Source organism: Streptomyces sp. NPDC051173 (assembly GCF_040689515.1).
GTDB lineage: Bacteria > Actinomycetota > Actinomycetes > Streptomycetales > Streptomycetaceae > Streptomyces.
In genome coordinates this window covers 1-55,915 of record NZ_JBFBBD010000002.1, presented here as the reverse complement: position 1 = coordinate 55,915, position 55,915 = coordinate 1, and the positions used below count along the sequence as shown (strand labels likewise).

General features: G+C 72.2%; 53 protein-coding genes, 1 tRNA gene and 1 pseudogene (1 of these 55 cut by a window edge). 27 read left to right on the top strand and 28 right to left on the bottom strand.

Annotation, left to right across the window (positions count from 1 at the left end):
- The 4 genes from AB0435_RS01750 to AB0435_RS01735 all read left to right on the top strand — a co-directional run.
- Positions 1-644: the 3' portion of a glycosyltransferase family 2 protein gene (locus AB0435_RS01750; RefSeq protein WP_366425932.1), read on the top strand. The gene continues 304 nt to the left of window position 1, outside the view; 644 of the gene's 948 nt are visible here — the last part of the coding sequence; the start codon falls outside the window, past its left edge; its stop codon occupies positions 642-644.
- The gene (locus AB0435_RS01745; protein WP_366005966.1) at positions 641-1,879 is read left to right on the top strand and encodes a polysaccharide pyruvyl transferase family protein; all 1,239 of its coding nucleotides are present in this window, start codon (positions 641-643) and stop codon (positions 1,877-1,879) included. Before AB0435_RS01750 ends, AB0435_RS01745 begins: the two co-directional genes overlap by 4 nt.
- On the top strand, positions 1,876-2,427 hold the full coding sequence (gene rfbC / locus AB0435_RS01740; protein ID WP_366005967.1) for a dTDP-4-dehydrorhamnose 3,5-epimerase: 552 nt from the start codon (positions 1,876-1,878) through the stop codon (positions 2,425-2,427). The genes AB0435_RS01745 and rfbC overlap by 4 nt, the downstream gene beginning before the upstream one ends.
- A 73-nt stretch (positions 2,428-2,500) precedes the next feature.
- Positions 2,501-3,805 carry a glutamate-1-semialdehyde 2,1-aminomutase gene (locus AB0435_RS01735; RefSeq protein WP_366006008.1) on the top strand — a complete coding sequence of 435 codons (1,305 nt, stop codon included), beginning with the start codon at positions 2,501-2,503 and terminating at the stop codon, positions 3,803-3,805.
- Positions 3,806-3,821: 16 nt separating this feature from the next.
- On the opposite strand, the gene AB0435_RS01730 is transcribed toward AB0435_RS01735, so the two are convergent.
- From AB0435_RS01730 to AB0435_RS01705, 6 genes are all read right to left on the bottom strand, one after another.
- Positions 3,822-4,475, bottom strand: coding sequence for a phosphatase PAP2 family protein (locus AB0435_RS01730; RefSeq protein WP_366005968.1), 654 nt, complete (start codon positions 4,473-4,475; stop codon positions 3,822-3,824).
- Between the two features lie 58 nt (positions 4,476-4,533).
- Entirely contained in the window at positions 4,534-5,499 is a 966-nt protein-coding gene (locus AB0435_RS01725) for a pirin family protein (RefSeq protein WP_366425931.1), read from the bottom strand.
- 26 nt (positions 5,500-5,525) lie between these two features.
- Positions 5,526-5,930: a tetratricopeptide repeat protein gene (locus AB0435_RS01720; protein ID WP_366005970.1), complete on the bottom strand. Its 405-nt coding sequence runs from the start codon at positions 5,928-5,930 to the stop codon at positions 5,526-5,528.
- 56 nt (positions 5,931-5,986) lie between these two features.
- Complete coding sequence (locus AB0435_RS01715; protein WP_366005971.1) at positions 5,987-6,700, bottom strand: phosphatase PAP2 family protein; 714 nt, start codon at positions 6,698-6,700, stop codon at positions 5,987-5,989.
- 66 nt (positions 6,701-6,766) lie between these two features.
- Positions 6,767-7,705, bottom strand: a complete 939-nt coding sequence (locus tag AB0435_RS01710) for a M56 family metallopeptidase (protein WP_366005972.1) — start codon at positions 7,703-7,705, stop codon at positions 6,767-6,769.
- 91 nt (positions 7,706-7,796) lie between these two features.
- Positions 7,797-8,384, bottom strand: a complete 588-nt coding sequence (locus AB0435_RS01705) for a DUF5134 domain-containing protein (RefSeq protein ID WP_366005973.1) — start codon at positions 8,382-8,384, stop codon at positions 7,797-7,799.
- Between the two features lie 246 nt (positions 8,385-8,630).
- Between AB0435_RS01705 and AB0435_RS01700 the strand changes: the two genes are divergently transcribed.
- Positions 8,631-8,704, top strand: a tRNA-Trp gene (locus tag AB0435_RS01700).
- 29 nt (positions 8,705-8,733) lie between these two features.
- Here the strand turns inward: AB0435_RS01700 and AB0435_RS01695 are convergent.
- Positions 8,734-9,126 (bottom strand): VOC family protein, encoded by a 393-nt coding sequence (locus tag AB0435_RS01695; RefSeq protein ID WP_366005974.1) that lies wholly within the window; start codon positions 9,124-9,126, stop codon positions 8,734-8,736.
- Between the two features lie 91 nt (positions 9,127-9,217).
- Between AB0435_RS01695 and AB0435_RS01690 the strand changes: the two genes are divergently transcribed.
- Complete coding sequence (locus tag AB0435_RS01690; protein ID WP_366005975.1) at positions 9,218-9,766, top strand: GNAT family N-acetyltransferase; 549 nt, start codon at positions 9,218-9,220, stop codon at positions 9,764-9,766.
- Between the two features lie 89 nt (positions 9,767-9,855).
- Here the strand turns inward: AB0435_RS01690 and AB0435_RS01685 are convergent, their stop codons facing one another.
- Genes AB0435_RS01685 through AB0435_RS01675 form a run of 3 tightly spaced genes read right to left on the bottom strand, consistent with a single transcriptional unit; the run spans position 9,856 to position 12,529 of the window.
- Entirely contained in the window at positions 9,856-10,620 is a 765-nt protein-coding gene (locus AB0435_RS01685) for an amino acid ABC transporter ATP-binding protein (RefSeq protein WP_366425930.1), read from the bottom strand.
- On the bottom strand, positions 10,617-11,519 hold the full coding sequence (locus tag AB0435_RS01680; protein WP_366006010.1) for an amino acid ABC transporter permease: 903 nt from the start codon (positions 11,517-11,519) through the stop codon (positions 10,617-10,619). Before AB0435_RS01680 ends, AB0435_RS01685 begins: the two co-directional genes overlap by 4 nt.
- A 38-nt stretch (positions 11,520-11,557) precedes the next feature.
- Positions 11,558-12,529: an ABC transporter substrate-binding protein gene (locus tag AB0435_RS01675; RefSeq protein ID WP_366425929.1), complete on the bottom strand. Its 972-nt coding sequence runs from the start codon at positions 12,527-12,529 to the stop codon at positions 11,558-11,560.
- Between the two features lie 339 nt (positions 12,530-12,868).
- Between AB0435_RS01675 and AB0435_RS01670 the strand changes: the two genes are divergently transcribed.
- The 3 genes from AB0435_RS01670 to AB0435_RS01660 are packed head-to-tail and all read left to right on the top strand — an operon-like array spanning position 12,869 to position 16,124.
- Positions 12,869-14,266: a DUF6421 family protein gene (locus AB0435_RS01670; RefSeq protein ID WP_366425928.1), complete on the top strand. Its 1,398-nt coding sequence runs from the start codon at positions 12,869-12,871 to the stop codon at positions 14,264-14,266.
- Positions 14,267-14,292: 26 nt separating this feature from the next.
- Entirely contained in the window at positions 14,293-15,054 is a 762-nt protein-coding gene (locus AB0435_RS01665) for an SDR family oxidoreductase (protein ID WP_366005979.1), read from the top strand.
- The gene (locus AB0435_RS01660; RefSeq protein WP_366005980.1) at positions 15,033-16,124 is read left to right on the top strand and encodes a low specificity L-threonine aldolase; all 1,092 of its coding nucleotides are present in this window, start codon (positions 15,033-15,035) and stop codon (positions 16,122-16,124) included. The genes AB0435_RS01665 and AB0435_RS01660 overlap by 22 nt, the downstream gene beginning before the upstream one ends.
- Before the next feature lie 127 nt (positions 16,125-16,251).
- Here AB0435_RS01660 and AB0435_RS01655 read toward each other — a convergent pair whose 3' ends face one another.
- Entirely contained in the window at positions 16,252-16,980 is a 729-nt protein-coding gene (locus AB0435_RS01655) for a lysophospholipid acyltransferase family protein (RefSeq protein ID WP_366005981.1), read from the bottom strand.
- 373 nt (positions 16,981-17,353) lie between these two features.
- Here AB0435_RS01655 and AB0435_RS01650 point away from each other — a divergent pair, with 373 nt between their 5' ends.
- From AB0435_RS01650 to AB0435_RS01630, 5 genes are all read left to right on the top strand, one after another.
- Positions 17,354-17,659 (top strand): thioredoxin family protein, encoded by a 306-nt coding sequence (locus tag AB0435_RS01650; RefSeq protein ID WP_366006011.1) that lies wholly within the window; start codon positions 17,354-17,356, stop codon positions 17,657-17,659.
- Between the two features lie 205 nt (positions 17,660-17,864).
- On the top strand, positions 17,865-18,371 hold the full coding sequence (locus AB0435_RS01645) for a flavin reductase family protein (protein ID WP_366005982.1): 507 nt from the start codon (positions 17,865-17,867) through the stop codon (positions 18,369-18,371).
- 189 nt (positions 18,372-18,560) lie between these two features.
- A complete protein-coding gene (locus AB0435_RS01640; protein ID WP_087924966.1) occupies positions 18,561-19,346 on the top strand; it encodes an electron transfer flavoprotein subunit beta/FixA family protein in 786 nt (261 codons plus the stop codon).
- A gap of 117 nt (positions 19,347-19,463) precedes the next feature.
- Positions 19,464-20,426 (top strand): electron transfer flavoprotein subunit alpha/FixB family protein, encoded by a 963-nt coding sequence (locus AB0435_RS01635; protein WP_366005983.1) that lies wholly within the window; start codon positions 19,464-19,466, stop codon positions 20,424-20,426.
- A gap of 162 nt (positions 20,427-20,588) precedes the next feature.
- Entirely contained in the window at positions 20,589-21,863 is a 1,275-nt protein-coding gene (locus AB0435_RS01630; protein ID WP_366425927.1) for an aldolase/citrate lyase family protein, read from the top strand.
- A 3-nt stretch (positions 21,864-21,866) separates the two neighbouring features.
- On the opposite strand, the gene AB0435_RS01625 is transcribed toward AB0435_RS01630, so the two are convergent.
- Positions 21,867-22,856, bottom strand: a complete 990-nt coding sequence (locus AB0435_RS01625) for a LacI family DNA-binding transcriptional regulator (RefSeq protein ID WP_366426033.1) — start codon at positions 22,854-22,856, stop codon at positions 21,867-21,869.
- Positions 22,857-23,046: 190 nt separating this feature from the next.
- On the opposite strand from AB0435_RS01625, the gene AB0435_RS01620 reads away from it, so the two are divergent.
- Together AB0435_RS01620 and AB0435_RS01615 are read left to right on the top strand one after the other, a co-directional pair.
- The gene (locus AB0435_RS01620; protein ID WP_366425926.1) at positions 23,047-24,012 is read left to right on the top strand and encodes an ROK family protein; all 966 of its coding nucleotides are present in this window, start codon (positions 23,047-23,049) and stop codon (positions 24,010-24,012) included.
- 256 nt (positions 24,013-24,268) lie between these two features.
- Positions 24,269-25,306 carry an NUDIX domain-containing protein gene (locus tag AB0435_RS01615; protein ID WP_366005986.1) on the top strand — a complete coding sequence of 346 codons (1,038 nt, stop codon included), beginning with the start codon at positions 24,269-24,271 and terminating at the stop codon, positions 25,304-25,306.
- Positions 25,307-25,328: 22 nt separating this feature from the next.
- Here the strand turns inward: AB0435_RS01615 and AB0435_RS01610 are convergent, their stop codons facing one another.
- Positions 25,329-26,720, bottom strand: coding sequence for a dipeptidase (locus AB0435_RS01610; protein WP_366005987.1), 1,392 nt, complete (start codon positions 26,718-26,720; stop codon positions 25,329-25,331).
- A gap of 175 nt (positions 26,721-26,895) precedes the next feature.
- Between AB0435_RS01610 and AB0435_RS01605 the strand changes: the two genes are divergently transcribed.
- The gene (locus AB0435_RS01605) at positions 26,896-28,143 is read left to right on the top strand and encodes a geranylgeranyl reductase family protein (protein WP_366005988.1); all 1,248 of its coding nucleotides are present in this window, start codon (positions 26,896-26,898) and stop codon (positions 28,141-28,143) included.
- 198 nt (positions 28,144-28,341) lie between these two features.
- Here AB0435_RS01605 and AB0435_RS01600 read toward each other — a convergent pair whose 3' ends face one another.
- On the bottom strand, positions 28,342-28,806 hold the full coding sequence (locus tag AB0435_RS01600) for a nitroreductase family deazaflavin-dependent oxidoreductase (RefSeq protein ID WP_366005989.1): 465 nt from the start codon (positions 28,804-28,806) through the stop codon (positions 28,342-28,344).
- A 141-nt stretch (positions 28,807-28,947) separates the two neighbouring features.
- Between AB0435_RS01600 and AB0435_RS01595 the strand changes: the two genes are divergently transcribed.
- The 3 genes from AB0435_RS01595 to AB0435_RS01585 are packed head-to-tail and all read left to right on the top strand — an operon-like array spanning position 28,948 to position 31,620.
- Positions 28,948-29,679, top strand: coding sequence for a TetR/AcrR family transcriptional regulator (locus AB0435_RS01595; RefSeq protein WP_366005990.1), 732 nt, complete (start codon positions 28,948-28,950; stop codon positions 29,677-29,679).
- Between the two features lie 34 nt (positions 29,680-29,713).
- Complete coding sequence (locus AB0435_RS01590) at positions 29,714-30,937, top strand: sensor histidine kinase (protein ID WP_366005991.1); 1,224 nt, start codon at positions 29,714-29,716, stop codon at positions 30,935-30,937.
- Positions 30,934-31,620: a response regulator transcription factor gene (locus tag AB0435_RS01585; protein ID WP_366005992.1), complete on the top strand. Its 687-nt coding sequence runs from the start codon at positions 30,934-30,936 to the stop codon at positions 31,618-31,620. The genes AB0435_RS01590 and AB0435_RS01585 overlap by 4 nt, the downstream gene beginning before the upstream one ends.
- 10 nt (positions 31,621-31,630) lie before the next feature.
- Here the strand turns inward: AB0435_RS01585 and AB0435_RS01580 are convergent, their stop codons facing one another.
- A complete protein-coding gene (locus AB0435_RS01580) occupies positions 31,631-32,524 on the bottom strand; it encodes a DUF2797 domain-containing protein (protein WP_366425925.1) in 894 nt (297 codons plus the stop codon).
- A 115-nt stretch (positions 32,525-32,639) separates the two neighbouring features.
- Positions 32,640-33,872 (bottom strand): MFS transporter, encoded by a 1,233-nt coding sequence (locus AB0435_RS01575; RefSeq protein WP_366425924.1) that lies wholly within the window; start codon positions 33,870-33,872, stop codon positions 32,640-32,642.
- A 17-nt stretch (positions 33,873-33,889) separates the two neighbouring features.
- Here AB0435_RS01575 and AB0435_RS01570 point away from each other — a divergent pair, with 17 nt between their 5' ends.
- Together AB0435_RS01570 and AB0435_RS01565 are read left to right on the top strand one after the other, a co-directional pair.
- Entirely contained in the window at positions 33,890-35,113 is a 1,224-nt protein-coding gene (locus tag AB0435_RS01570; RefSeq protein ID WP_366005995.1) for an ROK family protein, read from the top strand.
- 238 nt (positions 35,114-35,351) lie between these two features.
- Positions 35,352-35,642 (top strand): SHOCT domain-containing protein, encoded by a 291-nt coding sequence (locus tag AB0435_RS01565; protein ID WP_366005996.1) that lies wholly within the window; start codon positions 35,352-35,354, stop codon positions 35,640-35,642.
- Positions 35,643-35,835: 193 nt separating this feature from the next.
- On the opposite strand, the gene AB0435_RS01560 is transcribed toward AB0435_RS01565, so the two are convergent.
- Positions 35,836-36,396, bottom strand: coding sequence for an ATP-binding protein (locus tag AB0435_RS01560; RefSeq protein WP_366425923.1), 561 nt, complete (start codon positions 36,394-36,396; stop codon positions 35,836-35,838).
- A gap of 196 nt (positions 36,397-36,592) precedes the next feature.
- Positions 36,593-36,919: a hypothetical protein gene (locus AB0435_RS01555; RefSeq protein ID WP_366005998.1), complete on the bottom strand. Its 327-nt coding sequence runs from the start codon at positions 36,917-36,919 to the stop codon at positions 36,593-36,595.
- Between the two features lie 135 nt (positions 36,920-37,054).
- Here AB0435_RS01555 and AB0435_RS01550 point away from each other — a divergent pair, with 135 nt between their 5' ends.
- On the top strand, positions 37,055-38,203 hold the full coding sequence (locus AB0435_RS01550; protein WP_366425922.1) for a PLP-dependent cysteine synthase family protein: 1,149 nt from the start codon (positions 37,055-37,057) through the stop codon (positions 38,201-38,203).
- A 16-nt stretch (positions 38,204-38,219) separates the two neighbouring features.
- On the opposite strand, the gene AB0435_RS01545 is transcribed toward AB0435_RS01550, so the two are convergent.
- The 7 genes from AB0435_RS01545 to gndA form a co-directional block, all read right to left on the bottom strand.
- On the bottom strand, positions 38,220-38,714 hold the full coding sequence (locus AB0435_RS01545) for an SRPBCC family protein (RefSeq protein WP_366006000.1): 495 nt from the start codon (positions 38,712-38,714) through the stop codon (positions 38,220-38,222).
- 75 nt (positions 38,715-38,789) lie between these two features.
- Complete coding sequence (locus AB0435_RS01540) at positions 38,790-39,635, bottom strand: DeoR/GlpR family DNA-binding transcription regulator (protein ID WP_366425921.1); 846 nt, start codon at positions 39,633-39,635, stop codon at positions 38,790-38,792.
- Between the two features lie 109 nt (positions 39,636-39,744).
- On the bottom strand, positions 39,745-42,174 hold the full coding sequence (locus AB0435_RS01535; RefSeq protein ID WP_366425920.1) for a right-handed parallel beta-helix repeat-containing protein: 2,430 nt from the start codon (positions 42,172-42,174) through the stop codon (positions 39,745-39,747).
- Between the two features lie 96 nt (positions 42,175-42,270).
- On the bottom strand, positions 42,271-42,885 hold the full coding sequence (locus AB0435_RS01530; protein WP_366425919.1) for a hypothetical protein: 615 nt from the start codon (positions 42,883-42,885) through the stop codon (positions 42,271-42,273).
- Between the two features lie 153 nt (positions 42,886-43,038).
- Positions 43,039-43,869 (bottom strand): MOSC N-terminal beta barrel domain-containing protein, encoded by an 831-nt coding sequence (locus AB0435_RS01525; protein WP_366006004.1) that lies wholly within the window; start codon positions 43,867-43,869, stop codon positions 43,039-43,041.
- A gap of 74 nt (positions 43,870-43,943) precedes the next feature.
- Positions 43,944-44,426, bottom strand: a complete 483-nt coding sequence (locus AB0435_RS01520) for a DUF6643 family protein (RefSeq protein WP_366425918.1) — start codon at positions 44,424-44,426, stop codon at positions 43,944-43,946.
- 189 nt (positions 44,427-44,615) lie between these two features.
- Positions 44,616-46,076: an NADP-dependent phosphogluconate dehydrogenase gene (gndA, locus tag AB0435_RS01515; RefSeq protein ID WP_366006006.1), complete on the bottom strand. Its 1,461-nt coding sequence runs from the start codon at positions 46,074-46,076 to the stop codon at positions 44,616-44,618.
- Between the two features lie 806 nt (positions 46,077-46,882).
- On the opposite strand from gndA, the gene AB0435_RS01510 reads away from it, so the two are divergent.
- Positions 46,883-48,595, top strand: coding sequence for a GAF domain-containing protein (locus AB0435_RS01510; protein WP_366425917.1), 1,713 nt, complete (start codon positions 46,883-46,885; stop codon positions 48,593-48,595).
- A gap of 101 nt (positions 48,596-48,696) precedes the next feature.
- Here AB0435_RS01510 and AB0435_RS01505 read toward each other — a convergent pair whose 3' ends face one another.
- The gene (locus tag AB0435_RS01505) at positions 48,697-49,425 is read right to left on the bottom strand and encodes a response regulator transcription factor (protein ID WP_366425916.1); all 729 of its coding nucleotides are present in this window, start codon (positions 49,423-49,425) and stop codon (positions 48,697-48,699) included.
- Positions 49,426-49,870: 445 nt separating this feature from the next.
- Here AB0435_RS01505 and AB0435_RS01500 point away from each other — a divergent pair, with 445 nt between their 5' ends.
- From AB0435_RS01500 to AB0435_RS01490, 3 genes and pseudogenes are all read left to right on the top strand, one after another.
- Positions 49,871-50,545 carry a CBS domain-containing protein gene (locus tag AB0435_RS01500; RefSeq protein WP_366425915.1) on the top strand — a complete coding sequence of 225 codons (675 nt, stop codon included), beginning with the start codon at positions 49,871-49,873 and terminating at the stop codon, positions 50,543-50,545.
- A complete protein-coding gene (locus AB0435_RS01495; protein WP_366425914.1) occupies positions 50,542-51,438 on the top strand; it encodes a universal stress protein in 897 nt (298 codons plus the stop codon). Before AB0435_RS01500 ends, AB0435_RS01495 begins: the two co-directional genes overlap by 4 nt.
- Before the next feature lie 76 nt (positions 51,439-51,514).
- Positions 51,515-52,206, top strand: a pseudogene (locus AB0435_RS01490) (CBS domain-containing protein).
- A 40-nt stretch (positions 52,207-52,246) separates the two neighbouring features.
- Here the strand turns inward: AB0435_RS01490 and AB0435_RS01485 are convergent.
- Both AB0435_RS01485 and AB0435_RS01480 read right to left on the bottom strand, forming a co-directional pair.
- A complete protein-coding gene (locus AB0435_RS01485; RefSeq protein WP_366425913.1) occupies positions 52,247-52,591 on the bottom strand; it encodes a universal stress protein in 345 nt (114 codons plus the stop codon).
- An 88-nt stretch (positions 52,592-52,679) separates the two neighbouring features.
- On the bottom strand, positions 52,680-55,169 hold the full coding sequence (locus tag AB0435_RS01480) for a hypothetical protein (RefSeq protein ID WP_366425912.1): 2,490 nt from the start codon (positions 55,167-55,169) through the stop codon (positions 52,680-52,682).
- Between the last annotated feature and the right edge of the window lie 746 nt (positions 55,170-55,915).

Sequence of the window (55,915 nt, the reverse complement as noted above, 5' to 3'; positions counted from 1 at the left end):
TGCTGCGGCGCTGCGTGGAGGCGCTGGACGAGCGGCCGGACGTGATCCTCGCGCACTCCGGCCAGGCGGTCATCGACGGCGCCGGCCAAGTGAAGGTCCCGTACGAGTACGGGCTCGCCACCGACTCGCCGCACGCGCCGGAGCGCTTCCGCAGCTTCCTCGTCGAGCCCGGTGGCGACGACTTCTACGGGGTGATGCGGGCCGACGTGCTGCGCCGGGTGAAGCCGCACGACAGCTACCACCACGCGGATCGCACGTTCGTCGCCGAGATCGTCCTGCACGGGCCCTTCCACCAGGTGCCGGAGCTGCTGTACTTCCGCCGCGACCACCCCACCCGCGCCGAGCGGGCGAACCCTTCCAAGCGCGCCCGGTGCGTCAACCTGGACCCGCGCCGGGCAGGCCCGCTGCACCCGACGCCCCGGCTGCTCGCCGAGTACGTCTGGGGCTTCGTCGCGGCGATCAGGCGGGCGCCGCTGTCCCCGGCCGAACGGCGCGCGTGCTACCGCCACCTGGCCGCATGGCTGAAGAGCCGGGCCCGGCCGGCCGCCGGCGAGCGGGTCGAGGACCGCGCCCCCGTCGACCCGGGCCTGCTCACCGTCTCCGTCGACGCCCTCGTCGCGGGCCGTGAGGGGAGGCGGGCATGACGTCAGCCGACGGAACTCCGGTGCGCGTCGGGGTGTTCGGCCTGCTCGGATCCGGCAACCTCGGCAACGACGGGTCGCTCGAAGCCGTGCTCGGGTACCTCCGCGCCGAGCACCCGGAGGCGGTCGTGGACGCGCTGTGCGGCGGGCCCGAGGCCGTCGCGGCCCGGTACCGGATACCCGCGACGCGGCTGCACTGGTACGGCGGGGAGTACCGGACCGCGTCACGCGCGGGCGCGATCGCGGCCAAGGGCCTCGGCAAACTCGTCGACGCCGTCCGCACCGCCGCCTGGGTGCGCCGGCACGACGTGGTGATCGTGCCGGGCATGGGCGTCCTGGAGGCCACGCTGCCGCTGCGGCCGTGGGGCTTCCCGTACGCGCTGTTCCTGCTCTGCGCGACCGGCCGGCTGTTCGGCACCCCGGTCGCGCTGGTCGGCGTGGGCGCCGCCGCGATCGGCCGCCGGCCGACCCGCGCCCTGGTGCGCTGGTCGGCGCGGCTGGCCACGTACAGGTCGTACAGGGACGCCCTGTCCCGCGACGCGATGCGGGCGATGGGCGTGGACACCGCGCGCGACGAGGTCTACCCGGACCTCGCGTTCGCCCTGCCGACGCCGCGGGCCGGCGCGTCCTCCGGTCCGCCGGGCCTGGTCTGCGTCGGCGTCATGGACTTCCACGGCAGCGACGACGACCGCTCCCGGGCCGAGGAGATCCACCGGCGCTACCTCGACGGGACGACTCGCTTCGTCCGCGCGCTGGTCGACGACGGCAGACCGGTCCGGCTGCTCACCGGCGACGAGGTCGACCGGCCCGTGGTCGCCGCGATCCTCGACGCCGTGGACTCGCCGCTGGTCACCGCTGCCGGGCCGGCCTCGCTGGCCGACCTGATGGAGGAGACGGCGGCCGCCGGCACCGTGGTGGCGACCCGATACCACAACCTGATCTGCGCGCTGAAGGCCGGCACGCCGACGCTCGCGCTCAGCTACGCGGCGAAGAGCGATGCGCTCATGGACCGGATGGGTCTCGCCGCATACTGCCACCCGGCGCGCGAGGTCGACGCGGACCGGCTGCTGGAGCAGTTCCGGGCGCTGGAGAAGCGGTCGGCGGAGCTGCGGCAGACCCTCGCCGAGCGGAACCTGGTCGCCTCCCGGCAACTGGAGGCCCAATTCGCCGAGTTGACCGCGGCCCTGTTCCCGGCGGCCGGCCACGCCCATGTCCACGCACGGCAGGAGGCTCCATGAAGGCGACCGAAGTCCCGGAGATCGACGGCGCGTACCTCTTCGAGCCGACGCCGTACGCCGACGAGCGCGGCTTCTTCTGCCGCACCTTCGACGCCGACGTGGTCCGCTCGGTGGGCCTCGACCCGGACGCCTTCATCCAGGACAGTGTGTCCCGCTCGGCCCGCGGTGTGCTGCGCGGCCTGCACCTGCGCTCCGGCGCCGGCGAGGCCAAGCTGGTGCGGTGCTCGTACGGGAGGATTTTCGACGTCGTCGTGGACCTGCGGACGGACTCGCCGACCTACCGCAACCGGGCCTTCTTCGAGCTGTCCGGCGAGACGCAGGTGACCCTGTACATCCCGGCGGGCTGCGCGCACGGCTTCCAGGCGCTGACCGAAACCGCCGACACCTCGTACCGGATCGACCGCCCGCACGATCCGGCCGAGGATGTGACGATCGCCTTCGACGACCCGGAGCTCGCCATTCCGTGGCCGCTGCCGGCCATGTCGATGTCCCGGCGGGACCGGGAGGCACCGAGCCTCGCCGAGGTCCTCAAGCGAAAGGAGAGGTGAGGTCGGCGTGCACTCCCAAGACCCCCAAGACTTCCAGGATGTCGAAGGCACCACAGGCACCGAAGAGTTCCTCCTGCCCCGGTCGCGGCTGGCGAACGAGCGGCTGCACGCCATGATCCCCGGGGGCGCGCACACCTACGCCAAGGGCGACGACCAGTACCCCGACGACCTGGCCCCGGTCATCAGCCACGGCCGCGGTGCCCACGTGTGGGACGTCGACGGCAACCGCTACGTCGAGTACGGCTCCGGCCTGCGGTCGGTCAGCCTCGGCCACGCCCACCCCCGCGTGACCGAGGCGGTGCGGCGGGAACTCGACCGTGGCAGCAACTTCGTCCGGCCGTCCATCGTGGAGGTCGAGGCCGCGGAACGCTTCCTGGCCACGGTGCCGACCGCCGAGATGGTGAAGTTCGCGAAGAACGGCTCCGACGCCACCACCGCCGCGGTGCGCCTCGCCCGCGCCGCCACCGGGCGCCCGCGGGTGGCCATCTGCGCCGACCATCCGTTCTTCTCCGTCGACGACTGGTTCATCGGCACCACGCCGATGTCCGCCGGTGTCCCGGCGGCGACCACCGAGCTCACCGTGGCGTTCCCTTACGGGGACCTGGCCGCCACGGAGGAACTGCTCGCCCGGTACGAGGACGAGGTCGCCTGCCTGATCCTCGAACCCGCCACCCACACCGAGCCGCCGCCCGGGTACCTCGCCGGCCTGCGCGAGCTGGCCGACCGGCACGGCTGCGTGCTGATCTTCGACGAGATGATCACCGGCTTCCGCTGGTCCGAGGCGGGCGCCCAGGGCCTGTACGGCGTCGTCCCCGACCTCTCCACGTTCGGCAAGGCGCTGGGCAACGGATTCGCCGTCTCCGCGCTGGCCGGGCGCCGCGACCTGATGGAGCGGGGCGGGCTGCGGCACTCCGGCGAGCGGGTGTTCCTGCTGTCCACGACGCACGGTGCGGAGACGCACTCGCTGGCCGCCGCGATGGCCGTGCAGACCACCTATGCCGAGGAGGGCGTCACCGCGCGACTGCACACCCTCGGCGAGCGGTTGGCCGCCGGTGTCCGCGACGCCGCGGCAAGCATGGGCGTCGGCGACCACATCGTCGTCCGGGGCCGGGCCAGCAACCTGGTCTTCGCCACCCTCGACGAGAACGGGCAGCCGTCGCAGCGGTACCGCACCCTGTTCCTGCGCCGGCTCCTCGCGGGCGGGGTGCTGGCCCCCTCGTTCGTGGTGAGCAGCGCGCTCGACGACGCCGACATCGACCACACCGTCGACGTGGTGGCCGAGGCCTGTGCGGTGTACCGGAAGGCACTGGACGCCGCTGACCCCAACCCCTGGCTGGCGGGGCGGCCGGTGAAGCCGGTATTCCGCCGCTTGGCATGATGTGACGTCAATGGCGCTACGGCCGAACGGCGTTGGCGGCCCGGTCGACCAGCCACGCGGTCGCCGGTATCACCGCCAGCGCGGTGCACCAGCCGCCGAGGACGTCGGTCGGATAGTGCGCGCCCAGGGCGACCTGGGCCCAGCCCATGGCGGCGCCGGCGACCAGCGCCGCGGCGAGCACGAGCGACGTACGGGCCGTCCTGCCGAGGCCGAGCCGGCCGGTCGCGAGCAGCGCCGACGTGAGAGCGAGCGCGGTGAAGAAGGCGGTGTGCCCGCTGGGGTAGGAGAGGTTGCCGTCGCCGTGGATGGTGCGTCCCACCAGGTGCTTGAGCAGCGTCGCCGTCCCCACGGCCGCGCCGGTGCCGACGACGACGAGCACCGCCGCACGAGGCCGCCGGAGCAGCAGGCAGCCGGTCACGGCGGCCACGACCAGCGTCGCCGATCCTGCGGGCTCCCCCAAGGAGTCCATGGCCAGGGCGACATGCCGCCACGGCGGCCGCACGCTGTCCGCCGTCGGCTGGACGATCCACCTGTCCACCCTGCCGGGCTGACTGTGACCGGCGTACAGGACCCCGATCACGACGACCACCAGCGCGGCGAGGACCGCGACCAGCCCGAGCCGCGCGCGCGGCGACGGGGCAGGCACCACGGGCGCCGACCGGCCGTTCACGCGCCCACCGCGTCCGGTCGGTCCGCGGTGGGCCGGCTCATGGCGGCCGGACATCGGGTCAGCGCTCCCGCCCTCGCGGCTTCAGCGGCACCGGCGGGAGCTCCGGGGCCGGGATCGGGGCCCCGTCGTATCCCTTCACCTCGCCGAAGCGGGATCCCTTCATCCAGTCCGAACGGGCCTGCGCGATATCGTCGTTGGAGCGACCGACGAAGTTCCACCACATGACGATGTGTTCCTCGAACGGCTCGCCGCCCAGCAGCATGAATGAGCTGTCCACGTCCGTGCGGAGCGGGAGTTCGGAGCGTCCGCAGCCGAGGTAGAGCATGGAGCCCGGTGCGAGGCGCACGCCGTCCACCTCGGCCTCGCCGGACATGGTCAGGGCCGCGTACTCGAAGTCGGGCCGGACCGGGAGGCGCGCGGAAGCGCCCGCGGGCAGGGTGACGTCGGCGCCCACGAGCGGGCTGAAGGTGGTGGCGGGGGAGGCCGCGCCGTCCAGCTCGCCCATGATGACGGTGGCGCGCAGACCGCCGCCGGTCACCAGCGGCAGCTCGGCGTGGTGCTCCCACGCCGGGGTGGTGTGCCGGTGCGCGTCCGGCAGCGCCACCCACAGCTGGGCGCCGTGCAGCAGGCGCGCGTGCTCGCGCGGGGACTCCTCCGAGTGCGCGATGGCACTCCCCGCCGTCATCAGCCCCAACCGCCCCGGACGCAACGTCTGAAGGCTGCCGAGGCTGTCCCGGTGCAGCACTTCGCCGTCGTGGAGCCAACTGACGGTCTGCAGGCCCATGTGCGGATGAGGGGGCACCTGCATCCCCGGCTCCTGGGCGATGTCGTCCGGGCCGTAGTGGTCGACGAAGCACCACGCGCCGACCATGCGCCGCCCGAGACTGGGCAGCAGGCGGCGCACGACGGTGCTCTCGCCGAGCGGGACCCTCTTCGCGGGCAGCAGCTCCCGCACCGGCCGCGCGGCGACGTCGGCGCGGCCACCGCATTCGGCCGGTGCGGGCCGGAGTTCGAGGTTGCTCATGGAAGCACTGTCCCATCCAGGGGCCGTCATGCGGCAGGCCTGTGGATAACCGTTGCGGCCGGCTGGGCGTAGTCGCCGTTCATGGCGGCGGCCAGCCGGAGGTGGGGCGCCGCTTCGCCGTCCCGGTTCTGCCGTTCCAGCGTGCGCCCGAGCAGCAGATGCGCGTACGCCTCGGCGGGGGCGTGGTCCAGGACGCGCCGCGCCTCGGCCTCGGCCCGGTTCAGCTGGGCGGAGTGGTAGTAGGACCGGGCGAGGAGCAGCCGGGCCGCCAGGTGGGCCGGTTCCGCCTCGACGACGGGTGCCAGGATGCGGGCGGCCTCGGCGTAGTCCTTCGCCTCGAAGAAGAGGTGCGCGCGCTCGTACTCGTCGGCCAGCGGGTGCGGGGACACCGGCACGGCGGCCGTGGGGGAGGACGGGGTGAAAGCGGTCATGGAACGGCTCCTTTCGCCCCCACCAACATAGATGAAGCTTGAACTATTCCGGTGCCTCAGGCCTCTGCCCGCCCGGCCTCCGCTCCGTCGCGCCCCGCCGCCACGGCGTCGTACGCCCACACCGCTCCCGTCACGAGCGCCGCGCCCAGCAGCCAGCCGCCCACCACGTCGGACAGCCAGTGCACACCGAGATAGAGACGGGTGAAGCCCACCCCGATCACCGAGAGCGCTCCCACCGCCAGCGCCGCACGGATTCCGGCGGGGCGTACGCGGTGCAGCCACAGCAGCCACACCACCAGCCCGCACGTCACGGTGGCGGTCAGTGCGTGGCCCGAGGGGAACGCCTGGTAGCTCGCGACGGCCACCGGATCCGGCCAGTGTGGGCGGTCCCGGTCGACAGCCGACTTGAGGGCCTGCTGCACCGCCGTCCCGGCGGCGGACGTCCCCGCGACCCAGGCGATGAGCAGCCACGCGCGCCGCCGCGCCAGCCAGAGTGCCGCCACGGCGAGAACCGCGCGCATGGTCCAGGGGTCCCACAGCCGCTCCGACAGCCAGTGGACGAACCCCGTCCAGCCGTGGTGCCCGACGGCGATCGGGTGCAGCCCGTCGGCCACCCGCCGGTCCAGCGACATGAGCGGACCCCAACCGCAGACGACCAGCGCCAGCAGGGCGAGAAACAGGGCGCAGAGGACGGCAGTTGAGTGCCACCCCACGGCGGGCGCGGGGCGGGGCGGCAGGGCAGGCGCGTCGGAGCGCGTCGGAACATGCATGGCCGGATCCTTGCGGAAGTCCTGGCCGTGATGCCACCCGTGCCACCGGGGAACACCGCTCCGGGGTCAGCCCAGTGCGCTCAGCCCGGGGATGAAGGCCACCAGCAAGGGCACCGCCGGAACCAGGGCCCCGACAGCCGTCAACCGGAGCCGCCGTGCCGTCGTCAGGCGCGGCCCAGGGGACAGCAGCCGGTCCACCCGGCCCGGCACCTGGGACAGCTGGGCCGGGCAGGGACCGAAAACACCGCGGTCCTCGTTGAGCTCGACCAGCGCCAGCGCGGTCGTCATGCGGCCGAACCGCCGCGAGGCGGCGTCGTCCGCCGCCAGCTCGACGAGACGGTGCACCTGGTCGCGGAACGCCGCGAACACCGGCACCTGCGGGAATCCGGTCGCCAGCGCCGACGAGGAGTGCAGCAGCCAGTCGTGCCGTGCCCGCGCGTGCCCCTGCTCATGGGCCAGCACCGCGTCCAGCTGTGAGTCCGAGAGCCGGCGCAGCGCGCCCGTCGTGACGACCAGCTGCGGAACCGTCCCGCCGCGCAGCCACCACGCGTCCGGGCGCTCGCCCTCCAGGACCACCAGCCGGTCCGCGTCCGGTGCCTCGCCCGGCAACTGCGGTGCGCGGACGAGCAGATCGGTGCGGCGCTGCCTGCGGCAGGCCCGGGCCAGGCCGACCTCGCGGGTCAGCATCGCCGCGGTCCACACCGCTCCGAAGCCCAGCGCCACGGCCAGCGGGGCGGCCCACGGGCGGTACGAGGTGAGGGCGTACGCCTCCACGACGCCGTGCGGGGCGGCCGCGAACACATGGCCGCGCACCGCTTCCCAGGCCGCAGCGGCGCTGAGCGCCATGGCGAGAGCGCAGCACAGCAGCACGGCCGCCACCGCGCACTGCCACACCCACAGGGCCACGACGGGTTCACGGTCGGGCCAGTCGGAGCGGGTCAGCAAGCGCGGCGTCAACGCCGCGACCAGTCCACCGAGGACCAGCAGCACGAGCGGGACCATCATGGCCGCAGCCTATGAGCGCGACGCCGCGCCCGGGTACGGTCCCGGGCGTGAAGTGACGCATGCCACGGTCTCGCAGAGGGACCGCGCGAGCTCAGAGGGTGAGCAGCATCGCCAGCATGCCGATGCCCATGGACAGCCGGCACGCGTTGGTGAGATCGGGGCGGCCCGGCCACGACGCCTCGCCGGAGGTGACGGCGGCCACGGGGACGAGGGCGGCCACCGTCCGTACGACGTACACCGCGAAATACACCAGCAGCAGACCCGTCAACAGAGGTGTCCCCGCGGGGACGTGCCCTTCGGTATGCGCGGTTCCGGTGTGCCCGGCGTGACCGCTCATGGGGGCACCCGCCATCGCCAGCGCCATATAGACCATGGCGAACGCTCCGACAGCGTGGTGGAGATGATGCAGGTGCTGCCCTTCCGTACGGTCACGCGCCACCAGCAGGGAGCGCAGGCCCGCCGCGCCGAACACGGTCGCGAACACCGGGGCGCCCCACGGATGGGTGTTCAGGCCGGCGGTCGGTACGGCCATCACCGCCATGCCCAGGCCCATCAGGGCGTCACCACCCGTGGACCGGGCTTCTGTCGCGTTCCTCGCTCCTGCCCTCACGAGGCAATACGCACCGGTCGCGGCGCACAGCGCCACCAGCAGCCAGCCGACGAGCGGCGGTCCGTGCACTGTGCACCTCCCCGGTCGGGCAGACCTACCCCCGGAGGATTCCCGCTCCAGTCGCATCACATGGGAGCGCACAGGCGCACGATGGGAGCACTACGCGGCATCCAGCACGCCCGCGCACGCGCGGTGACACGGGGGCGCACCGGGGTAGCGGACGGGTGCACGGGAGGAGCGCGCCGACCGGTCGAAGCCGGCAGCAAAAAAGATCTTGCCTTGGGCGCCACCTTCGGGAGAGAGTGAGGGCACCGAAGGGGTGTAGCTCAGCTGGCCAGAGCAGCGGACTCCAAACCCGCTGGTCGCAGGTTCGAATCCTGTCACCCCTGCTGTGCGGCCGCGCACCGCCCGGGCGTCCTCAGATGCCTGGGCGGTAGCGGATCGGGTGTTCCTCCGGCACCTCCACCACCGCGATCCGTACCCCGTCCGGGTCCGTGATCCACATCTCGATCAGCCCCCAGGGCTTGGTCTCCGGCGGCTCCAGCACCTCGACGCCCTCGCGGAGGAATTCCGCGTGGGCCGCCGCGGCGTCCGCGACCTGGAACCACAGCTCCAGGCCGGGGTCCGGCGGTGCGTCGGCACGGCCCGAGAGCTCCAGGAATCCGCCGCCCAGGAAATAGACCGTGCCGCGCTCCGGGCCGGTACCGAACTCCCGGTAGACCGCGAGCCCCAGCGCCCGCCCGTAGAAGTCCCGGGAACGCTCCGGATCGGTGGGCCGCAGAAGCACGCGGCTGCTCAGTACATGCACCATGACGCGACTGTACGCAGAGTCGATCGGGTTAGTGTTCGTATGCAGCCAAGATGTGCAGTCGAAGCCGTACGGAGAGGATCACACGGAGACCATGGAGACAGCCAGCAGCCGCACCGCAGAGCCGGTCTTCCGGGCAGCGACCGTCGCCGACGTGCCCGAGCTCGTGGCACTCGTCGAGTCGGCCTACCGCGGTGACGACAGCCGCGCCGGGTGGACGACCGAGGCGGACCTGCTGGACGGCCAGCGGACCGACCCGGCGGGCGTCGAGGCCGTGGTGACGGACGAGAACAGCCGTCTGCTGGTAGTGGAGTGCGGGGGCGAGACCGTCGCCTGCTGTCAGCTGGAACACCGCGGGACGCACGCCTACTTCGGGATGTTCGCGGTCCGCCCGGCGATGCAGGGCGCCGGGCTCGGCAAGGTGATCATCGCCGAGGCCGAGCGGTTCGTTCGCGCCGAGTGGGGTGCCGACGAGATGCACATGACCGTCATCCGGCAGCGTGACGAGCTGATCGCCTGGTACGAGCGCCGCGGCTACCGCCGTACCGGCCGGATGTCCCCCTTCCCGTACGGCGACGAGCGCTTCGGCATTCCCCAGCGCGACGACCTCGAGTTCGAGCTGCTCGTCAAGGAACTGCCGTAACGCGGCAGGATTCCGAGGGCGCAAGAGGGCGTAGGGGCGGGGTGTAAGGGGCGCTGGCCCTGGTCAGCGCCCCTTACACCCGCACGCTGCTACAGCCGGCCCGCCTCGACCAGCCGGTGCAGGAAGCGCCGTGTGCGCTCCTGGCGCGGCTCGCCGAAGACCTCCGCGGGTGTGCCGCGCTCCAGCACCACACCGCCGTCGAGGAAGCACACCTGGTCGGCGACGTCCCGGGCGAACCCCATCTCGTGGGTGGCGAGCATCATGGTCATGCCCTCGTCCTTGAGGTCGCGCACGACGCCCAGCACCTCACCGACCAGTTCCGGGTCGAGGGCGGCGGTGATCTCGTCGAGCAGCAGCAGTCGGGGCCGCCCCGCCAGGGCCCGTACGATCGCCACCCGCTGCTGCTGGCCTCCGCTGAGCCGGTCCGGGTACTCACCGGCCTTGCCGCCCAGGCCGAGCCGCTCCAGGAGCTCCCGCGCCCGCTCCTCCGCCTCGGCCCGCGGCACGCCGTGCACCCGGCGCGGGGCGAGCGTGATGTTGTCGAGCACGGTCATGTGAGGGAAGAGGTTGTACGCCTGGAAGACCACGCCGATGCGGCGGCGCACCGTGTCAGGGTCCACGCGTGGGTCGGTGATCTCCTCGCCGTCCAGGAAGATCGCGCCGTCGTCGATCTCCTCCAGGAGGTTCGTGCAGCGCAGCAGGGTCGACTTGCCCGAACCGGAGGCCCCGATGAGGGCGGTCACGGTGTGCGGGGCGACCTCCAGGTCGACGTCGCGCAGGACGACGGAGCGGCCGAAGGTCTTGCGCACGGCCTCCAGCCGCAGCACGGGGGCCGACGGTTCCGCGGTGCTCATACGATTCCTCCCTGGGCCCGGCGGCGGTCCATCCGTGCGGTGATCCAGTCGGTGAACCGTGTCATCGGGATGGTGAGGGCCACGAAGATGAGCCCGGCGACCACGTAGGGCGTGTAGTTGAAGCTCTTGGCGGCGATGATCTGCGCCGCGTAGACGGCGTCGACGGCGCCCGCGATCGAGACGAGACCGGTGTCCTTCTGGAGCGAGACCAGGTCGTTCAGAAGGGGTGGGACGACACGGCGTACGGCCTGCGGCAGCACGACGTGGCGCAGCGTCTGCCGGCCGGAGAGGCCCAGCGAGCGGGCGGCGGCGCGCTGGCTGGGATGCACGGACTCGATGCCCGCGCGGAACACCTCGGCGACGTAGGCCGAGTACGTGAGCACCAGCGCCGTGCCGCCCAGCAGCACCGGGTCCGTCGTCACGCCTTGCAGCCGCAGCGCCGGAACTCCGAAGACGACCATCAGGAGACAGATGACGAGCGGCAGGCCGCGGAAGAAGTCGGTGTAGGCGGTGGCGAGGGCCCGCAGGGGGAAGAAGACCGGGCCGCGCAGCGTGCGGGCGATCGCTATCAGCAGGCCGAGTACGAGGACGGCGGCCCCGCACACGACCAGCAGCCGGAGGTTGAGCAGCAGCCCGTCCAGCACCTTGGGCAGTGCCTCGCGGGCGTAGTGCGCGTCGAAGAAGGTCTCCCGGGTGCGTGACCAGCCGGGGGAGTTGACGACGGCGAGGAACAGCACGGTGCCGGTGACCAGTGTGCTGACGGCTGCCACGCTGATGGCCCGGCGCGCACGCGCCCGTTTGAACCGTTCGCGTTCCAGGCGTCGTGCGGAAGGAATATATGCGTCCTGGGCTGCGGCCTCCTGGGTGGCGGCCTCCTGGGGTACGGCACTCTCCGGCAGAGCGCCGTGGGGCGTGGCGGCCCCCGCGCCCTCGGCCGTCACTTGAGCACCGGTGCGTCGACGGCCTCGGAGAGCCAGGTCTTCTCCAGGCGGGCGAGTGTGCCGTCCTTGCGCAGGGAGTCGACGGCGCCACTGACGCAGCCGGTGAGCCCGCTGCCCTTGTCGAGGACGAGCCCGAACTGCTCGGCCCTGCCGCCGGAGGCTGCGAACTGGCCGACGATCTTCGCCTCCTGGACCTCGGCGGAAGTGATGTAGAAGGCCGTGGGCAGGTCGACGACGATCGCGTCCACCTGGCCGTTCTTGAGCGCGGTCTTGGCGTAGTCGTTCTTCTGGAAGACGGCGGGCTGCTGTGCGGGCCGGATGACGCTGTTGACGACGTCGAGGCTCGTGGTGCCCACCTGCGCGCCCAGTTTCACGTGCTTGAGGGCGTCCACCGTGGTGGCCTTGGCGGCAGGTGAGTCCTTGAGCGCGATGACGGCCTGCCGGACGTCGTAGTAGCCCGAGGAGAAGTCGACGGCCCGGCGGCGCTCGTCGCTCACGGAGACCTGGTTGAGGTCGAAGTCGAACTTCTTCTTCCCGGGCACCACAGCGGAGTTGAAGGGCACCGTCTGCCAGATCACGTCGGATCTGGCGTAGCCGAGCCGGTCGGCGACGGCGTACGCGACGGCCGACTCGAAGCCCTTGCCGTTGGCCGGGTCGTCGTCCTGGAACCACGGGGCGTAGGCCGGCTTGTCGGTGCCCACGGTGAGCTTGCCCGCGGTCCCGGTCGCCAGGTGCCCCTTGGCGCACGCGGCTGCGGGCGGTGCGGCGGACGACTTCGCGGAGCCGGTGTCGTCCTGCGGGGCACAGCCGACGGCCGCGCCCAGCAGCACGGCGAGGGCCGCACCGAGGCGCGGCAGGCGCCCGGACCGGCGGGGAGCGGTGCGGCGCGAGGGCCGGACGGGGAGGGCGGCGTAGAGGGAAGCGGAACGGGAAGTCGTGCGGCGTGTGGGCCGGTTGGCGACTGACATGGCGGGAGCGTGGCAGCGCCCGACGGGATGTGTCCAGGTCAGGCCATGGACCGTCCGAATAGCGGAAGACTGTTGCCGGTTCATGAATTCTCGGCGGCTCCGGAGGGTAGTCATGATGAGGCGCCTGTCAATGGCCGGAACTGAGCCAGGACAGCAGCGGGCCGCACGCGCCGGACGCGATGACGTGAGGCACCTGAGGCCACCCGAGTGCATGCCGACAGGAAAATCGGCGGTGCGACCAGGGGGTCGGCAGGATAATTTATGGCCGTCCCTCTTGAGATGAAGAACCGCACACAGATACGGTGTCTTAACGCGAAGTTCTCCCGAGGAAGGGCAGTCATGACGGAAATCCTTGCGTCGATGGCGATAGCGACCGGCGAAACAGCGGCGGACCGTGTGATCGATCACCCGTCCTGGGCCACGCTCAAGGACGCCGTGGAAACGATCCGGCCGTGGCAGTCCCCGGACGGATCCATCGACCTCGAAGCGGAGGGCGCACCCCCGGGCGACACGGTACGCACCGAGATCGGCCGGGTCGCCGCGGCCGTCGAGGAGCTCTCGCCGCTCCTGCCGCACGACACCGCGTACCACCGGGCGCTCGTCACGGACCTGCGCCGCTGGGCGGACGGCGGATTCGCCGTGCCCGACTTCCTGGACTCGCTGCTGGCCTTCCAGCCCGCCGCGCAGCGCGCCGACGGCCTCCAGCACCTCGTCGTCTTCCCGATGTACACGCAGAACGGCAACCCCGACCGCAATCTCGAAGCGGTCGTCCTGCGCGTCGTGTGGCCGGAGTGGCTCGCCGAGCTGGAGCGCACCCGCTACGACAACCCCCTCTTCGTCGGCATCACCTTCGAGGACTTCACCGCCGGCTACGACACCAACTCCGCGGTCCTCTTCCCGGAGACCATCGCCGTCCGCGAGGCCCCGGAGCGCTTCACCTGGGGCGGCATCTTCTGCGACCGTGAGGCGGCCCGCTTCCGCCGGGTCACCGAGGCGGCCGTCGGCACCCTCGGCCTGGAGCTGCCCGCCGACATCCAGGCGATGATCGGCGACCAGCACCGCTGCCAGCAGGCGTTCGTCCTGTGGGACATGGTCCACGACCGCACCCACAGCCACGGCGACCTGCCGTTCGACCCCTTCATGATCAAGCAGCGGCAGCCGTTCTGGATGTACGGTCTGGAGGAGCTGCGCTGCGATCTCACGGCCTTCAAGGAGGCCGTGAAGCTGGAGGCCGACGGCTACTCCCAGGGCCGTGACGTGCAGTACGCCGTCCTCTTCGACCGGATGTTCCGCTTCCCGGTCACCGGTGAGCGCGTGCGCAACTACGACGGCCTCGGAGGGCAGCTGCTGTTCGCCTACCTCCACAAGCACGACGTCGTACGCTGGACGGACAACACACTGCACATCGACTGGGACCGCGCCCCGCAGGTCACCAACCAGCTGTGCGGCGAGATCGAGAAGCTCTACCGCGACGGGATCGACCGCCCCAAGCTCGTGCACTGGTTCGCCGCCTACGAGCTGGTCTCGTCCTACCTCGCGCCGCACCCCGGCTCCGTGTGGGCCAAGGGCCCCGACGCCCTCGACCTGACCCAGCCCCCGCGCAAGCTCGTGGACGACGTGCTTCCGGACGAGTTCCCGCTCAGCATGTTCTACGAGGCCCTTGCCAAGAAGCTGCGCAGCGTGATCGCCTCGACCAAGGGGATCACCGCGGCGAGCGAGGGGCAGGCGGCCGCGTGAGCAAGCGTGAGACGGAGGCGACGATCATGAGCACAACGACGAACGGCGACGGTCGGCTGGACGGCGCGGTCGTGGCGGTGGCGGGCGCGGCCGGACCGGCCGGGCGCGCGACGCTGCTGCGCCTGGCCGAGGCCGGGGCGACGGTCGTCGCCTCCGACGCGGACGCCGCCCGCCTCGCCGAGGCCGTCGACGCCGCCCGCTACGCCCACGGGGGCGCCACGGTCACCGGCGACATCGTGGACCTGCTCGACCTGGAGGCGACCCGGAGCTGGGTCGACCGCACCGAGAAGGAATTCGGCCGGATCGACGGCCTGGTGCACCTGGTGGGCGGCTGGCGCGGCTCGGCGACGTTCGCCGAGACCGACCTCGCGGACTGGGAGCTGCTGGAGAAGCTGCTCATCCGTACCGTGCAGCACACCTCGCTCGCCTTCGAGGCCCCGCTCCAGCGCAGCGGCAACGGCCGCTATCTGCTCGTCAGCGCCGCCGGCGCCTCCAAGCCCACCGCGGGCAACGCCGCGTACTCCGCCTCCAAGGCCGCCGCCGAGGCGTGGACGCTCGCGCTCGCCGACGCCTTCCGCAAGGCGGGGGGCGAGAGCGACCCCCAGGCGGCCGCTGCGATCCTGGTGGTCAAGGCCCTGGTGCACGACGCCATGCGCGCCGAGCGCCCGAACGCGAAATTCGCGGGTTTCACGGACGTCAAGGACCTGGCCGAGGCCATCGTCGGCGTCTGGGGGAAGCCCGCCCAAGAAGTGAACGGAACCCGTCTGTGGCTGACTCCGCAACCGTGACCGCGACGACCGACGCCATACGGCGGCACGACCCCGCCTCGCGCGGCTTCGCCAGCGACAACTACGCGGGCGCGCACCCCGAGATCCTCGCGGCCCTCGCCCTCGCCAACGGCGGCCACCAGATCGCCTACGGCGAGGACGTCTACACCGCGCACCTCCAGGAGGTGATGCGCGGTCACTTCGGCCCGACGGCCGAGGCGTTCCCGGTCTTCAACGGCACCGGTGCCAATGTGGTCGCCCTCCAGGCGGCCACGGAGCGCTGGGGCGCGGTGATCTGTGCCGCCTCGGCGCACATCCACGTGGACGAGGGCGGGGCGCCCGAGCGCGTCGGCGGGCTCAAGCTGCTGACCGTGCCGACCGAGCACGGCAAGCTCACCCCCGAGCTCATCGACCGGGAGGCGTACGGCTGGGACGACGAGCACCGGGCGCAGCCGCAGATCGTCTCGATCGCCCAGACCACCGAACTCGGCACCTGCTATACGCCGGAGGAGATCCGGGAGATCTGCGACCACGCCCACGAGCGGGGCATGAAGGTCCACCTCGACGGTGCCCGCATCGCCAACGCCGCGGCCACCCTCGGCGTTCCGCTGCGGGCCTTCACGACCGACGCCGGTGTGGACCTGCTGTCCTTCGGCGGCACGAAGAACGGCATGCTGTTCGGCGAGTGCGTCGTCGTGCTGAACCCGGACGCGGTGCGGGCCATGAAGCACCTGCGCAAGCTGTCCATGCAGCTGGCCTCCAAGATGCGTTTCGTGTCCGCCCAGTTCGAGGCGCTGCTCGCCGGGGACCTGTGGCTGCGCAGCGCCTCGCACGCCAACGCCATGGCCGCGCGCCTGGCGGAGGGCGTACGGGCCGTCGAGGGCGTGGAGGTCCTGCACCCGGTGCAGTCCAACGCCGTCTTCGCGCGGCTGCCGCACGACGTGAGCGAGCGTCTCCAGAAGAGCTACCGCTTCTACTTCTGGGACGAGGCGGCCGGCGACGTCCGCTGGATGTGCTCCTTCGACACCACCGAAGCCGACGTGGACGCCTTCGTGGCGGCCCTCGCGGCGGAGATGGGCAAGCAGAAGTGAACACCCGCGCATGAAAATGCGTCCGGCCGCAATGTCAATGACATTGCGGCCGGGTGTGTCATCACGGTCCACGATCATGGACAGCGTCCCGGCGGGCGCCTGGTGTCAGGCGCCCGCCGGGAGCGTGTCAGCGGCGGTCCAGGGTCGCGGCCTCCGCGGGGGTCGGCGCCGTGCCGCCGAGGTGGGCGGGGACCCACCAGGTGTCGTCCGGACCCTTGGGGCGGACGGGATAGGCCCGCTGAGCCGCCTCCAGCAGCTCCTGGACGCGGCCCCGCACCCGCTCCGTGATGGTGTCGGCGTGCTCGGCCGGATCGGCGGCCATCGGCTCGCCCACCCGCATGGTGATCGGGATGTGGTTGCGGCCCAGATCCCGCTTGTGGCCCTTGGTCCACAGCCGCTGGGTGCCCCACAGCGCCATCGGCAGCAGCGGCACGCCCGCCTCCTGGGCGAGCCGGGCCGCGCCCGACTTGAAGTTCTTCAGCGTGAACGACTGGGAGATCGTCGCCTCCGGGAAGACACCGATGATCTCGCCCGAGCGCAGCGCGGACAGCGCGTGCTTGTAGGCGTCCATGCCGGCCGCGCGGTCCACGGGGATGTGCTTCATCGCGCGCATCAGCGGCCCCGACACCTTGTGCCGGAAGACGGACTCCTTGGCCATGAAGCGCACCAGCCGCTTGGCGGGCCGGGCGGCCGTACCGCAGAAGATGAAGTCGAGATAGCCGATGTGGTTGCTCACCAGCACCGCCCCGCCGCGCTGCGGCACGTGCTCGGTGCCCTGGATGTCGAAGCGCAGATCGAGCGCCTTGAACATGGAGCGCGCGAAACCGATCACCGGGGGGTAGACGAGTTCTGCCATATCGGGGAAATCCTTCTGGGCCTGGGGAGGGTTCTCCCGGCTGAAGTTACGCGGCCGTAGGTTCTCGGCCCCCGGCCGATCGTGCCTGATCGCCCGGCCCGTGGACCAGCGAGGACGCCCCGGGGGCCAGGAGATTCTCGTCACGTCGGCCTGCGGCGCGGGACATCGTCCGGTACTGCCGAAGGTACACCGCGTACCCCGGACAGAACCGGGCAGACCCCCGCGAGCGCCGAACGGGGGCGTGTTCGAGGGCGCGAGGGGAAATTTCTGCGGCTCCGGCGGCGCTGCAACCGTCGGAACACCACGGGGCCGCTGCGGTCCCGCGGACGCGGGCGACTGTGGAGGGGCGAGCGTGCCGGTGCGGGACGAAGTGATGCGGCTGAGTGCCGCCGAGCTCGGTGCGGGGCTGGGGGAGCGGGCCACCCTCGTCCAGTTCTCCAGCGCCTTCTGCCAGCCGTGCCGGGCGACCAGACGGACCCTGGCGGAGGTCGCCGCCATGGTCGACGGCGTCGCGCACGTCGAGATCGACGCCGAGGCGAGGCTGGAGCTCGTCCGGGCCCTGGGCGTCAGCGCGACTCCCACCGTGCTCGTCCTCGACGCGTCCGGCCGCATCGCGCGCCGGGCGGCCGGGCAGCCCCGCAAGATCGATGTCATCGCGGCGCTCGGCGCCCTGGTGTGATGCACCGTGATCCATCTCCCATATCCCCGGCCTCACTTGACGGTGTACACGCATGATCGTCAATGTGACGTGATGTGGCCTGGACTGCTTCTCCACGGACGCGCGTACGTCGATCTGCTGCGGACGGCCGGCGCGTGCTGTCCGGAGCGATGAGCACCCGAGACCGTACAGCTCCCGGTTGGACCTCCACCAGAAGGACAGATCGATGACGGCCACGCCCGGACTCGGCACGCCCCGCCTCGCCAACCCCGAACTGCTGCGCTCCGTGTTCCGCCGGCACGCCTCGGGCGTCGCCGTGGTCACCGCGCACGGCACCCACCCGGTCGGCTTCACCGCCACCTCGCTCACCTCCGTCGCCGCCGAACCCCCGCTCGTCTCCTTCGGCGTCGGCACCGGTTCCTCCAGCTGGCCCGTGCTGGCCGAGGCCGAGCACGTCGGTGTCCACATACTCGGCGAGCACCAGCAGGAGCTGGCCGGCACCTTCGCGCGCAGCGGCGCCGACCGCTTCGCGCCGCCCACCAGCTGGCGGACGGGCCCCGAGGGCGTGCCGCTGCTCGACGGCGTCCTGGCCTGGCTGGTGTGCCGGGTGGTCGCCCGGGTGCCCGCCGGTGACCACCGCCTGGTGCTTGCGGAAGTCGTCGCCGGCGACCCGGAGGGCGCGGGCCGCCCGCTGCTCTACCACCAGGGGCGCTTCAACGGTCTGCGGGACTGATACGTCCCTGGTCCGGCGCGTTGGCCAGATCACAGTTGACGTGCCTTGCATTCGTGGAACGCGCTGGGTGTACTGACGAGTAACATTCCGTTCGGGGCGTTGCCCGGTCCGACCGGAATACGCCCCACAAGGCGCCTATGCTGCCTGCACAAGGCAGCTACGAAGAGACGATGCAGTAGGAGAGCCGGCGTGAGCTTGAGGATCGTTGTCTGTGTGAAGTACGTGCCCGACGCCACCGGCGACCGGCACTTCGCCGAAGACCTGACCGTCGACCGTGACGACGTGGACGGCCTGCTCTCGGAGCTCGACGAGTACGCGGTCGAGCAGGCGCTGCAGATCGCCGACGAGGCGGACGACGCCGAGATCACCGTGCTGACCGTGGGCCCCGAGGACGCCAAGGACGCCCTGCGCAAGGCGCTGTCCATGGGTGCCCACAAGGCCGTCCACGTCGAGGACGACGACCTGCACGGCACCGACGCGCTCGGCACGTCGCTGGTGCTGGCCAAGGCCGTCGAGCACGTCGGTTACGACCTGGTCATCTCCGGCATGGCGTCCACCGACGGCGGCATGGGCGTGGTCCCGGCCATGCTCGCCGAGCGCCTGGGCGTGCCGCAGGTGACCCTGCTGTCCGAGGTCGCCGTGGCCGACGGCAAGGTGACCGGCCGCCGTGACGGTGACGCCGCGAGCGAGCAGCTGGAGGCGTCCCTCCCGGCCGTCGTGTCCGTCACCGACCAGTCCGGCGAGGCCCGTTACCCGTCCTTCAAGGGCATCATGGCCGCCAAGAAGAAGCCGGTGGAGTCCCTGGACCTGTCCGACCTCGGCCTCGAGGCCGAGGAGGTCGGTCTCGAAGGCGCCTGGACCAAGGTCGACGAGGCCAACGAGCGCCCGGCCCGCACGGCCGGCACCGTGGTCAAGGACGAGGGCGAGGGCGGCAAGCAGCTCGCCGAGTTCCTCGCGGGCCAGAAGTTCATCTAGCGGCGGATCCGGGCCCCGCGGCGCGTCCGCGAAGGCTTCCGGTCCCCACCGCGGCTGAGCTTCCGTCAGCCCGCACGAACCGTCATCCGCTTCTTTTCTGCGCAGGAGTCCCATCCCATGGCTGAAGTTCTCGTCTACGTCGACCACGCGGACGGTGCCGTCCGTAAGCCCACCCTCGAACTGCTCACCCTCGCACGCCGCCTCGGCGAGCCCGTCGCCGTGCACTTGGGCGCCGGTGCCGACGCCGCCGCGCGGACGCTCGGCGAGTACGGCGCGGTGAAGGTCCTCACGGCCGACGCGTCCGAGTTCGCCGACTACCTCGTCGCGCCCAAGGTCGACGCCCTGGAGGCCGCGTACAAGGCCGTCTCCCCGGTCGCCGTGCTCGTCCCGTCCTCCGCCGAGGGCAAGGAGATCGCGGCCCGCCTCGCCGTCCGCATCGGCTCGGGCATCATCACCGACGCCGTCGACCTGGAGGCCGGCGCCGAGGGCCCGGTGGCCACGCAGTCCGTCTTCGCGGCCTCGTACTCCACCAAGTCCCGCGTCACCAAGGGCACGCCGGTCATCACCGTCAAGCCCAACTCCGCCGCCCCGGAGGCCGCCGCTGCCGCCGGTACGGTCGAGCAGCTGGCCGTCTCCTTCGGCGAGAAGTCGACCGGCACCAAGGTCGTCTCCCGCACCCCGCGCGAGTCGACCGGCCGCCCCGAGCTGACCGAGGCCGCGATCGTGGTCTCCGGTGGCCGTGGTGTCAACGGTGCCGAGAACTTCTCGCTGATCGAGGGCCTGGCCGACTCGCTCGGCGCGGCCGTCGGCGCCTCGCGTGCCGCCGTCGACGCCGGCTGGTACCCGCACACCAACCAGGTCGGCCAGACCGGCAAGTCGGTCTCGCCGCAGCTGTACATCGCGGCGGGCATCTCCGGCGCGATCCAGCACCGGGCCGGCATGCAGACCTCGAAGACGATCGTCGCCATCAACAAGGACGCCGAGGCCCCGATCTTCGACCTGGTCGACTACGGCGTGGTCGGCGACCTCTTCGAGGTCGTCCCGCAGCTCACCGCCGAGGTCACGTCCCGCAAGGGCTGACCCCGTCCGCCCGTGAGGCCCCGTACGCCGTGCGTACGGGGCCTCACGGCGTCCCCGGCGCCGTGCGGATCGGGCCGGGACTGTTGACCTTGCCCCTGAGCCGTCGTTAACTTCGCTGCACGGACAGTGAATTCCGGTGAGCGGAAACATGGAGGACGGCGCATGGGGCAGCACGGCACGGTCGCGACAACCTTCGACGAGGCCCTGAAGGAACGTATAGGAGCCTCCCTCGCCGATGTCGACGCCGATCTCGCGCGCCGCTATCCCGGTGACCCCGGCACCCGTCAGCCCGTGCACACCGTCTACGTCCCCGCCGACGTCTTCGCCGCCGACACCGTGCGCTCCTGGGGCGCGAAGGCGCTCGCGGCCCTCGACGCCCACGCCCCCGACGCCGCGGCGCTCGCCGCCGTCCTCGGGATACCCGACGGCCTCGCCGGGCCCGTGTACGAGCGCGTGCGCGCCAAGCTGGAGCGCGAACCCGTGGAGGACCTGCGCATCGACTTCGAGGACGGCTACGGGCCGCGCCCCGACGCCGAGGAGGACGCGGCCGCCGCGCGGGCCGCGCGGCTGGTGGCGCGGGCATACGAGGACGGCACGGCCGCCCCGTACATGGGCATCCGCATGAAGTGCATGGAAGCCGCCGTGCGCGACCGCGGCATCCGCACCCTCGACATCTTCCTCACCGGGCTGATGGAGGCGGGCGGGCTGCCCGCGGGGCTGGTGCTCACCCTCCCCAAGGTCACCTACGCCGAGCAGGTCACGGCGATGGTCCGGCTGGCCGAGGAGTTCGAGAAGGCGCGGGGCCTCGCGCCCGGGCGGATCCGCTTCGAGATCCAGATCGAGACGACCCAGGCGATCCTGGGCGCCGACGGGCGGGCCAACGTGGCCCGGATGATCGATGCCGCCGGGGGCCGGGCGACCTCGCTGCACTACGGCACCTTCGACTACAGCGCCTCCTGCGGGGTGGGCGCGGCACAGCAGTCGCCCGACCACCCGGTGGCCGATCACGCCAAGGCCGTCATGCAGGTCGCGGCCGCCGGTACCGGGGTCCGTCTCTCCGACGGTTCGACGAACGTCCTGCCGGTCGGCCCGACCCGGCAGGTGCACGACGCCTGGCGGCTGCACCACGGACTCGTACGCCGGGCGCTGGAGCGTGCGTACTACCAAGGCTGGGACATGCATCCGGGCCATCTGCCGACCCGCTACGCAGCGGTATATGCCTTCTACCGGGAGGGACTTGCCCAGGCTGCCGCTCGACTGACCGCATATATGCGGAGTGTGAGCGGTGCCGTACTGGATGAACCCGCCACGGCCAGGGCACTCAGCGGGTATCTGCTCCGAGGGCTGGACTGCGGGGCCGTCGACAGCGCCGAGGTCACGGGACCGACCGGGCTGACGCGCGCGGACCTCGACCGCCTGGCGGGCCGGGCGGGATAGCGGTCAGTCTTCGACGGGCGGGAGTTCGCCGGAGCCGCGCACGATCAGCCGGGTGGGGAGCTCCACCCGCTGCGGGGCTTCCGTCACCCCGTCCAGCCGCCGGAACAGCCGCTCCGCCGCCGTGCGTCCGAGCCGCGCCGCGTCCTGGGCGACCACGGTGACGGCGGGCGAGAGGAGGTCGGCGAGCTCGAAGTCGTCGAAGCCGACGAGGGCGACCGGGCGGGCCACGGCGGCGATGACGCGCACGGCCGTGACCGTCACGCGGTTGTTGCCCGCGAACAGGGCGGTCACCGGCCGCGGTCCTGCCAGCATGGTCTCCGCCTCCGCCCGGACACGCTCGGGGGCGGTGGGGCCGAGCGAGATCCACCGCTCGTCCACGGGCAGCCCGGCGTCCCGCATGGCGGCGCGGTAGCCGCGCAGCCGCTCGGTGGCGGTGTGGATGTGCGCCTGGTCGCCGATGAAACCGATGCGTCGGTGGCCGTGCGCGATGAGGTGGGCGACGCCGTCGCGGGCGCCGCCGAAGCTGTCGGAGAGCACGACGTCGGCGGCCGTCCGCCCGGCCGGGCGGTCCACGAAGACGGTGGCGATGCCGGCGGCTATCTCGGGTTCCAGATAGCGGTGGTCGTCGCCCGCCGGAATGACGACGAGGCCGTCGACACGGCGGGCGCAGAAGGCCAGGGCCAACTCCCGCTCGCGGTCCGGGTCCTCGGCGCTGGAACCGTTGATGAGCAGGGCGCCGTGCGCGCGGGCCACCTCCTCGACGGCACGGTTGAGCGGCGCGTAGAAGGGGTCGGCGAGATCCTCGAGGACCAGCCCGATGGACGCCGTACGGCCCTTGCGGAGGATGCGGGCACTGTCGTTGCGGCGGAAGCCGAGCGCCGTGATCGCGTCCTGCACGCGCCGCTCGGTGTCCGGGGTGACGCCCGGCTCGCCGTTCACCACCCGCGAGACGGTCTTGAGACCCACGCCCGCGCGCGCCGCCACGTCCTTCATGGTCGGGCGGTTGCCGTAGCGGTACTGCGGACTGCTCTGGGCCACGATGGCTCGTTCCTTTGCGTGTCACGGCGGGTGTCGATGCGTGGGGGTGACGTCGAGCATAGAGCCTGGACAACGTTGTCAACTCTGGGGAGACTGGCGACCGCACACCCTTTCGGCGCCCGTGGACCAGGAGATACCGCACCAAATGCACATCGACCGCTCCGGCCTCGTCGCGGCTCTCGACATCGGCGGTACCAAGATCGCGGGCGCTCTGGTGGACGACCACGGACGCCTCCTCGTCCGCGCCCAGCGGCCGACGCCCGCGGGGGAGGCCGCCACGACGGTGATGGGCGCCGTGACGGAGGTGCTGGACGAGCTCGTGCGCGCACCTGAGTGGCCGCGGGTCCTGGCGGTGGGCATCGGCAGCGCCGGCCCCGTCGACGCCTCCCGCGGCACGGTCAGCCCGGTCAACGTCCCCGGCTGGCGCGACTTCCCGCTGGTCGCCGAGGTGCGGGAGCGGGTGGGCGGGCTGCCGGTGGTGCTGGTGGGCGACGGTGTCGCCATGACGGCGGCCGAGCACTGGCAGGGCGCCGCCCGTGGCCGCGCCAACGCCCTGTGCATGGTGGTCTCCACGGGCGTCGGCGGCGGACTGGTCCTCGACGGCCGCCTCCACACCGGACCCACGGGCAACGCGGGCCATATCGGGCACATCAGCGTCGACCTCGACGGCGACGCCTGCCCCTGCGGCGCGCGCGGTTGTGTGGAACGCATCGCGAGCGGTCCCAACATCGCCCGCCGCGCGCTCGACACGGGCTGGCGTCCGGCCCCGGGCGGCGACCGGAGCGCGGCCGCCGTCGCGGCGGCCGCCCGTGCCGGGGACGTGGCGGCCCTCGCCTCCTTCGCGCGCGCCGCGCAGGCCCTGGCCGCGGGGATCGCGGCGACCGCCACCCTGGTCGAGATCGAGGTGGCCGTCATAGGCGGCGGTGTCGCCGGCGCGGGGGACATCCTCTTCGGCCCGCTCCGCGAGCGCCTGCGGGACTACGCGACGCTGTCCTTCGCGTCGGGGGTCGAGGTGCTCCCCGCCCGGCTCGGATCCGACGCGGGACTGGTCGGCGCGGCGTCCGCCGCGGCACGGGAACTGGGGCTCTGGGCACCGCCGTCGGGACGCTGACACCCGCGGGGGTGGAAGCCCGGCGCGGGGGTATGCGCGGGAAGCGGTCCTGATGAGGGGCCGGGTGCGGAGCGTGAACTCGGCGTGGCGCGGCGGTCGACGGCGGCCGCGCCGACCGTTGCGTACGGGGTGTCATGGGCGGGATCCGGCCTTCACCGGCAGAGGGGTGAACGGGTGGCGCGCCATGCCGCTCGCACGCGTTTCCGTGGCAAGGTGTTGCGGGCACTTCACAGGGGTCGACGGAGAAGGGGGAACCGTGATCGTCTGGCTGAACGGCGCGTTCAGTACGGGGAAGACCAGCACGGCGAGAGAACTGACCGAGCTGATTCCCGGCAGCACCCTCTACGACCCTGAGGTGATCGGCGGAGCACTGCGTTACCTGGTGCCGCCGAAGAGGATGGGCGAGGTCGGCGACTACCAGGACCTGCCGATCTGGCGGCGGCTGGTAACCGACGCCGCGGCGGCCCTGCTCGCCGAGGTCGGCGGGGTGCTCGTGGTGCCCATGACCCTGCTGCGGCAGGACTACCGGGACGAGATCTTCGGTGCCCTCGCCTCCCGTCGCATCCCTGTTCGGCATGTGCTGCTGACGGTTGACGAAACGATACTGCGGGCGCGTATCGCCAACCGTGAGGAGTACGAGGACGACCCCGAGCGCAGCGAAAGCGTCCGGCGCTGGGCGCTGGACCACATCGCCCCCTACCACGCGGCGCTGCCCTGGCTCTGTGCCGACACCTTCGCCGTGGACACCGGCGGGCTGACACCACGCGAGGTCGCCGAGCGGGTCGCCGAGGCCGTACGCACCGGTACCGCCGGAGCCTGTGCGATCGTCCAGACCCCCCAGCCCACGGCCGAGACCCTCGCCGCCGGGGTCCTGCTCTTCGACGAGGAGGACCGCGTGCTCCTCGTCGACCCCACCTACAAACCGGGCTGGGAGTTCCCCGGCGGGGTGGTCGAGCCCGGCGAGGCGCCCGCCCGGGCCGGGATGCGCGAGGTGGCCGAGGAGATCGGCATCGAACTCCCCGAGGTGCCACGCCTGCTGGTCATCGACTGGGAGCCGCCCAAGCCGCCCGGCTACGGCGGTCTGCGGTTCCTCTTCGACGGAGGGCGGCTCACGGAGGACGAGGCGCACCGGGTCCTGCTGCCCGGCTCCGAACTGCGCGGCTGGCGCTTCGTCACCGAGAGCGAGGCGGCCGCCCTGCTGCCGCCCGTGCGGCTGAGCAGACTCCGCTGGGCCCTGCGCGCCCGTGAACAGGGACGCCCGCTCAACCTCGAAGCGGGCGTCCCGGTCGGCTGACGGCCCGTGGGCCGCCGTGCCGTCAGCGCTTGCCGGCCGCGTAGTTGACGAGGAACAGGGCCTCGGCCAGCGAGAGCCGCTCCAGCTCCTCCGGGGAGACGCTCTCGTTCACCGCGTGGATCTGGGCGTCCGGCTCGCTCAGCCCGATCAGCAGCATCTCCGCCTCCGGGTAGAGGGAGGTGAGGGTGTTGCACAGCGGGATCGAGCCGCCCATGCCGGAGATCTGCATCTCCTCGCCGGGGTAGGCGACGCGCATCGCCTCGGCCATCGACGCGTACGCCGGGCTCTCGGTGTCGGCACGGAACGGCTGGCCCTGGCCGACCTGCTCCACCGAGACCCGCACCCCCCACGGCGCGGCCGCGACCAGATGGGCGGTCAGCAGCTTCGCGGCCACGGCCTCGTCCGTACCCGGCGGGACCCGCAGGCTCACCAGAGCCTTGGCGCTCGCCTGGACGGACGACGTGGCGCCGATCACCGGCGGGCAGTCGATGCCCAGGACCGTGACGGCCGGGCGTGCCCAGATCCGGTCGGCCACCGTGCCGGAACCGATCAGCCGCACGCCGTCGAGGACCTTGGCGTCCTTGCGGAAGTCCTCCTCCGGATACTGCAGCCCCTCCCAGCGCGCCTGCGAATCCAGACCGTTGATGACGGTCGCGCCGTCCTCGTCGCGCAGCGAGTCCAGGACGCGGATCAGTGCCGCCAGCGCGTCCGGCGCAGCGCCGCCGAACTGGCCGGAGTGCAGATTGCCCTCCAGCGTGTCCACCTGGACCACCACGTTCGACATGCCGCGCAGCATCGCCGTGACGGTCGGCAGGCCCACCCGGAAGTTGCCCGCGTCGCCGATGACGATGGCGTCGGCGGCCAGCAGCTCGGGGTGCGCCTCCGCGTACCGCTCCAGGCCCCCGGTGACCTGCTCCTCCGAGCCCTCGACGATCACCTTCACGGTGACCGGGACACCGCCGTGCGCCTTCAGTGCCCGCAGCGCGGTGAGGTGCATGACCACACCGCCCTTGCAGTCCGCGGCACCGCGCCCGTACCAGCGCCCGTCGCGCTCGGTCAGCTCGAACGGCGGCGAGAGCCAGGCGTCCTCGTCCAGCGGCGGCTGCACGTCGTAGTGCGCGTAGAGCAGGACGACGGGCGCGCCCGCGGGACCCGGCAGGCAGCCGTAGACGGACTGGGTGCCGTCGGGGGTGTCGAGGAGCGCCACGTCCTCCAGGCCCTCGGCGCGCAGGGCGTCGGCCACCCAGTTCGCCGCGGCCTCGCACTCGCTGCGCGGGAACTGCGCCTCGTCCGCGACCGACTTGAAGGCCACCAGCTCGGCCAGCTCGGCCCTGGCACGGGACTGGAGTGAGGCGACGGTCGCCGCCAGCGCGGCCGGGTCCGGCTCGGGCTGACGCGTCGAGGGCTGCTCCATGGAACGCTCCTTGGGGGCACGGCGTTATCCGTGCGTACAGGCGATTGCGCTGCCGATCCTCCCACGGCCGCCCCGCGCTGTGCCCGCGGCCTTCCCGGGGCAGGGCGGACGGGCGGCGGGCCGTAGGATGCGGACGGTAGCCGTAACCGGTGATCGAGCGGGAGTAACAGCACAGGTGAGCAGCGACAACGCAGCCCAGGACACGGGGCGGGACGCGGCCGAGGGCCAGGGGCCGGTGTGGGACGTCGTAGTGGTGGGCGCGGGGCCCGCGGGGGCCTCCGCGGCCCACGCGGCGGCTTCCGCGGGCCGCCGTGTCCTCCTCCTGGAGAAGGCCGAACTGCCTCGCTACAAGACTTGCGGCGGAGGCATCATCGGCCCCTCGCGTGACGCGCTGCCGCCGGGCTTCGAACTGCCGCTGCGCGAGCGTGTGCATGCTGTCACCTTCTCCTTGAACGGGAAGCTCTCGCGCACCCGCCGCTCCAAGCGGATGCTCTTCGGACTCATCAACCGGCCCGAGTTCGACGCGGGCCTGGTCGAGGCCGCGCAGCGCGCGGGCGCCGAGGTGCGCACGGGCGTGACCGTCTCCCGCGTCGAGCAGCACGGCCCGGCGGTGCCCGACCGGCGCACCGTCGCCGTCGTGCTCGGCGACGGAGAGACCGTCCTGGCCCGCGCGGTCGTCGGTGCCGACGGCAGCGCGGGGCGCATAGGGGCCCATGTCGGGGTCAAGCTCGAGCAGGTCGATCTCGGCCTGGAGGCCGAGATCCCGGTGCCCCCGACAGTCGCCGAGGACTGGGCGGGCCGGGTGCTCATCGACTGGGGCCCGATCCCGGGTAGTTACGGCTGGGTCTTCCCCAAGGGCGACACCCTGACGGTGGGTGTGATCTCGGAGCGGGGCGACGGCTCGGGCACCAAGCGCTATCTGGAGGACTTCATCGCCCGCCTCGGCCTGGCGGGTTTCGAGCCGAGCATCTCCTCCGGGCACCTCACCCGCTGCCGCTCGGACGACTCGCCGCTCTCCCGCGGCCGGGTGATCGTGTGCGGTGACGCAGCCGGACTGCTGGAGCCGTGGACCCGCGAGGGCATCTCCTTCGCCCTGCGCTCGGGCCGCCTGGCGGGGGAGTGGGCCGTACGCATCGGTGAGGCGCAGGACGCGGTCGACGCCCGCCGCCAGGCGCTCAACTACGCCTTCGCGATCAAGGCGGGCCTGGGCGTGGAGATGGGGGTCGGGCGCCGGATGCTCGCCCTCTACAAGCGGCGCCCCGGCCTCGTCCACGCCGCCGTGACGGGCTTCCGCCCGGCATGGCAGGCGTTCGCGAAGATCACGCGTGGCACGACCACGCTCGCCGAGATCGTGCGGACACACCCGATGGCCCGCCGTGTCCTGTCCTCGGTGGACCGCGCCGAGGCCGCGAACGCCCGCTGAGCACTTGGGGCGTGAGCCGGGCCGCTCGCAGGCCCGGCCCGCCCGGCGGCGTTTTCAGCAGGCTTCGAGGACAGGGAGCGGGTAGCTGTCCCGGAGTCGCGTACGGTCCGCCCCGGTCCGTGTGTGCGCTTCGCACTTCCCTCCGCTCCCTCCGCGTGAGCTCCCGCCCGCGCTGAGGCCGGCCCGCACGCCTGCCCCTCACCTCTCCGCGGCCGCCCCCGGCGCCGTCGATATCCGGAAGACCGGGTGCCGTGAGGCGATCCTCCGCAGTTCCTCGTCGGGCGACTTCACGGTCACTCCGTCGAAGAACCGGCCCACTTCCCAGCCCCAGCGGCTCAAATAGGCCCGCAGCAGGGGGACTTTCTCCTCATCGGGCACCTCCACCGCGGTGAAGGACTGGGTGGCGCGCCCGACGCGCAGCCGCCCGCCGCCCGCGGCCCGGAGATTGCGCACCCACTGCCCGTCCCCGCGCGCCGACACGAGGAAGCGGCCTCCCTCCGCGTCGAGGGGATTGACCGGGACCGGCCGCCACTCGCCGCTGCTGCGACCCCGTACCGACAGCTCCGCTGTCCCCGCCAGGCTCAGACCTCGCCGCGCCAGCCAGCCGATCGTGCCGTGGACGAGCCGCGCTTCCAGCCGTCCGGGCTTGATGTAGTGCGCCATGGGACACCCCCGAGTCGTCGTTCCAGATCCGATGAGAGCAGTGCTCTCGCCTGAGATCAGTGTGCGCGCTTTCCCGGAATCGCGCAAGAGCACTGCTCTCGTTTCTGGCTGTTGCTTCCGCCGACTGGCAGACTGGGCCTCATGAGTGCGATCCGAGGGGCCAGAGAGCGGGCCCGCAGTGAAATCACCGCCGCCATCAAGGACGAGGCGCGCCTCCAGCTCGCACGGGACGGTGCGGCCAAGCTGTCCCTGCGCGCCGTCGCCCGCGAGCTCGGCATGGTCTCCTCCGCGCTCTACCGCTACTTCCCCAGCCGCGACGACCTGCTGACCGCCCTCATCGTCGACGCGTACAACGCGGTGGGCTCCGCCGCCGAGATCGCCCTCGCCGCCGTCGACAGCGAGGATCCGACCGCCCGCTGGACCGCCGTCTGCCGGGCCGTCCGCACCTGGGCCCTCGCCCACCCGCACGAATACGCGCTGATCTACGGCTCGCCCGTCCCCGGCTACACCGCCCCGCTGACCACCGTCGAGCCCGCCGGCCGGGTCGCGCTCACCCTGCTCTCCATCGCCCGCGAGGCCCACGCCGGCGGCAGGCTCGTCACCCCGCCGGTGGACCCCCTGCCCCGCACCGTGCACACCGATGTCGAGCGGCTGGCCGCGGAGTTCGCCCCAGGGCTCCCCGCGCCGGCGACGGCCGCGCTCGTCGCCGCTTGGGCTCAGCTCTTCGGACTGATCGGCTTCGAGCTCTTCGGTCAGTTCAACCAGGTCGTCGAGGCCCGGGACGCGTTCTTCGCGCACGCCGTCCGCGGTCTGGCCCACCAGGTGGGGCTCACTACTCCCCAGGAAGTAGACGCGGCCACCACGCGCGGCTGACGCCGCACGCCCCGCCGCCGACTAGCTTGGCCGTATGGGCAGTGAAGGACGGGCGCCGTGGGCGCGGGAGCGCGGCGGGGGACCGCCCTGGGAGCGCTGGTTCGCCCGCCCGACACGGCGCCCGCCGTGGCCGTCCACCCTCGCCGTCGCGGTGTTCCAGCAGATCGGCGGGCACTACGCCGCGCTGGACCAGCCCGACCGGGTGCCGCTCGACTCCTTCGCGAAGGTCCTGCTCGCCGCGGGACCCGCCTTCCTGCTGATCCGCCACCGCCACCCGCGCGTCGCCGTCTTCGGCACGTGCGTCGTCACCCTGCTCTACCTCGGCGGCGGCTACCCCTACAGTCCCGTCTTCCTCAGCGTCGTCATCGCCTGCTTCACCGCGATCGTCGCCGGACACCGCCGCGCCGCATGGTGCGCGGTCGGCCTGCTGTGGGCCGGTCATCTCCTCATCGCCCACTGGCTCTACCGCTGGCTGCCACCCGGTGGCGACGGGCCGGCCGCCTGGAACGAGGAGTGGGCGCCCACCGCCTGGGCCGTGGCCGTCCTCGTCGGGTCCGAACTGGTCCGGCTGCGGCGCGAGCAGTGGGTCCGCGACCGCGTCGAGCGGGCCGCAGCCGAGCGCCGCCGCGCCGACGAGGAGCGGCTGCGCATCGCGCGCGAACTGCACGACGTGCTCGCCCACAGCATCTCCGTCATCAACGTCCAGGCCGGCGTCGGCCTCGCCCTGCTCGACGAGCACCCCGAACAGGCCCGCACGGCGCTCATCACCATCAAGGCCGCCAGCAAGGAGGTGCTCGGCGAGGTCCGCCAGGTCCTCGACACCCTGCGCACCCCCGGCGACGCGCCCCGCTCGCCCGCCCCCGGCCTCGACCGCCTGCCCGAGCTGGCCGAACAGGCGGCCGGCGCCGGGCTCGCCGTGGACATCACCACCGAGGGTCCGCGTATCGCCCTGCCGCCCGGCGCCGACCTCGCCGCCTTCCGGATCGTCCAGGAAGCCCTCACGAACATCGTCCGCCACTCCGGCTCGCGCACGGCCCGGGTGCTGCTGGCCTACCGTCCCGACGCGCTCCTGCTGCGTGTCGACGACGACGGCCCCGCCACCGGGGCCGCGCTCCCCAGCAGCGGCAAGGGACTGGTGGGCATGCGGGAGCGGGCCGCCGGCCTCGGCGGTACGGTCGAGGCCGGCCCCCGGCCCGACGGCGGCTTCCGCGTCAGCGTCCGACTGCCCCTCGCCACCCCGCCCCAGGAGAAGCCGTGAGCGAACGAGGAGCACGCTCCGTACGCGTCCTGCTCGCCGACGACCAGCTGCTCGTACGCGCCGGATTCCGCGCCCTGCTGGACGCGCAGCCCGACATCACCGTCGTCGGTGAGGCGTCGGACGGACGGCAGGCCTTGGCGCTGGTCCGCGAACTGCGCCCCGACGCCGTCCTCATGGACATCCGGATGCCCGTTCTCGACGGGCTCGCCGCCACCCGCCGGATCACCGAGGACCCCCACCTGTCGGACGTAAGGGTCATCATGCTGACCACCTTCGAGCTGGACGAATACGTCTTCGAGGCGATCCGCTCCGGCGCCTCCGGCTTTCTTGTGAAGGACACCGAACCGGACGAACTGCTCCGTGCCGTACGGGCCGTGGTCGCCGGTGACGCGCTGCTCTCGCCGGGCGTGACGCGCCGCCTCATCGCCGAATTCGCCGCCCGCTCCAAGGAGCCCGCCGCCGCCGACGCGCTCGCGGAGCTGACGGACCGCGAGCGTGAGGTGATGACGCTCGTCGGAATCGGCCTGTCCAACGACGAGATCGCCCGCCGTCTCGTCGTCAGCCCCCTCACCGCCAAGACGCACGTCAGCCGCGCCATGGTCAAGCTGGGGGCGCGGGACCGGGCCCAACTGGTCGTCCTCGCCTACGAGTCCGGCCTCGTCCGGCCCGGCTGGCTGGGCTGACGCGAGGGCGTCAGAAGAGCGACTGCGGACCGGCCGGCTCCGGTATGCGTACGGACACCGTCGTCCTCGCCCCGGCCGCCGGTGCCAGCAGCGGCCAGCCCGCGAGCTGCCGGGCGTCCACCAACAGGAGCCGCCCGTCCGGCGTCTCCAGGTACACGTCCGGGCCGGCCACCGCGGCGACCTCGCCCGTCAGCGTGCGCCCCGCGGCCAGCTCCACCAGGCGATGGTCCGGGCCGATGCGGTCGAGACGGAACACCTCGTCGTGGTGCACCGGCGCGAAGGCCCGTACGGCCAGGGATTCCGGCAGGGTGCCGAGCGCGCGGGCCCGCTCGTGCAGCGCGGCCAGCTCCGCCTCCCGCTGCTCGCGGGGCGGCACCGGGTGGCGGGCGGCGCGCTTGGCCGCGTACGGAAAGCGGTCCGGGACCGCGAGCGCCGCACCCAGCACGGCCTCCGCCCGGCGGGCGGCCATCAACGGGCCACGCCCGAGCAGCGCGTAGGACAGCGCGGCCTGTTCGAGCAGCCGGACGCCTTCGCGCTCGGCGGCCGTGATTCCGACCTTGATCACGCGGGGACCGAACCACGCCAGATAGACGTCGTACGGCCGGGGGTCGTCGACAGCGGTGTCGGCGGCCACCGAGTGCGAGCGGTCCAGCCGCGCGCACTCGGGGCACTGCGCCGAGACCGCCGTGGCGGGCACTTCGGCGTCCGTCGGGCACGGAGTGTGCCGGGCGCCTCTGCGCACTCCGACGCACCGCCGTGCGTCACCGGTCGTGAACGCCAGCGGCCGGCCCGGAGGCAGGGGAGAGGAGCGCATCCCGTGGACCGGGTGCAGCCAGGCCAGCGACGGCCCGGAGGGTGCCCAGCGCAGCCCGGCACACCGCCACTCTTCCCGCGTCCCGCTCATGACCACCCCGCCTTTCGCCTCCCGGACGGCCCCTGTCACGCCTCGACGCCGTCCCGTCCGGCTTCCCGGACGCCTCTCCTTCGGATTGTGTCAGCGACCACTGACAACGCCCCGGTCACCGTGCGGCGGCGCGCACCACGTTCCGTGTCCCGTACGCGATCGCCGCCGCCATCGCGGCGAGTGCGGCGACCGTGGTCAGGGCGAGCGGGAGGGACCAGGTCTCGGCGAGGAAGCCGATCGCCGGAGGGCCGAGCAGCATGCCGCCGTAGCCGAACGTGGAGGCGGTGGCGACCCCGCCGGGACCGGCGAGTTCCCCGGCCCGGCCGATGGCGACCGGGAAGATGTTGGCGAGGCCGAACCCGGTGACGGCGAAGCCGAGCAGGGCGGCCCAGACCGTCGGGGCCAGTGAACCGAGCAGCATGCCGAAGGCGGCGGCCGCGCCGCCCGCGACCAACGTCCTGGTCTGTCCCAGGCGTTCGAGGAGCACGGTGCCCGACAGGCGCCCCAGCGTCATGGTGAGCGCGAAGACGGAGTAGCCGACGGCCGCGAGGCCCGCCCGGGCGCCGAGGTCCTGATGGAGATGGAGCGCGCCCCAGTCCGCCAGCGCGCCCTCGCCGTAGGCGTCGCACAGCGCGATCAGCCCGAAGACGACGACCAGCCGGCGTCCCCTGCCGGTGCCGGTGCCGGTGCCGGTGCCGGTCGTGGCGGCCGGGGTGCGCGGCTCGGGGCGCGGCGCCGGGTGGGCGAGGAGCGTGCGTCCCGCGGCGGCGCTGAGGATCAGTCCGACCACGGTCAGGATCAGCAGGTGGCTGGTGGCGGACAGGTGCCCCGCGACCAGTCCGCCGAGCCCCGCGCCCAGCATCCCGCCGAGGCTGAACGCGGCGTGGAAGCTGGGCATCACGGGCCTGTGCAGTGCGGCGACGAGGTCGACGGCCGCGCTGTTCATGGCGACGTTGATGCCGCCGTAGGCCGCGCCGAAGACGAGGAGCACCAGCCCGAGGGAGAGCGCCGAATGGGTGAGCGGCGGCAGGGCGATGCCCAGGGACATGAGCACGCCGGCGGCGACCGTCACCGGATGGCTGCCGAACTTGTGGCACAGCCGGCCGGTCACGGTCATGGTGGCGACGGCCCCGGCGGAGACCCCGAGCAGGGCCAGTCCGAGGGCGCCCGCGGAGGCGCCGGTCTGTTCCTTGATGGCGGGGATGCGGACGACCCAGCCCGCGAAGAGCAGGCCGTCGAGGGCGAAGAAGAGGGTCAGGGCGGTACGGAGGCTGCGCAGGGCAGGGTCGACGGGTATCGGGTCCTGTGGGCCCCGAATGGCGGTCCGTATTTTGTTCAGCGTCGGCACAAAGTCAGAATAGGGGCGTGACCCAGACTCGGACAACACGTTTGGAACGGGGCCGCGGTGCCCTCGGCCCGGCCTTGGAGCTCGTCCACACCGGCCGTGCTCCCACCCGCGCCGTGCTCACCGCCGAGCTCGGCGTGACCCGCGCGACCGCCGGGGCCGTCGCCGCCGAGCTGGAGGCCCTCGGCCTGATCCAGGTCGACGCGCGCCCCGGCGCGGCCGCCGGGTCCCAGGGGCGGCCCTCGCACCGGCTCGCCGTCGCCCCCGACGGGCCCGTCGTCCTCGCCGCGCAGATCCACGCCGACGGCTTCCGGGCCGCCCTCGTCGGGCTCGGCGGCCGGATGATCGCCACCGCGCCCGGCTGCATGACCGTGCCCGCGGATCCGTCGCACATCATCGACGCCGTCGTCGAGGCCGGTGCCGGGCTGCTGCGTGAGACGGGCCGCCGCTGTCTCGGCGCCGGACTCGCCGTCCCCTCGGCCGTCGCCGAACCGGAGGGCACGGCGCTCAACCCGATGCACCTGTCCTGGCCGGCCGGCGCACCGGTCCGCGACCTCTTCTCCGAGGCCCTCGCCAAGGCGGGGGTCCCCGGCGCCGGAGCCGCCCCCGCCACCGGTGTCACCGGCAACGACGTCAACCTCGCGGCCCTCGCGGAACACCGCCACGGAGCCGGGCGCGGTGCCAAGGACCTGCTGTGCGTCGCCACCGGCCACCGGGGCGTCGGAGGCGCCCTCGTCCTCGACGGGCGCCCGCACACCGGAAGTTCGGGCCTGGCGCTGGAAGTGGGACACCTCACCGTCAACCCCGTGGGCCTGCCCTGCCACTGCGGCAGCCGCGGCTGCCTCGACGTCGAGGCCGACCCGCTCGCCTTCCTCACCGCGGCCGGCCGCGCGCCCGGCCCCGAGGTCTCGCAGCTCCAGCAGTCCCGCGACCTGCTCCGCACCGAGTACGCCGACCCGTCCGTACGGGCCGCCGCCGAACTCATCATCGACCGGCTCGGACTCGGGCTCGCCGGGCTGGTCAACATCCTCAACCCCGACCGCGTCATCCTCGGCGGACTCCACCGCGACCTGCTCGAGGCCGACCCGGACCGGCTCCGCGCGGTCGTCGCCGACCGCAGTCTGTGGGGCCGCAGCGGCAGCGTGCCCATCCTGCCCTGCACCCTCGACCACAACAGCCTCATCGGCGCGGCGGAAGCGGCCTGGCAGCCCGTACTGGACGACCCCTTGGCCGCCCTCGGCTGACCACGCGTGCGCGCATACGCGGACGACTCCGTCCCGGCCGCCGAGGCCGAGGCCGCTGACCACGCGCGTGCGCGCACGCGCGTAGAGAGCCGAAAACACCCGTGGGGAGTACGCCGCACGCTCCTCCTACTTCCCACGGGGCAGGCGTACGGCCGCCGGCCGTACGACGACGCGGGCGCCCGGAGCGACCAGGCTCGGAGGTGACGAGAAACCGTCACTACCGAGGAGCTGAACCCCCATGAACACTCTCGCGCAACCCTGGGCCGACGGCGGGCCCGGCCCCTGGGTCCTCTTCTTCCCGCTGATCTGGGCCGCCGTCGTGGTCGGCGTCGTCACCCTGCTGCGCCGCACCGCGTGGCGCGGGCGTCGCGCACCCTGGCACGTCCGGCCGGCGGCGGCCGAGAACGCGCCGACGGCCGTCCTGGGCCGCCGGTTCGCCGCCGGTGACATCGACGAGGACGAATACTGGCGCCGTATGTCCGTCCTGGAGGAGCACTTCGGCACCGGAGGGAAACGCGGTACGCCGTGATCTCCCCGCGAACGCCCCCTGCCGCACGGGTTCGTCGGCTCGGCGCCGCCAAGGCGCGGGCACCCGTGCGCCGCGGCGTCCGGCACGGCCGTCGGGTACGGGCCCGGCCCGCCCGGCGGGCGGCGCGCCCGGAGGTGCCGCGCGCCGCTCCCGCTGGAACGGCTGCCCTGCCGGCTCGGCCGGGAACGCCGGATCAGACAGGGGAGCGGTCGCGCAACGGTGCCGTCCGGACCGTCACCAGGGACTCGTCGAAGACGGGTTCCTGGAGCACCGGAGGCTGGAGCGCGGGCAGTTCGAGGACGGGTTGTTCGAAGGCGATCGTCGTCCGGTCCGACTGCACCGGCCGGAGCCTGGGAGCGCCGGGCACGGGAAGCGTGAACCACACGACCTTGCCGCCGTCGTGACGTTCCTGCACGCCCCAGCTGGCGCTGACCGCGGCGATCAGGGCGAGGCCCCGGCCATGGGTGCTGGCGGGGTCGGCGCTGCCGATGCGCGGCAGGCGGGGGTCGTGGTCGCGTACGGAGAGGGTCAGTTGGTCCAGCACGAGGTCGATCTCGACAGTGCAGCGCTTGTCCGGTTCCGCGTGCTGGTGAACGTTGGTGAGAAGTTCGGTGACGCCGAGGGCGGCCGGGTCGATGAGCGGATCGAGATGCCAGTAGCGCAATTGCGCAGATACGATTCTGCGAACTTGGCCGATCCGCGGCGGGAGGGCCTGTAGCTCCACGGTGCAGTGCTTGTTCGGTCGGCTGATCACGGCTGCGACTCCCTGAAGAAGTAGGGCTAGCCTGATGCAGATGGGCGTTCTGAAACGCCCTGGGCCCGGACCGGCGGAGGCGGCTGCCGACCCGGTCGACGTCGAGGATCCGCAGCGTAACGGGCCATGAACCCTCAGTGATGCCGGTACGAGTCAAGGGTCGACCCAGACGGGCACACGCGCAACTTCTGGACCGTCAGTCCCCCGCGTCCCGGCCCCGGGCGGAGCGCACCGCCTCCAGGAAACGCTGGACGGCGGACGGGCCCGACTCCTCGGCGGACGGATCCTGGCCGCCCAGCGTCAGGACGTAGCGCGTCCCGTTCACCCGGGCCCGAGCCCGGTCCCGGGCGAACCACGGGCGGCCCGCCTGGACGGAGTCCACGGGCGCGCTGTCGATCTCCCTGCCGTAGCTCGTCAGCAACTCGAGCCTGCCGTCCTTGATCTTCACCTGGCCGGCCCGGGTGAGAGAGCGCGACGAACGCTCGATCCGCACCCCGGTCGCGTTGAACTCCGGCTCCGCCACGGCAACCGCCTCCCCGGCTGAATCGTGTGCCCAGTGCGCAGTCTGCCTGTGAGGGGGCTCACGCACCAGTGCCCATTTATGATCGAAACGTCCGAGTGCTCCGCATGAGCCCGGATGAACTGCGTGAGGAGCGCCGTGAACAGCACCGTGCAACCCGGGGCGACGGGCGCGGATCCCGGTGCCGCCGTCCCCACCCTCGACGTGGACCGCAGCGATCCCGCCCACCGCGCCTGGCTCAACGAAGCCGTCCGCAAGGTCCAGGCCGACGCGAACCGCTCCGCCGACACCCACCTGCTGCGCTTCCCGCTGCCGCCCGAATGGGGGATCGATCTCTACCTCAAGGATGAATCCACCCACCCCACCGGCAGCCTCAAACACCGCCTCGCCCGCTCCCTCTTCCTCTACGGGCTGTGCAACGGCTGGATCCGCCCCGAGGCCCCCGTCATCGAGGCGTCCAGCGGCTCCACGGCCGTGTCCGAGGCGTACTTCGCCGGGCTCATCGGCGTCCCGTTCATCGCCGTCATGCCCCGCACCACCAGCCGCGAGAAGTGCCGGCTGATCGAGTTCCACGGCGCGCGCTGCCACTTCGTCGACGACCCGCGCACGATGTACGAGGAAGCGGCGGCCCTCGCCGCGCGGACCGGCGGCCACTACATGGACCAGTTCACCTACGCCGAACGGGCCACCGACTGGCGCGGCAACAACAACATCGCCGAATCCGTCTACAGCCAGCTCCGGCTCGAACGCCACCCCGTGCCCACCTGGATCGTCGCCACCGCGGGCACCGGCGGCACCTCCGCGACCATCGCCCGCTATGTGCGCTACATGCAGCACGACACCCGCATCTGCGTCGCCGACCCCGAGAACTCCTGCTTCTTCGACGGCTGGAGGAACCACGACCCCCACGCCACCAGCGACCGAGGCTCCCGCATCGAGGGCATCGGCCGGCCGCGCATGGAACCCAGCTTCGTGACCGGGGCCATCGACCGGATGATGAAGGTCCCCGACGCCGCCAGCGTCGCCGCCGTACGCGCCCTCGACCGGACCATCGGCCGCAAGGCGGGCGGCTCCACCGGCACCGGGCTGTGGAGCGCACTCAAGATCGTCGCCGAGATGGCGGACCAAGGCCGCCAGGGCAGCGTCGTCACCCTCATCTGCGACCCCGGCGAGCGCTACCTCGACAAGTACTACTCCGACAGCTGGCTCGCCGAACAGGGCCTGGACATCGCCCCCTACGCCCGGGCCATCGACACCTTCCTGAGCTCCGGCCACTGGCCGGACTGAAGGACCGGACCCGCGTTCAGGAAGGCCGGCCGTGCATCGCCGCGAGACGCCGGTCGAGGCAGTGCACCGCGTCACGGAACGCGTGCCCGAGGCCGGGCCTCGCCAGCGCGACCGCCAGGCGCACCGGCGCGGAGCCGTCGACCGCCACCGTCCACCGGACGACCGTGCCCGTACCGACGGCGAGCAACTGCCAGTCCTCCGCCATGGCGCGCACACCCGGCGCGTTCGTGACGTCGACGCGGTACGCGTAGCGCCGGGACGGCTCCTCGGCCAGGACCGTCTCCAGGAAGCGCGCGCCACCCAGCAGCCGGATCTCCCGGCCCTTGCCGTCGGCCCGCTCCACCGGCCGGGCCGCCGTCACCGCACGGAACCACCGCGCCCAGCCCGGCACATCCTCCGCCAGCGCGGCATGAACCCGCTCGGGCGCCGCCGCCATGTGCGCGACGAACACCAGCCGCAGCGGTGCCGCCTCCACGAAGTCGAGCCCCACAGGGCGGAGTCTGCGCGCCATCGTGCACCCCATCGGATCGGCCGGTCAACGGCGCCGCACACCCTAGCCCCTGGGCCCTCGGATGTCTGCGCCGCCTCAGCCCTCGGCGTTGCCCCGCGAGCTCTCCGCCACCACCAGCTCCGGCAGCCGCTCCGCGATGTCCCGGCGCGCCCCAGCCGGCAGCCCGGCGTCCGTGACCAGCGCGTCCACCTCGTCCAGAGCGGCGAAGGAACTCAGGCCCACCGTCCCCCACTTGGTGTGATCCGCCACCACCACGACCCGCCGGGCGGACCGCACGAAGTGCCGGTTCGTCTCCGCCTCCGCGAGATTGGGCGTCGACAGCCCCGCCTCCACGGAGATGCCGTGCACCCCGATGAACAGCACATCGAAGTGCAGCGAGCGGATCGCCGCGTCCGCCACCGGCCCCACCAGCGTGTCCGACGGCGTACGCACCCCGCCCGTCAGCACCACCATCGCCGCTCCCGGACGCGGCGAGGGCCCCGCGGCCGTCATCGTGCGCTGAGCACTGTGGAACACATCGGCCGCGCGCACCGAGTTCGTCACCACCGTCAGATCCGGGACGTCCACCAACTGCTGGGCCAGGGCGAACACCGTCGTCCCGCCGGCCAGGGCTATCGCACTGCCGTGCGCGGCCATCTTCGCCGCGGCCCGCGCGATGTCCTCCTTGGCGATGAGCTCCAGCGCCGACTTGGCCTCGAAGCCCGGCTCGTGCGCCGTCGCCTCGGCGACCGGCACCGCGCCACCGTGCACCTTCTCCACGGCACCCTGCCGGGCCAGCGCGTCCAGATCACGGCGGACCGTCATGTCCGAGACATTGAGCTTGCGCGTCAGCTCGTTGACCCGCACACCACCACGCCGCCGCACCTCGTCGAGAATCAGGGCACGCCGCTGTTCCGCCAGGAGATTCTGGTTGTCGCTCACCGGCCGGTCCCTCCGCTCAGCACTGCCGAATCCGCAGGTTCATCCTCCCACGCACCTGTGACAACGCCCGTGCCTCACTCCGGCCATCGGCGCCGGCACACGCCCACGTTCACGGCAGCGCCGGCAGGTCCTCCGGATACAGCAGCGTCAGCTCGTCGGTGCTCGGATCGACGAGCTGCGCCACCCGGCCCGCGTGCCGCTCGACCATCGCCTCGAACGTCTGCCGCGCCGTACGGCCGTTGCCGAACGCCGGCCCCTTCGGGATCGCCGTGAAATACGCCAACAGCGCCTCCGCGGCCCCCTCCCCGATCCGGTACTCGTGCTCCTCCGCCTGCTGCTCCACGATGCGCAGCAGCTCCTCCGGGGCGTAGTCCCCGAAGGTGATCGTGCGGGAGAACCGCGATGCCACCCCGGGGTTGACCGTCAGAAAGCGCCGCATCTCCTCGGTGTACCCCGCGACGATCACCACCACCGCGTCGCGGTGGTCCTCCATCAGCTTCACCAGGGTGTCGATCGCCTCGCGGCCGAAGTCCCGCCCCGAGTCCTCCGGGCACAGCGCGTACGCCTCGTCGATGAACAGCACCCCGCCACGCGCCCGGTCGAACGCCTCCTGCGTCCGGATCGCCGTGGAACCGATGTGCTCGCCCACCAGGTCCACGCGCGACACCTCCACCAGATGACCGCGCTCCAGCACCCCCAGCGACGCGAGGATCTCGCCGTAGAGCCGGGCCACCGTGGTCTTGCCCGTACCCGGGGAACCGGTGAAGACCAGATGCCGGCGCACGGAGGCGGCCTTCAGACCCGCCTCCTGACGGCGCCGCCCCACCTCGATCATGTCGGTGAGCGCCCGCACCTCCCGCTTGACGCTCTCCAGGCCCACCAGCGCGTCCAGTTCACCCAGCACCGTCGCCGCGGGACGGCCGTCCGCCACCGGGGAGGGCGCCGCGCCCTCGGGCACCCGCTGGACCGGCACCGCGACCGGCGGCACCGACACCAGCGGAACGGTCCGCTCCACGACCGGGACACCGGCCGTCCGCAACGACCCCGCCGAGGACGCCCCCAGCGTGAACGCCGTGCTCTCGTCGCTCGTGCAGCCCTCGCTGACCGTGCCTTCCTCGGCGAACTCGTAACCACCGCGCGCGCACCGCTCCGTACGGCAGCGCGTCAGCGTCGTGCGGCAGCCGTCGATGACGTGGAAGCCGTACCCGCTGCTCCCCGTCACCCGGCAGTCGTGGAAGGAACCCCGGCCGCCCGCCGACACGTAGAAGCCCGCCTCCACCGGCGAACTCACCGTGCACCGCTCGATGACCGGATCCGCGCCCTTGGTGACGATGACCCCGGTGGCCGTCGCGTCGATGGTGCACCCGGCCAGCGAACCCCCGCTCCCGTGGTCCCGGAACCAGGCACCCGTGGCCGCCGCCCGGATCCGGCAGTCGTCCAGCTGCGCGGTCGCGCCGTCGCTCACCGACACCGCGGTGTTACGGACCTGCGCGAGGTCGCTGTCGACCACGTCCACCCGCGACCCGCGGTCCAGCACGAACAGCGCGTCCGGCACATCGCGCACCCGGCAGGAGCCGAGCACGGCACTCGCCCCGTCACTGACCCACACCGCCGGATAGTCACCCGTGCTGTCGTGGATGTCGCACCGGTCCGCGTCCACCCGCGTCCCCGGATCCCACACGGACAGACCGTTGCGCCCGAACTTGCGCACCGCGGTGCGCGTCATCGACAGCACCGACCGGGACCGCAGGTCCACGCCGTTCTCCGGCACGTCGTGGATGTCGCAGTCCACCAGCGTCAGCACGGCATCGGTGTCCAGGGTCACGCCGTCACCGGACGTCCGGTGCACCTGGCAGTCGGTCAGGTAACCGGCCGCGCGCGACGCCACCTGCACGCCCGCGCCACGGATCTCGTACACCTCGCAGCCGGCCGCTTCCAGCGCGCTGCCCTCGCCCGACAGCGACAGCCCCGCACCCGAGGCATGATGCACCCGGCAGCGCTCCAGACGCGGATGCGCGCCCCCGCTCACCGTCACGCCCGACCGGCCCGCCGCCACGACCTCGCACTCCTCGAAGACACCGGTCGCGCCGTCCAGCACACTGATGCCGACCCCGCCCGGATTCTCCACCGTGCACCGGCGCACCGTCGGCCGCGAGCCGCCGCGCACCTCGATCCCGGCCGCCGAACGCGTCACGATCCGCAGGTCCGCCAGCTCCGGCGCACCGTCCTCGACCAACAGCGCGGGCGCCGCCGCGTCCTGACCCTCGATGTGCAGATCCAGCAGCGCCGCGGAGGACCGTACGGTCAGGGCCACGCCCTCGGCCGGCGCGATCCGCACGGCCCCCGGCGAACCCTCGCTGCCGCGCAGCGTGATCGAACGGGTCACGACCAGATTCTCCCGGTACGTGCCCGGTGCGACGGACAGCACGTCCCCGTCCGCCGCCGCCTCCAGAGCCGATGCGAGGGAGTCGTATTCGCCGGTGCGCCGCCGCCATCGCACCGTACCGGTGTGCGTCACCTGGACCGAGCCCTGTGCCATGGTGCTGCTGCGCCCCCACCTCGTGCTCTGTTCACCCGGGACGGATGCGTACCGGCCGGACCACCGTAGCGCGCGTGGGCTATGGAAGTTGACCGGTCAGCTGCCTGCGCCCGCCCGGCCCCAGGTGTGCCCGGCCTGTTCCCACGCGCGGTCCCACTGGGCGTACCGCCGCTGCACGATCCGCCATACGACCAGCCGGCGGCCGGCCTCCACCAGGCCCGCCGCCCCGGCGGCCGCGCCGACGCCGGCGAGCACCGCGTGGACGGCGGCCGTGCCGTCGTCCATGGGGCGGCCCGCGATCCGGCCGCGGTCGTCCGTCCACAGCGGGAACCGGTGCCCCGCGCGGGTCTGTTGCAGGACGGCGACCACGCCGGAGAACTGGCGGCGGCCGTCCGGGGACGGCCACCGGGCGACCACCCGGTGGTGCCCCTCGCGGCCGGCGGCCGTCTCACGGTCGGTCGCGGTGGCCCTGACCGGAAGATTGCGCAGGGCCGTGGCGGTCACCAGGTGCCGGTGCAGCCGCTGTTCACGAACGGTCTGCCGCAGCGCCTGGTGGGCGAGCGAACCCGTCACCCAGCCGACGGCCGATCCGGCCAGCAGCATCAGCACCACCGCGACCGCCCCCACCCACGCTTCGAGGACATCGGTACGGCGGCGCAGCGGATTGAGCCGCCACCGCCGGGCGAAGATCGTCGCGCGCACAGCGCTCACCCCCTTCCGCGTCCGTAAATACCTCACACAGGGCATCGCATGCGGAGGAAGGCGGCGGAGAGAGCAAAATCACCCCCTCCGGAGGCCCTTCCTGGCGGCGCGTTGACGGGTGGCGTGCGGAGCGCGCGCCCCCGGCGGAACGGCGCGGCCTGCTCAGTCGAGGATCTCCACGTCGTCACCGACGCGCACCACTCCGGTGTGCTCCGGGATGAGGTTCGTCCCGAACACCAGCGACTTGTCTATCCGGTGGTGCCGCGCGAGCGTCCGCAGCGGCTCCTTGCCGCGCTCCGCCGTGTGCTGGTCGGTGGTGGTCACGATGCACCGCCCGCACAGCTTCACGGCGCGGAAGGTGACCTCGCCGACGCGCACGCGCCGCCAGTCGTCCTCGGCCCAGGGCGCGGTGTCGCCGACGACCAGGTTCGGCCGGAAGCGGTTCATGGGCAGCGGGCCCTCGTCCGGGTGGTCGCCCTGGGAGATCAGGGCGTTGAGGGCGTCGAGCGAGGCGAGGGTGGTGGCGAGCAGCGGATAGCCGTCGGCGAAGCTCACGGTCTCGCCGGGCTCCGCGTAGTCGGGGTCGATCAGGCGGCGCGTCGCCGGGTCGTCCATGTGCAGCAGCCGCGCCGGGGCGCCGAGGTACGCGCTGAGCCACGCGTCCGCGGCGTCCCCGGCGGGAACCCCCTCGACCTTGTCCCGGAACAGCTGCACCGTGACCGTGCCGCGCTCCGCGGGATCGGGCACGGCGACGTCCAGCGGCGCGCGGCCCGGGGCGCTGAGCCGGACCCCGCCGCCCGGCAGCGGCTCGGCGGCGGCCAACGCCACCCTCGGCTGCTGCCGTTGGGTGATCATGTGACCGCTGTCGTCGGCCAGCATCCAGCGGCGGTCCCCGGCGAGCCCCCACGGCTCCACGGCCGCCTCACGGACGGCACGGCCCGTCAGCGACTTGACGGGATAGAAGTGAACCGCGGTCAGCAATGGCGTGGACATGCGGCCATCTTGCCATCCGGGCCGGGCGGTTGACCGAAGCCCCCCGGTCGGTCCCGCCCGTATCGGAAGTCCGGTCAGTAACCACCCTGATTCGGATACTGGCGGTTGTTGTACTGCTCGTCGTACGGCGCGGGGGCCGGGCGGGGCGCCACGGGGCGCATCGCCTCGTACCCGGCGGGACCGGCCGAAGCCGCCGCGGGCCGCTGCTGGTACTGCTGCGGGCCCGGATAGCCGCGCGGCGCCACCTGCTGCGGGATGTAGGGCGCGGGCGCCTGCTGGAGGCCCGAGGGCTGCGGCGCGGGCGACTGGTACCCGTACTGCGGGGCCTGCCCGGCGTGGCCGGTCTGCGGCGACTGCGGGGCCGGCGCCGTGGACGGCCCCGACGGCAGCGCGGGGAGGGCGGGCAGCTGGCTGCCGCCGTCGTACGGCGACGACACCCGGATGGGCGCGATCTGCGGGGTGCCCCGCTCGGCGACGAGGCTGTCGTAGATGGGGGTGTCCGGGAACGACGGCGAGGCGTAGTAGCCGCCACCGTAGGTGCTGCGGGGGGAGGTCATAGCCCATAAGTTAAGCCCACGCCCCTGGCCGGGTCTATGCCAAGGTCCCCGCAACCCCTTTCTGACCTGCAAAGACGCAGGTCAGGACAGAAGTGGCAGGTCGGGACACTCTTATCGGACCGGACGGCCCCGGGCCACCCTCCCGGTGGCCCGGGGCCGTTGGCCCTCCGCTGGTCACGCGGCCTTTCCTCAGGCCGTGCGCTCCTCGCCGCGGCCTGCGGACCACAGCGTGTGGAACGACCCCTCGCGGTCCGTGCGCCGGTAGGTGTGGGCGCCGAAGAAGTCGCGCTGACCCTGGGTCAGCGCGGCCGGCAGGCGCTCCGCGCGCAGGGCGTCGTAGTACGCGAGCGCGGCGGAGAAGCCGGGGGTGGGCACCCCGCGGCCGACCGCGGTCGCGACGACCGAGCGCCAGGCGTCCTGGGCCCGGCCGACCTCGCCCGCGAACCCCTTGTCGGCCAGCAGGGTCGGCAGCCCCGGGTCTGCCGCGAACGCGCTGCGGATCCGGTCCAGGAACGCGGCCCTGATGATGCATCCGCCCCGCCAGATGGCGGCCACCGCGCCGAGGTCGATGTCCCAGCCGTACTCGGCGCTCGCCGCGCTGATCATGTTCCAGCCCTGGGCGTACGAGACGACCTTCGACGCGTACAGCGCCTCCTCGACCCGTGCCGCGAACTCCTCGGCCTCGGCGGGGGAGAGGGTCTCGCGCCCCGGCCCGGGCAGTCCGCGCGCGGCCCGGCGCAGATCGCCGTGCCCGGACACGGAACGGGCGAAGACCGCCTCCGCGATGCCCGACACCGGGATCCCGAGGTCCAGCGCCGTCTGCACCGTCCACCGGCCGGTGCCCTTCTGCTCGGCCTCGTCGGCCACCACGTCCACGAAGGGCTGCCCGGTGGCGGCGTCGGTGTGGGCGAGCACCTCGGCGGTGATCTCGATGAGGTACGAGTCCAGGCGGCCGGTGTTCCAGGTGCGGAACGTCTCCGCGATCCGGGCGGGCTCGTAACCGGCGACGTTGCGGAGCAGGCCGTACGCCTCCGCGATGAGCTGCATGTCGGCGTACTCGATGCCGTTGTGCACCATCTTGACGAAGTGTCCGGCGGCGTCGGGCCCGATGTGGGTGCAACAGGGGCTGCCGTCGGGGGCCTTGGCGGCGATGGACTCCAGGAGCGGGCCGAGGGCTTTGTAGGATTCGGTGGATCCGCCGGGCATGATGGCGGGCCCGTTGAGGGCGCCTTCCTCGCCGCCGCTGATGCCGGTGCCGACGAAGTGGATGCCCTTGGCGCGGAGCGCCTTCTCGCGGCGGAGGGTGTCGTGGAAGTGCGCGTTGCCGCCGTCGATGATCATGTCGCCCTCGTCGAGGAGGGGTGCGAACTCGTCGATGACGGCGTCGGTGGGGTCGCCGGCTTTGACCATGATGACGATGCGGCGGGGCTTTTCGAGGGCGGCGACGAATTCCTCGGCGGTCTCGGCGGGGACGAAGGTGCCTTCGTGGCCGTGTTCCTTGATGAGTGCCGTGGTCTTGGCGGTTGTGCGGTTGTGGACGGCGACCGTGTGCCCGTGACGGGCGAAGTTGCGGGCGAGGTTGCTGCCCATGACGGCGAGTCCGGTGACGCCGATCTGTGCGGTGGCCTTGGGGGTGGAAGTGCTGGGCATTGCGGTGGTCCACTCCTGTCACGTGCGTCGGAAGGCTGGTGCGAGGCGTCAACGTCGAGGGGTATGAAGATCTTCCCGTCGGGGGGCCGGGCATCGCCCGGTCATCGTCGCACGGGGTCCTCGAGGGCGGCTGGGTGCGCGGTGGGAACGGGTGTGGTGTGTCATGTCTTGCCGTTGTCGCGTTGCCACAATGGTGGCTGCGCCACCCGGGAAGGAGCAGAAGGGGTGTTCCGGGTGTCTGGTCGAGTCCGGGAGCGCTCGGATCGGCTCGGTGATGCTGGCGCTTCCTGGCGGTCTCAGGCGGCCTGCGGCGTGTCTTATGTCAGCCGGGAGCCGACGCGTTGACGGGGTGTCAGGGTGTCGGCCGAGGCTCGTCCGTCACATCCCGGTCGAGGGCGCCAGTGGACGGCGTCACGGAACCCGCCTACCGCGGCACCGGCTCACTGCTGCTGCGCCACGTCCTGTGGCTGTCCGCTGAAGCACACCTGCTCGCGCCCGGCCTCTCGGTCACCACCGGGAACCCAGCCGCCCAACTGTACGAAGCCACCGGGTTCGTCCGCACCGAGCGGTGGACCGACCTGCGCATCAGTCGATGTGGGACGGGAATCCGCCCGTGCGGACGCGGGAGCCGCGGATCGCCGGTTCGGGTCTCCGCCGAAGGCGCCCAGACGGCCCCGGTGGCTCCGGTGCCAGCGTTTACGAGCCGTGCACGGACATTCCGCTCACAGGATGCGGCTCGGTACTGTGGGTTCCGGGCGGGGGTGGGAAGACACCGTCCGTTCAGGGCGCTGCTCCGAGGAGGCGCGTTGGAGAAGGCCGGGGAAGAGCCGGTGAGGCTGCCGCAGCTTCGGCTGGACGAGCTGTTGGAGGAGCTCCAGGCGCGGCTGGACGCGGCGCGTGGCACCAGGGACCGGGTGCACAGCCTGCTGGAGGCGGTGCTCTCGGTAGGGCGCGAGCTGGACCTGGAGCAGGTGCTGCGGCGGATCATCGAGGCGGCCGTGCTGCTGGTGGACGCCCAGTACGGAGCCCTGGGCGTGATCGGTCCCGACGGGCGCACGCTGTCGCAGTTCCTCACGGTCGGCCTGACCGAGGAGCAGATCAGGGCGATCGGGCCGTTCCCCTCCGGACACGGGATTCTCGGGGAACTGATCCGCCACCCGGAACCGCTGCGCCTGGCCAAGCTCTCCGAGCACCCGGCCTCGTACGGCTTCCCGCCCGGCCACCCGCCGATGCACAGCTTCATGGGTGTGCCGATCCGGGTACGCGACCAGGTCTTCGGCAACCTGTACCTGACCGAGAAGCGCGGCGGCGCGGACTTCGAGGACGAGGACGAGGCGGTGCTCTCCACCCTCGCCGTCGCCGCCGGCGTCGCGATCGACAACGCCCGGCTGTACGAGGAGTCCACGCGGCGCGAACGCTGGCTGCGGGCGAGCGCGCAGGTGACCACGGACCTGATGTCCGGCAGCCCCGGAACCGACGTCACGGTCCTGATCGCCGAGCTGGCCAAGGAGATCACCGGGGCCGAGCTGGCGACGTTCTCCGTGCCGGTGGCGGAGGGGGCCGCGCTGACCGTCGAGGTCGCTCTCGGCACACGGGCCGACGAGCTGCGGGGCCTGGTGCTGCCGGTCGAAGGCTCACTGGTGCGAGTGGCCTACGGGGCGGGCGAGCCGGTCCACAGCCGTGACGTCGGTGAGGATCCGCGGATGACCGCGGCTTCCCGGCAGCTCACCGGGCTCGGTCCCGCGGTGGCGGTCCCCATCAAGTCGGGGGACGCGGTACGCGGGGTGCTCTTCCTGGTGCGCGACAGCGGACGACCGGAATTCTCGCAGGAGGAGGCCGAACCGCTGCTCGCCTTCGCCGGGCAGGCGGCGGTGGCCATGGAACTGGCGGAGCGGCGCGCGGACGCCGAGCAGCTGGCCCTGCTCCAGGACCGTGACCGCATCGCCCGCGACCTGCACGACCTCGCCATCCAGCGGCTCTTCGCCACGGGGATGACACTGCAGAGCGCCGACCGTTTCATCGACCGTGCCGAGGCGTCGGAACGGGTCAGACGGGCGATCGACGACCTGGACGAGACCGTCAAGATCATCAGGTCCACGATCTTCGGACTGCGTTCCCGGGACACCGCGTCCCGGCACGGGCTGCGCACCCGGGTGGTCCAGGCGGTGGGCGAAGCGGCCTCGCCCCTCGGCTTCGCCCCGAGCCTGCGGATGGAGGGCCTGCTCGACACCCAGGTGCCGCGCGCGGCCGTCGACGACGTGGTCGCGGTTCTGGGGGAGGCCCTGGCCAACGTCGCCCGGCACGCCCACGCCGGCTCCGTGGACGTGGCCGTGGTCAACGACGGCCGGGAGCTGGTGCTCACCGTCACCGACAACGGCGTCGGCATTCCGGCCGAAGGGCACCGCAGCGGTCTGCGCAACCTCGCCGAGCGCGCCGAACAGCACGGCGGTCGCCTGGAGCTCGCCACACCGGACGGTGGCGGCACGGTCCTCACCTGGCGGATCCCGCTGGCCGCGTAGCCGATAGCGGCCGGGATCCGGCCCGGGAGCTGATCAGGACGTTGCCGAAGGTCATCAGTCGGGCGAGGACATCGCTCGTGGTCGTCGTCGCGAGGCCCGGGTCAGTGGTGACGGCCGGGCTGTTCGCGGTGGTCCTTGTGCTGTTCGGCCGCGCCGCCGGCCCTGGCCGCCTGGGTGGCGAGTACGGCCGCCTGGATACGGCGCTCGACGCCGAGTTTGGCGAGCAGGCGTGAGATGTGGTTCTTGACGGTCTTCTCCGACAGGAAGAGCTGCCTGCCGATCTGGCGGTTGGTGAGCCCGTCGCCGATGAGAGTCAGGATCTCGTGTTCGCGGGGCGACAGGTCGGCCAGCCGCGCGTCCTCGGGCTCGCTGTCCTCCTGTTCCCCGCGCAGGTTGCTCATCAGACGGGTCGTGGTGGCCGGGTCCAGCATGGACTGGCCGGAGGCGACCGTACGGATGGCGGCGACGAGGTCGGATCCCTTGATCTGTTTCAGGACGTAGCCGGCGGCCCCGGCCATGATCGCGTCCAGCAGGGCGTCGTCGTCGAACGAGGTGAGCATCAGGCACGCGAGGCCCGGCATGCGGGAGCGCAGCTCCCGGCAGACGGTGATGCCGTCACCGTCCGGCAGCCGGACGTCCAGCACGGCGACGTCGGGGCGCAGGGCCGGCCCCCGGGCGAGCGCGTGGTCGATGGTGCCCGCCTCGCCGACGACGGTGATGTCGTCCTCGGCGTCCAGCAGGTCGTGAATGCCCCGCCGGACGACCTCGTGGTCGTCCAGGAGGAAGACCCTGATCGGCCGCTCCTGGGAGAACGTCTTTGACTGGTCCACAACCGGCTCCCTGTCGACGGTCCGCACACGATCGTGCTGCTTCGATCATCGTTCACGTCCGGGCCGCCGTGCCATGGGCCGAACGGACCCATGGGGCTTCGGCCTGCCCATCGGTTCGGTCCGCGACGAGCACGGCGGCCCCGGTGACACGGTCGGCCGCCAGGTCCTCGAGGACGCCGCCGACCCGGCTCGTCGGGTAGCGCCGCCACCTGTGCTGCCGGGTCCCCTGCCAGGAGCGGCAGGTCCGCCCGAGTGCCCCTCTTCCATGGTCTTCCATGGTCGTCGGCCGGCGCCCGGCCGCGAGATGGGCCGGGTGTCCCCGACGCAGACCCGAACGGCTCAGGCGCGACAGGCCGCGGGCTCGGCACGCTGGAGGCACGGAGAGGCAACCGCTACCGGGACTCCCTTCCGGCGTCCGGCCGGGGGCCCGGGAAGGAGTGGGGACATGCGGCACCGAACGGTCGATGAACTCATGACCCGGAACGTCATCCGGGTACGCCCGCAGACACCCTTCAAGGAGATCGTGAAGGAACTCGCGGAGGGCGGGGTCACGGCTGTACCCGTCGTCGACGCCGACGGGCGGGTGACGGGGGTCGTCTCCGAGGCGGACCTGATGCGCAGATGCGCCGACCAGCCCGACCCCTTCGGCCGGATTCCGCTCCCGAACGTGGAGGCGTGGGAGCGCGCCAAGGCCGAGGGCGCCCGCGCGGAAGAGCTGATGTCGGCACCCGCCGTGTGCGCGCGGCCCGAGTGGAGCGTCGTCGAGGCGGCCCGCCTCATGGCCGTCCAGAACGTCAAACGGCTGCCCGTGGTGGACGAGTCCGACCGGCTGATGGGCATCGTCAGCCGTCGTGACCTGCTGCGTGTCTTCCTGCGCGGCGATCGGTCCATCCGCGAGGAGATCGAACAGGAACTGCTCGGACACACCCTGGGCCTGGCCCGGTCCGCAGTGCTCGTCGCTGTGAGCGAAGGACAGGTGGTCCTCACCGGGAGGGTGAGGACCAGGAGCCTGATCCCGGTCATCGTCCGGCTCTGCCGCTCCGTGGACGGAGTGGTCTCGGTCCACGAACGCATCGCGTACACCGACGACGACGTGCCGACCCGGACCGCGTCGTCATGAGAGACAGGGAGGCGGTCGCCATGGGGGCGGCACCCATCACGGCGGGACTCGACGGCTCCCCCGAGAGCCTGGCAGCGGCCCACTGGGCGGCAGCGGAAGCGGACCGGCGCCAGGTGGACCTGTGCCTGCTGCACGCCTGGGTCCTGCTGAGCCCCGACGCGCCGGGCAGCCTTGCCGGGAACGACCAGAACTACTGGGCCAAACGCATCGTGCACACCGCGGAGACCGAGATCCACCAGCGCTACCCCCGTCTTCCCGTCGTCGAGGAACTGGTCGCCGAGACGCCGGTGACCGCCTTGCTGCGGGCCGCGGAGGACTCGTCCATGGTCGTGCTCGGCTCCCGCGGACTGGGGACCGTGGGGAGCTTCTTCCTCGGTGACGTCGGCCTGCGCGTCGCCGGGACGGCCGGGCGGCCGGTGGTCCTGGTCCGCACCGGCACGGACGGCGAACGGGTGCCCTCCCCGCGGGGCGGAGAAGTCGTGGCCGCTGTCAGCCTCCACGGCCCTTGCCGGAACCTGCTGGAGTTCGCCTTCGCCGCGGCGGCCGCGCGCGGAGCGCCTCTTCGCGTCCTGCACACGCGGACCCTCCCCGGTCAGGTCTACACCCCCTGGGGCGTGGACCCCGACGTGTCCCGGGACATCGCGCAGGACGCCGGACGGGAACTGGCGGAAGCGCTGCGCCCGTGGCGCGACGAGCACCCGGAGGTGAGGGTGACCGAAACCGTCCGGCTGGAGAGCCCCGCGCGGGCAGTCGTACGGGCGGCTAAGCGCGCCGGTCTGCTGGTGATCGGACGCCGTGGGCCCCGGCGGACCCCGGCGCCACGCCTCGGCCCCGTCGCCCACGCCTGCGCGCACCACGCGGCCTGCCCCGTCGCGGTGGTCCCGGAGGACTGAGCGCGTTGGGCCCGGACGCGGCGTCCGCCGGCGACGGATCCATCGGTGATCGTCACAACTGGACAAGGAGACCCGGATGAACGACATCCCGCGCACGGTCAGTGATGTGATGACACAGACGGTCGTCGCGGTCGGCCGTGGCGCCGTGTTCAAGGAGATCGCGAAGACGCTGGCGCAGTGGAAGGTCAGCGCCGTGCCTGTCATAGAGGGCGAAAGCCGTGTCGTCGGGGTGGTGTCCCAGGCCGACCTGCTGCCCAAGGAGGAGTACCGGGACCACGAGCCCTCCCGGTCGCGCAACTGCGCCACCTGGACGAGCTGGTCAAAGCCCGGGCCGGGACGGCCGAGGAACTGATGACCACTCCCGCGGTGACCATCCACGGCCACGCGACACTCGCCGAGGCCGCCCGCGCCATGGCCCGCAAGGGCGTCAAGCGGCTCCCCGTCGTGGACGGGGAAGGCAGACTGACGGGCATCGTCAGCCGCGGCGACCTGCTCAAGGTCTACCTCCGTGACGACGCGGACATCGCGCACGAGGTGCGTGACGAGGTCGTCGCGCATCTTTTCCGCAACAGGGAGCCCAGCGTCGAGGTCGTCGTGGCCGAGGGAGTCGTCACCCTGTCCGGAAGGCTTCCCGACCCGGCGATGCTGCCGGTCGTGACACGGCTCGTACGGGCCGTGGAGGGCGTCGTGAACGTCGAGCTGCGGCTCGAAGAGCCCGTCACCAGGCCGAGGATCCCCGTACCTCCCGTGGTGGGACCGCAGTTCTGAGGACGGACGGCGTGGGTGCCCCGGCCGGGGCACCCACGCTTCAGGAACGCGGCACGACCGAGACCGGACACAAGGAGTGCCTCACGGTGACCCGGTGCGCCCGGCCCCGGATGGCGTCGAGCCGGCCTCGCACCACGACGACCGGGCAGCACGCGCGGGCCGCGACCTCCGGACCCACCGAAGCGGACGGCAACGGGACCGGAGGGTCGCTCCCGGCCCATCCCACCACGACCATGAAGGCTTCCCGCGAGGCGTCCAGCAGTGCCGGCACAGGATCTCCGGGGACGACCTCGGTCTCCACCTTCAACTGCGGGAAGCGCTGGGTGGCGTATGGGGAGCGGCTCCCGTACGCCCTGACCGCTGTGGGCCGTTTCTCGTGGTTCACCCGGCAGCGGACCCGCTCTCTCGCGCGGGTTCGAGGGCCTGCCGTCGTGTGCGGTGCCGTGTCTTTGCCCTGCTCAGCCCCTGCCCCGTCAGCACACGCCGTACTCGGGAAGAATCAATCCCAAGTAGCGCCCTTTTCCTTCCCTCTCTTTGGTGACGCTCCTGTCCCGGTCCGCAACTGTTCCCGTGTTGGTGAGTTGACACAGCAGTTCGGCCGCGCCATGGGTGCCGGCATTGACTTCCTCTCGCAACTCGTCGACGAGACCGTGTGAGAAGAGGATGCGGGTCAACTGCTCAGGGGCCCCGTGAGTGTAGGGCGGCTTCCCGGAGGCGATGGCGTCCCTCAACCTGTCGAGGGCTTCTCCCAGACGTCCGTTGCCGGCGAGCAACTCCGTCAGGTGCCTTGCGGCACGCACGTCCCCGTTGCCGGCGATGGGTTTCACGATTGCCAGGGCTTGGTCCAGGTGTCCCTGCTCGGCGAGAAGCTCCGTCCAGCGGGCGATCGCGGGCCACATGCCCGTCTCCGCGAGGGCGGCCAGTTCGCCCACCGGACATTGCTCCGCCCAGAACTCGTGCAGGTTCGAATCGCGAGCGGCCGCAGTTCGCAGGTGGTCGACAGCCTCGTCCCGTCGGCCGTGCGCGAGAAGGATCTCGGCCAGCATCTCGTTCGCCCGGCTGTATCCGGTTTCCACGAAGGGGCGAAGCACGGCCACGGCCTCATCGACGCGTCCGTCCTCCGCCAGCAGTTCGACCACCCGGTCGGCGGCCCCCCGCTCGGTGTTGATGTACGGCATGAAGAGACCGATCGCTTCGTCGCGTCGGCCGCGGCGAGCCAGCAGGTTGGCCAGTCTTCCGATGGAGTTCACATTGCCGGTCGCGGCCCGGACCCGGAGCGCCTCGACGTCACCGAGTTCCGCCAGCAGGTCTGCCAGGTGCGCGTCGGCAAGGCGGTTTCTCCCGTCCGCCCATCGCCGTGCGACCGCGACGGCCTCGTCAGAGCGTCCCACTCGCACCAGCAGCCTCGTCAGCACCTCGGTCTCGGCACCTTCGTGGAGGATCTCGATCGCTTCCTCTGTCCGCCCCTGTCCGTCCATCAGCCCAGCCCACCGGGTCGTGACCCGTGACCTGGCGGGATACCAGTCCGCGCTCACCGCCGGGCGCAGCACCTCGACGGCGTCGTCGATCCGGCCCTGCCTGATCAACATTTCGGCCAGGGCCTCGGTGGCGGACCAGTCGCCGCAGACGACGGGAAGACGTTCGTAGCAGGCAGCGGCGTGGCTGTACCGCATCCGCAGCTCGGCCGACCGCGCAAGGCGCTCAAGATCATCCGGCTCGTGGCAGTGCTCGATCAGAGCCCTCCACACCTGGTCTTCCGGACAGACTGTGCGTCGGGCGCCGCGCGCCCACTGGAGGAGATAGTCGGCGGCGATGTAACCGGTACAGATTTCCATGTTTCCGTCCGCGCAGGGCGTCAGGGCCTGGGCGACTCCACGCAACGGGGCTACGGCGTACTCGATGGACCTGTGGAACCAGTCACGCGGTGCGACGCCCCCATGACCTTTCAGGTACCCACGCACGGCTGCGTGCAGGAAGTCGTCCGAGACGGGGCTGTGGACTCCCAGACGGCGAGCGTCGACCGCCGCGGTGATGATGTGCTTCGCATACGGGTCCGGCGCCAACTCCCAGTGGCGGACCAGATCGGGCGCCGCTGCGAGGACCTGCGTGAACCCCGTGTCCGAACTGTCGAGCGCCACACGTACCCGCCGGTCCTCCCGAGCACACTGCTGGGCGCGGGCGTTCTCGGCAGCAGTGAACGCATCGGCGACATCGAACACCTGGGCCAGTTCCAGCAGCCTGCGATCCTCATCCTGCCGGCTGTCCCACACGCGACGAGGAGCGACGACGCGAGCCTGATACTCAGTCGTCCAGATGGTCCCCACGATCACCATGCCGGCGTGGAGCAAGGTCCGGAGCGTGCCCTCTGACAAACCGCTCGCAGGGCCGAGATGGCCCTGCAGCTCGTCCAGCCACAGCACGGTCTTGGACGTCGGTGCCGCTGCCAGATCACGGATCGTTTCGGTGCTCCCCGGATGAATCAGCCACCAGTCCGGCAGCACGGCCAGGACAGCCTCGTAGAGCGTGCGGGTCTTCCCCGCGCAGGACTGGCCGTTGAGGAGCAGGAAGCCGCCGTCCTCCGCAGCGATTGCCAGAGCCCTGCGAAGGTCACAGTCCACATCGCGCCGGATGTAGGCGGGGAGCTCGCCGGAGGTCCCCTTGACCTCGATCGCGGCGCGCACCCCGAGCCGGCGCGGCGAGGCGTCGCGGACCCTGATGGCGTCCGGGGGCATGGAAAGGTCTGCGGTTCGTGCCCGCTGGAGAGCGGCCAGCCACAGGGGGATGTCGGCCTGGGAGACCTCGCACACGACCAGGTAGGTCAGGAGGCTTTCCTGGGAGGGAAGTTGTCTGCCGGTGGCGTAGCAATGGAACGAGGTCTTCGACACGTGCTTGTATCGCCGCCCACCCGGGCGCCGCGGAAGGTCATTGGCCCGCCTCTCCATCGCTACGAACGTCAGGTTCACGCGCCTTCGTAGCCCCTCGAGGCACTTGGCCAGCTGTAGTGGAGTCGTCACCCTGGACGGATCAGCTCCCCGGACATCCGGTGGATGACCCATGCACAGGCCTCCTTCTCTGTGACTTCGCTGGTCAGGCGGGCGCAGACGAGCTGCCACATCCCATCTTGTCCGGTTTCATAGCCGGATACTCCCAACCGCTGAACTCTGGAGCGGTCAACATCCACCCCTCGCACAAAGTCAGGGGCTCTTCGATGCATTGGTCGGATCTGGCCCAGGAGGCAGGGGGCCTCCTGGCCCTCGTGGTCCCGCTCGTCGAACTGGCGGCCGTGATCGCAAAGCGGAGGACTGCAAGGAAGGCCACAGGACAACTACGGCCGGGGCGAGACGCCCAGAGCTCGGCGGAAGTCGACGACGAATGAGCCGGCGGTACGGCGTGGGCCCGCTCGAGGGGCCTGTGTGGGGGCGTGATCAATCTCGCGCTCTGGTCCCGTGCAGGGGCGGTACCCGGTAGGAAGCTGGGTGTGACACCTGGGCAACTCACGGGCAAAAGTCGGGAGTTCATTGAGCCTTACTTGCCGATAGGCGAGTAAGGTCCGTACCCCGAGCGGCTGCGGGAGGAGTTCGGGGGAGTGATCTGGTGATCCCGGTCCGCCGCTTAGTGGTCTGCGTCGTAAATCCTTCGGGGGTTGACTTCGGTGCTGCTTGTAGGCGTGCTCGCACTCAGCTGTTGAGGGCGGTGAGGTGGAGGTGGC

Coding starts and splice junctions, on each gene's coding strand:
- AB0435_RS01625 (WP_366426033.1), bottom strand. CDS start 22,856: ATGAAGGACGTGGCGGCGCGCGCGGGCGTGGGTCTCAAGACCGTCTCG.
- AB0435_RS01670 (WP_366425928.1), top strand. CDS start 12,869: ATGACGGAAATCCTTGCGTCGATGGCGATAGCGACCGGCGAAACAGCG.
- AB0435_RS01720 (WP_366005970.1), bottom strand. CDS start 5,930: ATGACCGCTTTCACCCCGTCCTCCCCCACGGCCGCCGTGCCGGTGTCC.
- AB0435_RS01595 (WP_366005990.1), top strand. CDS start 28,948: ATGAGTGCGATCCGAGGGGCCAGAGAGCGGGCCCGCAGTGAAATCACC.
- AB0435_RS01685 (WP_366425930.1), bottom strand. CDS start 10,620: ATGAGCACCGCGGAACCGTCGGCCCCCGTGCTGCGGCTGGAGGCCGTG.
- AB0435_RS01675 (WP_366425929.1), bottom strand. CDS start 12,529: ATGTCAGTCGCCAACCGGCCCACACGCCGCACGACTTCCCGTTCCGCT.
- AB0435_RS01645 (WP_366005982.1), top strand. CDS start 17,865: ATGACGGCCACGCCCGGACTCGGCACGCCCCGCCTCGCCAACCCCGAA.
- AB0435_RS01745 (WP_366005966.1), top strand. CDS start 641: ATGACGTCAGCCGACGGAACTCCGGTGCGCGTCGGGGTGTTCGGCCTG.
- AB0435_RS01630 (WP_366425927.1), top strand. CDS start 20,589: ATGGGGCAGCACGGCACGGTCGCGACAACCTTCGACGAGGCCCTGAAG.
- AB0435_RS01710 (WP_366005972.1), bottom strand. CDS start 7,705: ATGATGGTCCCGCTCGTGCTGCTGGTCCTCGGTGGACTGGTCGCGGCG.
- AB0435_RS01665 (WP_366005979.1), top strand. CDS start 14,293: ATGAGCACAACGACGAACGGCGACGGTCGGCTGGACGGCGCGGTCGTG.
- AB0435_RS01520 (WP_366425918.1), bottom strand. CDS start 44,426: ATGACCTCCCCCCGCAGCACCTACGGTGGCGGCTACTACGCCTCGCCG.
- AB0435_RS01655 (WP_366005981.1), bottom strand. CDS start 16,980: ATGGCAGAACTCGTCTACCCCCCGGTGATCGGTTTCGCGCGCTCCATG.
- gndA (WP_366006006.1), bottom strand. CDS start 46,076: ATGCCCAGCACTTCCACCCCCAAGGCCACCGCACAGATCGGCGTCACC.
- AB0435_RS01650 (WP_366006011.1), top strand. CDS start 17,354: ATGCGGCTGAGTGCCGCCGAGCTCGGTGCGGGGCTGGGGGAGCGGGCC.
- AB0435_RS01715 (WP_366005971.1), bottom strand. CDS start 6,700: ATGCATGTTCCGACGCGCTCCGACGCGCCTGCCCTGCCGCCCCGCCCC.
- AB0435_RS01635 (WP_366005983.1), top strand. CDS start 19,464: ATGGCTGAAGTTCTCGTCTACGTCGACCACGCGGACGGTGCCGTCCGT.
- AB0435_RS01545 (WP_366006000.1), bottom strand. CDS start 38,714: ATGGCGCGCAGACTCCGCCCTGTGGGGCTCGACTTCGTGGAGGCGGCA.
- AB0435_RS01590 (WP_366005991.1), top strand. CDS start 29,714: ATGGGCAGTGAAGGACGGGCGCCGTGGGCGCGGGAGCGCGGCGGGGGA.
- AB0435_RS01500 (WP_366425915.1), top strand. CDS start 49,871: ATGCGGCACCGAACGGTCGATGAACTCATGACCCGGAACGTCATCCGG.
- AB0435_RS01695 (WP_366005974.1), bottom strand. CDS start 9,126: ATGGTGCATGTACTGAGCAGCCGCGTGCTTCTGCGGCCCACCGATCCG.
- AB0435_RS01495 (WP_366425914.1), top strand. CDS start 50,542: ATGAGAGACAGGGAGGCGGTCGCCATGGGGGCGGCACCCATCACGGCG.
- AB0435_RS01565 (WP_366005996.1), top strand. CDS start 35,352: ATGAACACTCTCGCGCAACCCTGGGCCGACGGCGGGCCCGGCCCCTGG.
- AB0435_RS01610 (WP_366005987.1), bottom strand. CDS start 26,720: ATGGAGCAGCCCTCGACGCGTCAGCCCGAGCCGGACCCGGCCGCGCTG.
- AB0435_RS01690 (WP_366005975.1), top strand. CDS start 9,218: ATGGAGACAGCCAGCAGCCGCACCGCAGAGCCGGTCTTCCGGGCAGCG.
- AB0435_RS01725 (WP_366425931.1), bottom strand. CDS start 5,499: ATGAGCAACCTCGAACTCCGGCCCGCACCGGCCGAATGCGGTGGCCGC.
- AB0435_RS01525 (WP_366006004.1), bottom strand. CDS start 43,869: ATGTCCACGCCATTGCTGACCGCGGTTCACTTCTATCCCGTCAAGTCG.
- AB0435_RS01535 (WP_366425920.1), bottom strand. CDS start 42,174: ATGGCACAGGGCTCGGTCCAGGTGACGCACACCGGTACGGTGCGATGG.
- rfbC (WP_366005967.1), top strand. CDS start 1,876: ATGAAGGCGACCGAAGTCCCGGAGATCGACGGCGCGTACCTCTTCGAG.
- AB0435_RS01580 (WP_366425925.1), bottom strand. CDS start 32,524: ATGAGCGGGACGCGGGAAGAGTGGCGGTGTGCCGGGCTGCGCTGGGCA.
- AB0435_RS01600 (WP_366005989.1), bottom strand. CDS start 28,806: ATGGCGCACTACATCAAGCCCGGACGGCTGGAAGCGCGGCTCGTCCAC.
- AB0435_RS01620 (WP_366425926.1), top strand. CDS start 23,047: ATGCACATCGACCGCTCCGGCCTCGTCGCGGCTCTCGACATCGGCGGT.